Raw genomic sequence first — 57671 nt, 5'->3', positions numbered from 1 at the left:
CACTTCTACCAGGCTCGCTGATCGCTGCATGCGGGTCTTTACCTACACCCGTTTAGCAAGCGGCGATCCTGCTACCTGCTTCGCTCGCCTGGCAATTTGTCAGGCTCTTACTGGCAAGCCTCGCACTCGTCGAAACCAGGATCACCCGGACGCATCATGCACACCGGACCATCCGCTTCCGGCGCTGCTTCGACGACTGCTGACGTGGCCGCTGCAGCCTGAAAGCCGCCCGGCGTTGCGCCGCCTCCGTTCGCGCCGAAGCCACCCGCTGCGCCACCTGCCGCGCCACCCGAACCTTCGCCACCGCCCGAACTCACCGCGTTCAGTTGACCGTGCGCCACCGTCGACTTCTCGACGTGCGTCGCCGCCATCGTGCGGAGGTAGTAGGTCGTCTTCAGGCCGCGCACCCATGCGAGCTTGTAGATCTCGTCGAGCTTCTTACCCGACGCGCCGCCCATGTAGATGTTCAGCGACTGCGCCTGGTCGATCCACTTCTGACGACGCGAAGCCGCCTCGACCAGCCACACCGGATCGAGTTCAAACGCGGTCGCGTAGATCGCGCGCAGGTCGGCCGGGATGCGGTCGATGCGCGACAGCGTGCCGTCGAAGTACTTCAGGTCGGCGACCATCACTTCGTCCCACAGACCGCGTTCCTTCAGGTCGCGCACCAGGTAGTCGTTGACCACCGTGAATTCGCCCGACAGATTCGACTTCACATACAGGTTCTGGAACGTCGGTTCGATACAGGCCGACACGCCGATGATGTTCGAGATCGTCGCCGTCGGCGCGATCGCGACGCAGTTCGAGTTGCGCATGCCGTAGGTGGCGATGCGCGAACGCAGTTCGCTCCAGTCCATCGATTCGCTCGAATCGACTTCGACATAGCCGCCGCGCGCTTCGGCCAGCAGCTTCACCGAGTCTTGCGGGAGGATGCCGCGATCCCACAGCGAGCCACGGTAGCTGGAGTAACGGCCGCGTTCCTGCGCCAGTTCCGTCGACGCGTAGTAGGCGTAGTAGCAGACCGCTTCCATCGACGTATCGGCGAACGCGACCGCTTCTTGCGACGCGTACGGCGTACGCAGCAGGTGCAGGCAGTCCTGGAAGCCCATGATGCCCATGCCGACCGGACGGTGCTTCAGATTCGAGTTACGTGCCTTGGCAACCGCGTAGTAGTTGATGTCGATCACGTTGTCGAGCATGCGCATTGCCACGCTGATGGTGCGCTTGAGCTTGTCGTGGTCGAGCGCCAGCGTGCCGTCGGCCTGTTCCTTCAGGTGGGCGACGAGGTTCACCGAGCCCAGGTTGCAGACGGCGATTTCGGCGTCGCTGGTGTTCAGGGTGATTTCCGTGCACAGGTTCGACGAGTGGACGACACCGACGTGCTGTTGCGGCGAGCGCACATTGCACGGATCCTTGAACGTGATCCACGGGTGGCCGGTTTCGAACAGCATGCCCAACATCTTGCGCCACAGTTGCGCCGCCGGGAGCTTCTTGAACAGCTTGATCTCGCCGCGCGCGACCTTGTCTTCGTAAGCCGTGTAAGCCGTTTCGAATTCAGCGCCGAACTTGTCGTGCAGATCCGGGCAGGTGGACGGCGAGAACAGCGTCCAGTCGCCGCCTTCGTGCACGCGCTTCATGAACAGGTCGGGAATCCAGTTCGCCGTGTTCATGTCGTGCGTGCGACGACGGTCGTCGCCGGTGTTCTTACGTAGCTCCAGGAATTCTTCGATGTCCAGGTGCCACGTTTCCAGGTACGCGCAGACCGCGCCCTTGCGCTTGCCGCCCTGGTTCACGGCCACTGCCGTGTCGTTGACCACCTTCAGGAACGGCACGACGCCTTGCGACTTGCCGTTGGTGCCCTTGATGTGCGAACCGAGTGCACGCACGCGCGTCCAGTCGTTGCCCAGACCGCCGGCGAACTTCGACAGCAGCGCGTTTTCCTTCAGCGCTTCATAGATGCCGTCGAGGTCGTCGTCCACCGTCGTCAGGTAGCACGACGACAGTTGCGAGCGATGCGTGCCCGAGTTGAACAGCGTCGGCGTGGACGACATGAAGTCGAAGCTCGACAGGATGTTGTAGAACTCGATGGCGCGCGCTTCGCGGTCGATCTCGTTCAGCGACAGGCCCATTGCGACACGCATAAAGAATGCCTGCGGCATTTCGATACGTACGCCGTCGTGATGCAGGAAGTAGCGGTCATACAGCGTTTGCAGACCGAGGTAGCCGAACTGCAGGTCGCGGCTGTTGTCGAGCGCGGCGCCCAGGCGCTTCAGGTCGAACTGCTGGAGCTTGTCGTCGAGCAGGCCGGCGCCGATGCCGCGCTTGATGAACTGCGGGAAGTACTCGGCATAGCGGTCAGCCATTTCCGTTTGCGTGACTTCCTCTTCGAGGATCTCGCGGCGGATCGTGTGCAGCAGGATGCGTGCGGTGACCTGGCTGTATGCCGGGTCCTTTTCGATCATCGTGCGGGCAGCCAGAATCGCCGAGTCGTAGACCTGGCCCATCGGCACGCCGTCGTACAGATTCTTCACCGTTTCCGCGATGATCGGATCGGCATTCACGGCGTCGCCCAGGTTCGAGCAAGCCAGTTCGATGATGCCGCGCAGCGCAGCCATGTCGAGCGGACGCGTCACGCCGTTGTCCGTGACGTTCAGACCCGGCGTGCTGGCGACGATCTGGTCGTCATGACCGCGCGCCTGGGTGCGCTTCTCGCGATACAGCACGTAGGCACGCGCGACGTTGTGCTCGCCACCGCGCATCAGCGCGAGTTCGACCTGATCCTGGATGTCTTCGATATGGAACGTGCCGCCGTTCGGACGGCTGCGCACGAGTGCGCGCACCACGTTCTGCGTGAGTTGCTCGACCAGTTCGCGCACGCGAGCCGACGCCGCGCCTTGACCACCGTTGACGGCCAGAAATGCCTTCGTCACGGCGATGGCGATTTTCGACGGTTCGAACGACACCACGCTGCCGTTGCGACGGATCACCTTGTAGTCGGCGTAGGTCACTTGCGGCGCGAGCGCTTGAGCGCCTTGTGCCTGGCCGAAGGCCTGGCCAGTCGGTGAGCCCTCATACCGGGTCGTCACGTTGTCGGTGGTTTGCATGTGCAAAGCTCCTGGTCTTGGAAATGTTGCGGAGAAAGCCGCGGATTAAAACGAACGCTGCGCCGCCGCGTGCGCAAGCGATGGGGTGCAGGAAAAAGGCCGGCTGAGCCGGGTGGCGGGATGCGACAGCGATGAAGCCTGGTTCGAATTGAAAACGGTCTTCACGCTATGTGTCGCGATCACTTGCTGTGCCCTTTCCCTGAATGTTTCTGGACGCTGCCGACTCTCTAGCAGCCGCGCCGCAGGAATTGTTTTTCGCTGTCTGGAATGCTTGCGGCGCCATGCTCGAGAGCGGGGCGCCGCATAACTTATGCACTCAGTTATGCACAGAGTTATACACACCGGACACAAGATATAGTGCGAAACTGAATTTATGGCACCAAGTATAGTGTAGTTTCAAGACAGGTCAAATCGATTTATTTGCTTTCGAAGTCTTGACTTTTGCATAGCGCGGCGCGAAGCCGACTCCCCGGAGAACAAGGCGGCGCCTTGTTCTCCTCGCATCACGCGAAGTCGCGCGAAGGGCCGTTACGGGGTTTGGGAAAACTTGAGATAGGGGAAGTACTGATCCGCCAACGCGGTGTCGCGCTGCAGACGCTGCCACTCGAAATGGGGCCCTGGATCGGTCTTGCGGCCGGGGGCGATGTCAGAGTGGCCGGCAAGCCCCTCGACCGGATAGCGAGCCTTGAGCGCCGTCACAAGTGCACCGAGCGTGCGGTATTGCTCCGCCTCGAAAGCAGTGGTGTCACTGCCCTCCAGCTCGATACCGATCGAGAAATCGTTGCAGCGCTCGCGGCCGAAAAAATTCGACGGGCCGGCATGCCATGCCCGCTCGTTGCAGGACACAAATTGCTCGAGCGCGCCGTCGCGGTGGATCACGAAATGCGCCGACACCCGCAGGCCGCGCAAATGCGTGTCGTAGTACGGGTGAGCTTCGCAGTCGAGTGTGTTCAGGAACAGTTCGGCGATCGCCGTGCCGCCGAACTCGTTCGGCGGCAGGCTGATGTTGTGGACGACGATCAGCGTCGGCACCGCCCCTTCGGGCCGCGCTTCGAAATTCGGCGATGGCAGTTTGCGTGCGGCGGCAACCCAACCGTCGGCATCGACGGCGAACTCGACGCTCATCGAGCGTCGCGGCCCGTCGGACGCGCGCCGTGACGCTGCGCGTGCGCGGCGCTGCAGAACGGCTGCCCCGCCACCACCACGGAGTCGCTCTTCGGCGCGTGCACGCCGCACTCGGTACAACGGATCATCGGCTCGGCGAGCTGCGGCGGCGCTTGCGGCGCATTGGGCCCACGCGCCCCGCCGTTCGCGCCTTGCGCACCACCGGCACCCGCGGCGCCATTCGCCCCGGCACCCGTGCGTTGCGACGCTTGCGCGTCATGACGACGCAGCGCCTTGACCAGCCACTGGCCAACGATGAACAACAGGATCAGCAGAAAAAATTGTCGCATAGCAGGACACTCACACTACAGCACGGTGCAACAGCACCTCGAATACAAAACGGCTGCCGACGTACGCCAGCAGCAGCGCGACGAACGACGCCAGCACCCAGCGCAATGCCGCACGGCCGCGCCAGCCGGAAACCTTGCGCGCGGTCAGCAGCGCGCCGAACATCACCCAGGAAAGAATCGCGAACACAGTCTTGTGATCGAGCCGCAATGCGCGGTCGACCAGTTGCTCGCTGAACAGGATGCCCGACACCAAGGTCAGCGTGAGCAGCACGAAGCCCGCGCCGATCAGACGGAACAACAACTTTTCCAGCGTCAGCAGCGGCGGCAAGGTATCGAGCCAGCTCGACAACCAGCCGTTGCCCGCCGCAGCCGCATTCCGTTGCGACATGCCGCCGCGCATTGCGTGCAGACGCCGCTCGACCAGCAGCATCAGAATCGCGTGCAGCGCCGCGATCGCGAACAAACCATACGCGATATTGGCGATCAGGAAGTGCAGCTTGAACATCGGCGCGGCCGAATACGGCAGCACGCGCACGCCGCCAAACCCCAGCGGCAATAAGGAAGCGACGCAGGCGAGCGGCAACACCAGCAGGCGAAGGCCGTCGAGTGGAAAGAAAAAGCTCTCGATCCAGTAGATGCCGGCGCCGAGCCAGAACATCGCCGACAACGCGAACGCGAAACCGAACACCATCGCGTTCTGGGGAAAGATGGTCGTATGCAGCAGCACGCCGTGCGCGAGCAGCGCGACGAACAGCAGCGCGCGGCCGGAGGTGCTCATGCCCGAGGCGGCCGATGAGGCCGGCAGGCCCGTGGCAACGGGCACCGGCGGCACGCTCTCGAGCATGGGGCGCACGGCGGCGTGCCGGTGCGAGCGCCAGCCGGCCACGGCAAGACCGCCGTAGAGGAGCGCAGTGAGGGCATACAGTACAATATCCATATTCGAAGTTTACACTAGGCCCCTGCTCCGCGACGTGTCCCGCTTCGCGCCCCGCTCCGGCCGCACTGTTCATCGCTCCCCATGCTCGACAATCTGACTCAACGGATGGCGCGCGTCGTCAAGACGCTGCGCGGCGAAGCCCGGCTCACCGAGGCGAACACCCAGGAAATGCTGCGCGAAGTGCGCCTCGCGCTCCTCGAGGCGGACGTGGCGCTGCCCGTCGTGCGCGAGTTCATCGCCAAGGTGAAGGAAAAGGCGCTCGGCGAGGAGGTCATCAGCAGCCTGTCGCCGGGCCAGGCGCTGGTCGGCGTGGTGCAGCGCGAGCTGACCGCGATCATTGGCGGCGACTATGAAGGCAAAGCGGTCGAGCTCAATCTCGCCGTCACGCCGCCGGCCGTCATCCTGATGGCGGGTCTGCAAGGCGCCGGTAAGACGACTACGGTCGGCAAGCTCGCCAAGCTCCTGCGCGAAAAATACAAGAAGAAGGTCCTGACCGTTTCGTGCGACGTTTACCGCCCGGCTGCTATTGCGCAGTTGAAGATGGTGACCGAGCAGGTCGGCGCGGACTTCTTCCCGTCGGAGCCGGATCAGAAGCCGGTCGATATCGCGATCGCCGCGGTGGATTGGGCCAAGCGCCACTACCACGACGTGCTGCTGGTCGACACGGCCGGCCGTCTGGGTATCGACGAAGCGATGATGGCCGAAATCACCGCGCTGCACAGCACGCTGAAGCCGGCAGAAACGCTGTTCGTGGTCGACGCGATGCTCGGTCAGGATGCCGTCAACACCGCGAAGGCCTTTAGCGACGCATTGCCGCTCACCGGCGTGGTCCTGACCAAGCTCGACGGCGACTCGCGCGGCGGTGCCGCGCTCTCCGTGCGTCACGTGACGGGCAAGCCGATCAAGTTCGTCGGTGTCGCCGAAAAGCTCGATGGTCTCGAAGTCTTCTATCCGGATCGTATGGCGAACCGGATTCTCGGCATGGGCGATATTCTCGCCCTCGTCGAAGAAGCGCAACGCGGCGTGGACGTTCAGGCCGCGCAGAAGCTCGCCGACAAGGTCAAGAAAGGTGGCGACTTCGATCTCAACGATTTCCGCGCGCAGTTGACCCAGATGAAGGGCATGGGCGGCCTGTCGTCGCTCATGGACAAATTGCCGGCCCAGTTCCAGCAGGCCGCCGCCGGCGCCGACATGGGCCAGGCGGAAAAACAGATGCGCCGCATGGAAGGCATCATCAATTCGATGACGCCGCTGGAACGCGCCAAGCCCGACCTGATCAAGGCCACCCGCAAGCGCCGCATTGCCGCTGGCGCGGGTGTGCAGGTGCAGGAAGTCAACCGCATGCTGAATCAGTACGACCAGATGCGCACGATGATGAAGAAGCTGAAGGGCGGCAATCTGCAGAAGATGATGCGCGGCATGAAGGGCATGATGCCCGGCATGCGCTAAGCTTTAGCAAGACGGCAGCGCGCGTGGTTCCGTGCATGAACAACGGCACGCGCGGCTGACTCCGGATTGATACGGGTTTATTCTGTACCGCACACCGCCGTCCTCCAAGAGGACTTCCTTCGGGGCGTTCTCACCCACACTATGTATACAGTTACCGCCCGTCAGACGTCATGAACCGCGAAGAAGCTCTCCACATCTATAGCCACTCCGAAGAAATCGTTTCGGCCAACGACGTCAACGCGTCGATCAGCGGCATGGCTGCCGCCATCCGCGACGAGATGAGCGAGGACTTCCCGCTCGTGCTGTCGGTGATGGGTGGCGCGGCGGTGTTCACCGGCATGCTGCTGCCGCACCTCGATTTCCCGCTCGAGTTCGACTACATCCACCTCACCCGCTATCGCAACACCACCAAGGGCGGCAACGAGATGCAGTGGCGCGTGGCGCCGGCTGAGTCGGTGAAGGATCGCGTCGTGCTGGTGCTCGACGACATCCTCGACGAAGGCGAGACGATGGCCGCGATCCGCGACCGCATTCTCGCGATGGGCGCGAAGCGCTTCCTGAGCGCGGTGCTGTGCGAGAAGATCATTCCGAAGGCCAAGCCGCTGCGTCCGGATTACTGTGGCTTCGAAGTGCCGGACCGCTACGTGTTCGGTTGCGGGATGGACGCCAAAGGCTACTGGCGCAACCTGCCGACCATTCGGGCGTTGACCGAGGGCGCCTGAGCCTTGTTGTTCCAGCCGCGCCATTTACGGCGCGCATCGGCGTAAAAAAAGCAGCCCGCGGGCTGCTTTTTTGTTTGTCAGGCGGGTGATAACACCGACGCACTGCCGGGTTGAGTGTTGAAACCCGCACGGGGTCTCACTCAAAGTTGATGCACAAAAGACCGGATACCACCGAGCATCATTTCGACGGAGATCGCCACCAGCACCAGCCCCATCAAGCGCTCGAAGGCCATCATCGCGCGCTCGCCGAGCCACGCCTGGATGCGCTCCGCCAGCATCAGCACGATCGCGCAGACGATCATCGTGACGGTCAGCGCGCCGATCCACTCGAACATCCTGCCGGGCGCCTGCGACGTCAGCAGCATCACCGTGGCAAGCGCGGACGGGCCCGCCAGCGCCGGAATCGCGAGCGGCACGATGAGCGGCTCGCCACCCCGCGTGTCACCGCCGAACGGACCATCCGGATGCGGGAACACCATTCTGAGCGCGATCAGAAACAGCACGATCCCGCCGCCGATGCGCAACGACTGGTCGGTCAGACTCATCATGCGCAGAAAGCCGTCGCCGACCACCATGAAGACCAGCAGGATCGCGAAAGCGATCGCCACCTCACGGAGAATGACGACCGTGCGCCGCTTCGGCGACACACCCCGCAAGCAACTGATGAAGAGCGGAATGTTGCCGAGCGGGTCGGTGATCAGAATCAGCAGGATGGTCGCGGACAGGAAGGTGTACTCCACCGTCCGCTCCGCTTACTGCGCCAACGCGGCGCGAACTTTACCGATCACCGTTTGCGCGGCGTCGTCGACCGGCAGCAGCGTGGCTTCAGCGTCGCGGCGGCCCTGATACTCAAGCTTGCCGTCCTTGAGACCACGATCGCCGATCACCAGACGATGCGGCACCCCGATCAGCTCCCAGTCGGCGAACATCACGCCCGGGCGTTCGCCGCGGTCGTCGAGGATCACGTCGATGCCCGCTTCGACCAACTCCGCATACAGCTTGTCGGCCTGCTCACGCACCGCTTCGCTGCGGTCGTAACCCATCGGGCACAGCACAACCTCGAACGGAGCGATCGATTCCGGCCAGATGATGCCCTTGTCGTCGAAATTCTGTTCGATCGCCGCGCCCAGAATACGCGTGACGCCGATGCCGTAGCAGCCCATTTCCATCGGCTGCGACTTGCCGGTCTCGTCGAGGCAGGTCGCGTTCATTGCTTCCGAATACTTCTTGCCAAGCTGGAACACGTGGCCGACTTCGATGCCGCGGCAGATTTCGATCACGCCCTTGCCGTCCGGCGACGGATCGCCCTTCTTCACATTGCGGATATCGGCGACGACCGGCTCCGGCAGATCGCGGCCCCAGTTCACGCCGGTGGTGTGGAAATCCACTTCGTTCGTACCCACCACGAAGTCGCTCATGTTCGCGACCGTGCGATCCGCGACGACCTTGATCGGCTTCTTCGTGTTGATCGGGCCGAGGTAACCCGGCGGCGTGCCGAAGGTCTCGATGATCTCGGCTTCGGTCGCCATGCGGAAGTCCGCCAGACCCGGCAGCTTGCTTGCCTTGATCTCGTTCAGCTCGTGATCGCCGCGCAGCATCAGCAACCAGATAGTCGGTTCAGCGCCTTCGTTTTCCGTGGCGAGGATGATCGACTTGATCGTGCGCTCGAGCGGGATGTTCAGCAGCTCAGCCACCGCCTCGCACTTTGCTTTGCCCGGCGTTGCGGTCTTCTTCATTTCCTCGGTCGGTGCCGCACGTTCCGTGTAAAGCGGCAAAGCTTCAGCCGCTTCAACGTTCGCTGCGAAATCCGAGGTCGGGCAATAGGCGATCGCGTCTTCACCGGTGTCGGCGATCACGTGGAACTCATGTGAGCCGCTGCCGCCGATCGACCCGTTGTCCGCTGCCACTGCGCGGAAATCCAGACCAAGGCGCGTGAAGATCCGCACGTACGCGTCGTACATCTTGCGATACGACTCGCGCAGGCCTTCCGCGTCTTTGTCGAACGAGTACGCGTCTTTCATGATGAACTCGCGCCCGCGCATCACGCCGAAACGCGGACGGATCTCGTCGCGGAACTTCGTCTGGATCTGATAGAAGTTCACCGGCAACTGGCGATAGCTCTTGATCTGACCGCGCGCGATGTCCGTGACCACTTCTTCGTGGGTCGGTCCGATCACGAAATCGGATTGCTTGCGATCCTTGAAGCGCAGCAGCTCGGGGCCGTACTTTTCCCAACGGCCCGATTCCTGCCAGAGCTCAGCCGGCTGCACTGCCGGCATCAACAGTTCGATCGCACCTGCCCGGTTCATTTCTTCGCGCACGATGGCTTCCACCTTGCGGATCGAACGCAGGCCGACCGGCAGGTAGTTATAGATGCCACCGGCGACGCGGCGGATCATGCCGGCGCGCACCATGAGCTTGTGGCTGACGATCTCGGCGTCGGCAGGCGCTTCTTTCAGCGTGCCGATAAAGAAACGGGAAGCTTTCATTCAGATTTTCCAAAAGCGGCGGCTCCGGAGGGACCGCCCGAAAGGTGAAAACGGTGAGGAAATCGACACAGATCCGGCCTGGAGCCGGCACGGATTCGCCGAACACCCGGCCAAACTCTGGTCAGAACCCGGCTCAGACCCGGCAAACACCCTGCGTATACCAGGACCCCGCCAGGCAAAACCCCGGCAAAAACGGCCCGATCGCGGCGCTGAAGCCGTCGCGCAAAGCCTTTGCAGCAAGGGATAAGGCACGGAAAGACTAACAGGCTACCGCAAACGCGGGCGTTTTGCGGCGAATCGTTCCAATCTGGTGCGAATCGGTGCGTCGGGTCCGTTATCTGTTTATAATCAAAGCAATTTTAAAGGATTCGAAGGTGGTTGTATGCTGGATCGTGAAGGCTTTCGCCCGAACGTCGGCATCATCCTCTTGAACGCGCACAACGAGGTGTTTTGGGGCAAACGGCTCCGTGAACATTCCTGGCAGTTTCCGCAAGGGGGCATCAAGTACGGAGAGACCCCCGTGCAAGCGATGTATCGGGAGTTACACGAAGAAACCGGGCTGCTTCCTGAGCACGTCAAGGTGATCGGTCGCACGCGCGACTGGTTGCGTTACGAGGTGCCTGACAAGTTCATCAAGCGCGAAGTACGCGGTCACTACCGCGGCCAGAAACAAATCTGGTTTTTGCTCCGGATGGTTGGACGCGATTGCGACATCTGCTTGCGCGCCACCGACCACCCTGAGTTCGATGCGTGGCGCTGGAACGAGTACTGGGTGCCCCTCGACTGTGTGATCGAGTTCAAGCGGGATGTGTATCAGTTGGCGCTGACGGAGCTATCCCGTTTCATGCGCCGGGCTGCGCCGCGTGCGGAAAAACCTGGCGGGCACCATGGGCCGCGCTATCCCCGGATAGCGTCGTCAATGGAAAGTCCGCCGGATTCGACGATGATGACGGTCACCGCCTCGGTGACCACACTCAGCATCGCAACGTCGATTCACACGACGATCGTGTCTGATTGCGGTCCGGGCTCCGGGTCGGTAGCCGAGGTTGGCTCCGAGTCGGAACACGAAGACGAATCGGAGCGCGAAACCGCCGGCTCGCTGTTCCGCCCTGGCGTACGCAATTAACAACTCTGTGCGGCTTGTCCACGCCGCCTCTGCGGGTGCGGCTCGATGAGCCGCACCCGTGTTTCGAGGAAACCATATTGAAAGCACTTGCTCTCGTCGTGGCGTGCGTCGCCACCGGCGCCCTGCTGGCCGGTTGCGCCAGCAAACCCACCAATAAAGACGACAGCGCGTTTGCCTACCTGCTGGACCGGCCGACCAACTGGGGGGAAAACAAAGTGGACACGTTGCCGCCGCTGCCGCAAGACTCGAATCTCCTTCCTTTCGACGTCTCCGGCAACACGCCGTTGCAATTCGCGGTCGATAGAAACTCGCTGAGCGTCGGCACCGACGGCGTGGTGCGCTACACAGTGGTAGTGACGAGCCCAAGCGGCGCGCGCAACGTGAACTACGAAGGGATTCGCTGCGACACGTATGAATGGCGCCAGTACGCAGGGCTGAACGCCGATCACGACGGCTGGGACCAAACCGTCGCCAACGACTTCAGACGCATCGAGAATGGTGCGCTGAACGCCTATCAGGCAGCGCTGTATCAGGATTATTTCTGCGCGAACAAGATGCCCATCGGCAACGCGAAGCAGATTGCTGAGAACATCCGCTACAAGCGCACGCAGACCTCGCTGGTTCACTAAGCCCGTTTCGCGAGCGCACTTCGAATCTGGAAGCCGCCGCGGATGTGAAAAAGCCGTTCCAGCGTGAGCTGGAACGGCTTTTTTTCTTTGTAGCGCGTACCTTGTCCGGAAATCAGACCAGCACGAGATTGTCGCGGTGGATCAACTCAGGCTCCAGCATGTAGCCGAGCACCGATTCAATCTCGCCGCTCGGACGCCGCTGGATCAGCTTGGTTTCCGCACTGCTGTAGTTCGTCAGGCCGCGTGCCACTTCACGCCCTGCCGCGCTTAGGCAAGCGATCACTTCGCCGCGCGCAAACGCGCCTTGCACCCCGACGATGCCGATCGGCAGCAAGCTCTTGCCGCCTTCGGTCAGCTTTTCGACTGCGCCATCGTCGATCACGACATGACCACGCACCTGCAGGTGATCGGTCATCCATTGCTTGCGCGCCGCCATGCGTGCGGTGCGCGCGATCAACTGCGTGCCGATCGCCTCGCCCGAGGCCAGCCGTGACAACACGTCCGCTTCACGACCGCTCGCGATGACCGTATTGGCGCCGCTGTGCGCCGCACGTTTGGCCGCGAGAATCTTGGTCAGCATGCCACCACGACCCAGACTCGAACCTGCACCGCCCGCCATGGCTTCGAGTTCCGGCGCACCGGCGTCGGCCTGCTGAACGAGCGTGGCGTTCGGATCCTTGCGCGGGTCAGCAGTAAAAAGCCCTTGCTGATCGGTAAGGATCACAAGCGCATCGCCTTCGATCAGATTCGCGACCAAGGCGCCCAGCGTGTCGTTGTCACCGAACTTGATTTCGTCGGTGACGACCGTGTCGTTCTCGTTGATGATCGGCACGACGCCAAGACGCAGCAGCGTCAGCAACGTGGAGCGCGCGTTCAGATAGCGTTCGCGGTCGGCCAGATCGGCGTGAGTCAGCAGAATCTGCGCGGTCTGGATCGAATGTTCGGCAAAGCGGCTTTCGTAGACTTGCGCGAGACCCATTTGACCGACCGCCGCAGCCGCCTGCAATTCGTCGATTTCACGTGGCCGCTTGGTCCAGCCGAGCCGCTGCATCCCTTCGGCAATGGCGCCCGAACTGACCAGCACCACTTCCTTGCCTTGCGCGCGCAGTGCGGCAATCTGAGCGGCCCAACGGCCGATCGCAGCATGATCGAGGCCGCGCCCGTCATTCGTGACGAGGCTCGAGCCGACTTTCACTACCAATCGCCGTGAATCTGCGATGACGGAACGCATTGTGCGCGGTCTCCCAAGATGACGCGTGATGCATGCCGGCGGCCCTTGCAGGCGCCGGCGCTCAAGCTTGTTATTACTGCGGGGCGACGCTGGAGTCGTCCGGCGCAGCGGCCGGCGCTTCCGGCTTCTCGCGGAAACGCACATCAGCGGCGAGATCTTCGGCTTCGGCCGCGCGCTGCGCGTCCGAGTGCGCGGCGATGTGGTCATATATCGCGTAGCAAAGACTTTCGCAGCCTTGGCCGGTCAGCGCCGAGATTTCGAACACCGGGCCGTCCCAGCCGTAGTCTTCGAGGAATGCCGACACACGCGCTTCACGCTCGTCTTCGGGCACCATGTCGAGCTTGTTCAGCACGAGCCAGCGCGGTTTCTCATACAGCAACTCGTCGTACTTGCGCAGCTCGTTGACGATCGCCTTGGCTTCCGCAACCGGATCGACGGCGTCGTCGAACGGTGCGAGGTCGACGATATGCAGCAGCAGGCCGGTACGCTGCAGGTGACGCAGGAACTGGTGACCGAGACCCGCGCCTTCCGCCGCGCCTTCGATCAAACCAGGAATGTCGGCGATCACGAAGCTGCGGCTCGGCCCGACACGCACCACGCCGAGATTCGGCGCGAGTGTCGTGAACGGGTAATCCGCGATCTTCGGCCGCGCGTTCGACACCGACGAGATGAAAGTCGACTTGCCGGCGTTCGGCATGCCAAGCAGACCGACGTCAGCCAGCACCTTCAATTCAAGGCGCACCATGCGGCGCTCGCCGGGCTTGCCGTCGGTTTTCTGACGCGGCGCGCGGTTCGTACTGGATTTGAAATGCAGGTTACCGAGACCGCCCGCGCCGCCTTGCGCGATCTGCACGCTCTGGTTGTGCTCGGTCAAATCGGCGATCAGCTCGCCGGTTTCCATATCGGAAATGGTCGTGCCGACCGGCATGCGCAGCGTGATGTCGTCGCCGCCCTTGCCGTAGCAGTCCGCGCCGCGGCCGTTTTCGCCATTGCGCGCCAAATGTTTTTTCGCGTAGCGGTAGTCGATCAGCGTGTTGATGTTGCGGTCTGCGACCGCAATCACGCTGCCGCCTCGCCCGCCGTCGCCGCCATCCGGGCCGCCGAACGGAACGAATTTCTCGCGGCGCATCGACGCGCTGCCATCCCCTCCGTCGCCGGCGATGACTTCAATCCTCGCTTCGTCAATGAACTTCATGCGTAACTCCGTCCCGTGGTGTGCTGCTAGATGGTGCTGCTGGGTTGATGCTTTCAGATGATGCTATTTTGCCGCGCCCGCCGTGCGGTGAGCAATCAGCCAATCGGCTAACCTCGCCGACAAAGCGATTCGATCCGCCAATTCTTCAGGCGAAAAGCGCCGCAATAAAAAAGGCCCCGCGAACTTCGCGGGGCCTTTTCCGGTCCTGAAGCCCGTGCCTGATTAAACTCAGACTGCTGCCGGGACGACGTTGACCATGTGCTTCTTCGCTGCGCCCTTCGTCGAGAAATTGACGTGGCCGTCCGTCAGCGCGAACAAGGTGTGATCCTTGCCGATACCGACGTTTTCGCCCGGGTGCATACGCGTGCCACGTTGACGCACGATGATGCCGCCAGCGTTGATGGCCTGACCGCCGTAAACCTTGACGCCGAGACGCTTCGATTCAGAGTCGCGGCCGTTGCGGGATGATCCGCCTGCCTTTTTGTGTGCCATTTAATTTGCTCCTTAACCGTTGCGCTTACGCGTTGATCGCGTCGATGCGCAGTTCGGTATAGTTCTGGCGGTGGCCGCCATGCTTCTGGTAGTGCTTCCGGCGACGCATCTTGAAGATGGTCACTTTTGCGTGACGACCTTGCGACACGACGGTAGCCTTGACGGAAGCCCCACTGACCAGCGGCGTACCGAACTTAATCGATTCGCCTTCGCCCACTGCGAGAACCTGGTCGAGCGTGATTTCAGCGTCAATGTCTGCCGGTATCTGTTCTACTTTAAGTTTTTCGCCGACGGCAACTTTATACTGCTTGCCACCGGTTTTTATGACCGCGTACATTGAGAACCTCACTCTGTGTTCATTTTTCCCACGCACCGCGCGCGGAAACCCGTGATTATACATAGAGTTAGCTACTCGGTCAAAACTCATTGAGAGGTGCCGCGCGCACCGCCCGGCGCGTTGCCGTCCAGCCCCGGCACGCGGCCCTGTCAATGTCTTCGTCGCGCCGTGCCGCAGCCTGCGACCCGGAACTGTCGCGATTCGCCTTATAATTCGCGGCACTACCCAACTCAGCCATCATGTCGTCGACTGCCACCCCCTCCTCCAACGCCGCCAGCCTGCTCGCTCCGATTGCCGAAGACATGCAGCAGGTCAATCGCGTCATAAGGCACCGTCTGGCGTCCGACGTGATGCTGATCAATCAGATCTCCGAGTACATCATCAGCGCAGGCGGCAAGCGGCTACGGCCCGCGCTGCTGCTGCTGATGGCGGGTGCGCTGGGCGAAACCACCGGGCATCGCCACGAACTGGCCGCGGTGGTCGAATTCATCCACACGGCCACGCTGCTGCACGACGACGTGGTCGACGAATCCGACCTGCGGCGCGGCCGCCAGACCGCCAACGCGCTGTTCGGCAACGCCGCGAGCGTCCTGGTCGGTGACTTCCTCTACTCCCGCTCCTTCCAGATGATGGTCGGCGTGGGCAAGATGCGCGTGATGGAAATCCTGTCGGAGGCGACCAACATCATCTCCGAGGGCGAAGTGCTGCAGTTGCTGAACATGCACGACGCCGACGTGGACGAAGCGCGCTACATGCAGGTGATCCGCTACAAAACGGCCAAGCTGTTCGAAGCCGCCGCCCAACTCGGCGCGGTGCTGGCCGGGTCGGACGCAAAGACGGAAGCCGCGGCGGCGGAATTTGGCCGCCGTATCGGCACCGCGTTCCAGATCATGGACGACTGGCTCGACTACACGGGCACGGCTGAATCGATGGGGAAGAATGCCGGCGACGATCTGCGCGAAGGCAAACCCACGCTCCCGCTCATTTATCTGATCGAACGCGGCACACCTGAGCAGTCGGCGCTCGCGCGAGAAGCCATCGAGCAAGGCGGCACGGACCGTTTCGACACCATTTTCGAAGCGATCACGCGCTCCGGCGCACTGGATCACACGCTCGAGTGTGCGAAGCAGGAAGCGCTGGCAGCAGCTGCAGCAATTTCTTCATTTCCCGATTCCATTTTCAAAGATAGCCTGCTAGAATTATGTTCTTACTCGACGGCAAGACAGTCTTGAACGAGACTGAAACACCGTAAGAGTCCAGCAGTACAGATCGGGGTGTAGCTTAGCCTGGTAGAGCGCTACGTTCGGGACGTAGAGGCCGGAGGTTCGAATCCTCTCACCCCGACCAGATTTGCCGTGTTGGTTCAAGGCTCGAAAAACCGCCCAGCTTGCTTGGCGGTTTTTTGTTTTGGGTCGCGTTTTTTCGCGCCTCGTCAACGGCATGCTGTTGTGTGCCATTCGTGTGCCATTCGCCCTAAGCGGTCTTAAGCGACCAGGACCATCCGCACAGGCGGTTAGCCCAGCCCCCTCTGCTATATTCTCTCCATCCCCTCCCCTATCCTTCACAACGCGTGGAACAACTTCCCTTATGGGCGCAGATCGGCGCCGTCTTTCTGCTGCTTATCTGCTCCAGCTTCTTTTCGATTTCCGAAACGGCGATGATGGCGATCAACCGCCATCGCCTGAAACACCTTGCTAACCAGAATGCGCTCGGCGCGAAGACCACCCAGGGTCTTCTGGCTCACACCGACCAGCTGTTGAGCGTCGTTCTGATCGGCAACAATCTGTTCAACACGATCATTCCGGTGCTCACCACCTCGATCGCACTGCATACGTTCGGCCGCAATAACGTTGTGCTGTCGATCGCGACTGGCATCGTCGCGTTCCTGATCATCGTGTTCGCGGAAATCACGCCAAAAATCGTCGGCGCGACGTTCCCGGAAAAGATCGCGCTGCCCGCCAGCCTGTTGATCGCACCGATGATGCGGGTCGGCAAGCCGCTCGTCTGGTTCGTCAATCTGTTCGCGAACACAATCTTGCGCGTGCTGCATATCAATACCAAAGGCGCGCACGATCAACGGCTTTCCACTGAAGAGCTGCGCACCATCGTGCTCGAATCAGGCAGCTTCATGCCGACCAAGCACCGCAGCATTCTGCTGAACCTGTTCGACCTCGAAAACATTTCCGTCGACGACGTCATGATCCCGCGCCGCCGCATCGAAGCGCTCGACTTCGACGCGCCGTTCGAACAGATCCTGCATCAGCTGGAAACCTGTTATCACAACAAGCTGATCGTCTATCAAGGCGACATCGACCGGGTGCTCGGCGTGCTGCACGTACGCAAGACACTGGCTGCCCTGCACAACCAGGAACTGGAGCGCGAGACGCTGCGCGAGTTGCTGGCCGAGCCGTATTTCGTGCCGAGCGGCACGCCGGTATTCCAGCAACTGCAATACTTCCAGGAGAGCCGTCACCGCACGGCGCTGGTCGTCAACGAATACGGCGAACTGCAGGGGCTGGTCACGCCGGAAGACATCATCGAAGAGCTGATCGGCGAATTCACTACCTCGATTCCGCGTAGCGCCAATTCGCGCGGCGGTTGGAACGAGAAAGGCGAATGTATCGTTGCGGGCAGCATGCCGCTGCGCGAACTGAACCGCTGGTTGCATCTCACGCTGCCGACCGATGGACCGAAGACGCTCAACGGGTTGATTCTCGAAATACTCGAAGAGATTCCCGATGGCGACGTATGCGTTCAGATCGGCGAGATGAAACTCGAAGTGATGCGCAGCGACGACCAGGCGATTCGCACCGTCAAGCTGTTCAGACCGCCCACTCGCACGGGCGTAAAAGCCGTCAAGGCCGCGCGCGGCTAAGTCCTGCACGCCGCAGCATCGCACAGGAGCGCAACGCGCGCCATTAGCCGATTGGCTGAATAGCGGCGTTGACGGCCTTACCGGATGATTGAGTCGTCGTGTTCTACAGGCGGCTCATCACCGGTCTCTCATGCAAGGTTCTTTTCAACGCGCGGCGCCTTTGCGGCCCGTCGCCTCCGATAGCGAAAACCCAGCCAAACCCAGACGCAACGCCTTTGCGGCCGAAGCCAGTGTCAGTGCCAACCGCAACACGAGTCTCGCCGATTCCGACAACGCGCCTGCCGTACGCCTCTTGACCGAGACGCTGCAGGAGGCAACCCGTCGCAATGCGTCGGACCTGCATATCGAACCGGCGGAACATGGCTGGCGCGTGCGTTTGCGCATCGACGGCGTACTGCATGAAATCCCTCTGCCCCCGGCGCATCTCCGCGACGCGCTCATCACGCGCGTGAAGGTGCTGGCGCGCATGGATATCGCCGAGCGGCGCGTGCCGCAGGACGGCCGGCTGCGCATTGCCACGTCGCCCGGCCGCGTCGAAGACTATCGCGTCAACTCGCTGCCCACGCTGTTCGGCGAAAAGCTGGTGTTGCGCAGGCTCGACGCGCTACCCACCGATCTTTCACTCGACTCGCTCGGCCTCGATCCACAACAACGCGAAGCCGTCGATGCAGCGATTCGCGCGCCGCACGGTCTCGTGCTCGTCACCGGGCCCACCGGAAGCGGCAAGACGCTGTCGCTGTACTGCTTCCCGCACATGCTCAACGATGAGGCGCGCAATCTGTGCTCGGTGGAGGATCCGGCGGAAATCCAGTTGGCTGGCATCAATCAGGTCAGCGTACGAGAAAAGGCCGGCCTGACATTCGCGGTGGCGCTGCGTGCGTTTCTCCGTCAGGACCCCGATGTGATCATGGTGGGAGAAATCCGCGACGAAGAAACCGCCGATGTCGCCGTGAAGGCCGCGCAGACCGGCCACCTCGTCCTGTCGACCTTGCATACGAATGACGCGCCTGCTGCCGTCGCACGCCTGATCGACATCGGCGTCGAGCGGTACAACCTGGCCGCCGCGCTCAGGATGGTGACGGCGCAACGGCTGGTGCGCCGGCTCTGCGCAGCGTGCCGCGCGCCCGCATATCAATCGGTGGCGGCGCTGCGGGCAGCGGGTTTCGCTGACGATCAGCTCGACGGCTGGCAACCATTTGCCGCAATCGGATGCGCGGCCTGCCACGATATCGGCTATCGGGGCCGTGTCGGGGTTCACCAGGTGATGCCTGTCTCCGATGCGATGCGTGAATTGATCGTGGCGCGCGCAGGCACCCATGAGCTGGCCCGGCTCGCGCACGCTGAACAGCGTCGCCACTTTGCGCACCGCAGCCTTGGCGCGTGTCCGCGACGGCACGACGAGTCTGGCTGAAGCGCTGGCCGCGACCGAGGTCGCATGAGCAACGCGACGACTCACCCGCCGCCAGCGGCCGAGATGCGCTTCAGATGGCGTGGCGTCGATGCCGACGGCGTACAGAAAACCGGTGCGCTTATTGCGCCGGACGTCAGCACCGCTCGGGCCATACTCAAGCGCGACAAGCTGTTCATCGTCGAACTCGCAGCGCGCGGGCCGGCGCCGCGCCCCCAAACCCGCACCACGGACGTCACGGTGTTCACGCGCCAGCTCGCCAGTCTGCTACGCGCCGGCTTGCCACTCGCACCTTCGCTGGAACTGCTGGCGCAAGCACAGCATTCACGCCGGCAAGGCATGCCGCGGATCGTCGGCGCGCTGGCGCGCGACATCACCGGTGGCTTGCGCTTCTCCGCGGCATTGCAGCGGCGTCCTGCGCAGTTCAATGCGCTGTACTGTCAGCTCGTCGAAGTCGGCGAAGCAGCCGGCGCGCTGCCGGCCGTCCTCGCCCGGATCGCCGACGACCGCGAACGCGCCGCCGCGCAGCGCGCCAAGGTGCGCGCGGCACTCACCTATCCGGTCGCGATCCTGTTGCTAGCGATTGCCATTACCGCAGCGCTGCTGGTTTGGGTCGTGCCAACCTTCAAGCAGATCTTCGACGGCTTCGGCGCGCAGCTGCCCGCCCCCACGCAGTTCGTGCTGGCTTTGTCGGCGGGTGCCGCGCGATGGAGCACTCCTCTTGCCGTCGTGATCTTCGCAGCAAGCTCGGTTGTGACGTTTCTGTTACGACGTTCCGAAGCAGCGCGCATCCGCTTCGCGCGCTTATCGCTGACAATGCCGGTCGCCGGTCCGTTGCTGCGTACCTTGTGCGCGGCGCGCTGGAGCCGCGCGCTCGGCACCTTGCTATCGGCCGGCACACCGCTCGCGGACGCGTTCGATTCACTGACTCACGCCACGGGCAACGCTTTCTTCGATCACGCCACCGTGGACATTGCCGCCCGGCTGCGACGCGGCGAACGGCTCGCCGCAGCCACGCACGCGGCGCACTGCTTTCCACCGGAGGTCGTGCAGCCGGTTGCGGTTGCCGAAGAGTCCGGCGCGCTCGACACGATACTGATCGACGTAGCGTCGCTCGCCGATCGTCAGGTAGACGAAAAGATCGGCACGCTATCGAGTCTGTGCGAGCCGCTTGTCATCATCGTCCTGGGCACGCTGATCGGCGGCCTCGTGATCGCGATGTATCTTCCCATTATTCAACTCGGCAACGTGGTGTAGCATCGCAGCCGAATCCCACCCTTTTTATATGCAGGCCACTATTCCGCTCGTGTCAGATACTTCTTCCAGCCTGCTGTCGGGCCTGCTGTCCGGCCACTTCGCAACCGGTCTCGGCGTCGCGTTCGGCAGCTTGCCCAGTGGCCTGCAGATCGCCTTCGCGATCGTATTTGGCCTCGTGATCGGCAGCTTCCTGAACGTCGTCGTGCATCGGGTGCCGATCATGCTGGAGCGTGCGTGGCGCGAGGAGGTCAGCGAGGCCACCGAACAACCACTCGAAGGCGACGGCTTGCCCGCGCGCTACAACCTGTGGGTGCCGCGCAGCGCGTGCCCTCACTGCGGCCATGTGCTCAGCGCATGGGAAAACCTGCCCGTGCTGAGCTATCTGCTGTTGCGCGGGCACTGCGCCGCATGCAAGACACACATCAGCCTGCGCTACCCGCTGCTCGAAATCGCCAGCGCCGCTTTCGCGGCAGGGGCGCTCGCGCTGTATGGGCCGACCGGCATGGCACTCGCCGCGTTCGGGCTGTGCGCCGCACTGCTCGCCATGAGCGCGATCGACATCGATACCCATCTGCTGCCTGACTCCATGACGCTGCCGCTCCTGTGGGCCGGCTTGATCGTGAACTTCAACGGCATGTTCGCGAGCCTCCACGATGCAGTGCTGGGCGCGATCTTCGGCTATCTGGTGCTGTGGGCCGTGCATTGGCTGTTCCGGCTGGTACGGGGTGTCGAAGGTATGGGTTATGGCGATTTCAAACTGCTGGCTGCGCTTGGCGCATGGCTCGGCTGGGCAGCGCTACCGCAGATCGTGCTGATTGCAGCGGTCGCCGGCGCGGTGGTCGGTCTCGCGGCAACGTGGCGCGGCCGCATGCGCTTCTCGGAGCCGCTGCCGTTCGGGCCATTTCTCGCAGCGGGCGGTGCTGTTACGCTATTTCTCGGCACACCGCTTTACCTGGCATTGGGGGGGGGCTGAAGCATGTTTGCTGTGGGATTGACCGGTGGCATCGGCAGCGGTAAATCGACCGTGGCCGACCTGTTCGCCGCGCACGGCGTGCCGCTTGTCGACACAGACCTGATCGCGCACCGCATCACTGCGCCGCACGGTATTGCGATGCCGCAGATCGCCGCGGAGTTCGGCGATTCGTTCGTTGCGGCAGACGGCTCGCTTGACCGCGCCCGCATGCGCACGCTGGTGTTCAGCGACGACGGCGCGCGCAAACGCCTTGAAAACATCACGCACCCGTTGATTCGTGCGGAGACCGAGCGCGAGCAGCGTGAGGCGCAAGGACCGTACGTGATCGTGGTGGTACCGCTGCTGGTGGAGTCGGGTAGCTGGAAGGCGCGCGTGAATCGTGTGCTGACGGTCGATTGCAGCGTCGAGACGCAAATTTTGCGCGTGATGAGTCGCAACGGTTTCAGCCGTGACCAGGTGCTGGCGATCATCGCCCGCCAGGCGACGCGCGAAGCACGCCTCGCCGCGGCCGACGACGTCATCGACAACGACAACGCACCGTTCGATGCGCTCAAGGCACACGTCGATGCGCAGCATCGCGTCTATCTGTCGCTAGCGGGCGCATAAGACTACGCGGACTGAAGCGCGCGAAAACCTGCTCGAAACACGTGAAAAAAGTTGCGAAATCGCCCTGAAAAAGTGCGTGATTGCTAGGGTAGTCTCACGGCATTAGAATGTTCTGCATTCCCGTCACCGACCACGCCCGAGGCGAGCCCGCTTGATCCTTTACGAGTATCCCTTCAACGAGCGAATCCGGACGCTATTGCGCCTCGAAGACCTGTTCGAGCGCTTCACGTTCTTTCTGACTCAGGAAGACGCCAGGGAACACCACGTCGCACTGACAACGTTGTTCGAAATCTCCGAGGTTGCGGGTCGCGCGGATCTGAAGTCCGATCTGATGAAGGAGCTTGAGCGCCAACGGCAAACACTGGCGCCGTTCCGCGGCAATCCGGGCATCGAGCAGAACGCGCTGGAAGCCGTGCTGGGAGAAATCGAGCAAACCTTGTCGGGGCTTTCGCAGATGCAGGGCAAGACCGGCCAGCATCTGGCAGACAACGAGTGGCTCGCCAGCATCCGCAGCCGCGCGATCATCCCGGGCGGCACCTGCAAGTTCGATTTGCCTTCGTACTACGCATGGCAGCAGATCCATCCCGATCAGCGCCGGCAGGACATCGCCAAATGGGTCACGCCGCTGCTGCCGTTGCGCGATGCGGCAACGATCGTGCTGCGCCTCGCGCGCGAATCGGGTCAGGCGTCCAAGGTCATGGCCATGCAGGGCAGCTATCAGCAGATGCTGTCGGGCCGTTCATACCAGTTGATGCAGGTACGGGTGGCACCTGAGTTGCGGGTGATTCCGGAGGCCAGCGCTAACAAGTACATGCTCTGGGTGCGATTCACCGTGCAGGATGGCGATCTCCGTCCGCGCGCCGTCGATGTCGACGTGCCGTTCCAGCTCACGCTTTGCAGCCTGTAAGCCAAGCTGTAACGCCCGCTTTGTAGATGTGAATCGCGGGGCCGCGCCTTTGAACCGGCGAAAAATGCCCCTATATTCATTACTTGTTCCGTTTCCGATTGACTGCCTGACCGTATGCCTACTGTCGTCAAATGCCCCACTTGCGGGAAGGATGTCCGCTGGACTCCTGAAAACCGCTTCCGCCCGTTCTGCTCCGACCGCTGCAAGCAGATCGACCTCGGCGCCTGGGCCGCTGAGAAGTACAAGATAGGCGGCACGGATGAAGAAGCGCCGTCCGATGAATCGCCTGCTGGGGATTACAACCCACACTGAGCGCGGCGCGCTGCGAGCCCGCGCACGGATGCGATGCAGTCTCGCGTGACGACGCTGCTCACGCAGCGCCGCCTGCAAGCGCACATCAGTTTTCTAGTTTTTCTCAGCCGCGAGCCATTCCAGCACGGGAATCGTCGCCGGCAACAACGGTGAGACGTCCGCCGGCAGCGTCTGCCAGACAAACGCCTGACCTTCGCGGCCATGCGGTTCGCCGGACCACTGCGTCACCTTGCAAAAGAACAGCCGCACATAGGCGTGCGGATAATCGTGTTCGAGCGTGTGCCAAAGATGGCTCGCCTTGACGTCGATACCCAGTTCCTCGTGCAGCTCACGGGCTAGTGCGGCCTCGACCGACTCGCCCGCTTCCAGCTTGCCGCCCGGAAACTCCCAGTACCCTTCGTACGGCTTGCCGGCCGGGCGCTGCGCCAGCAGATAGTGTCCGTCCGGCTGAATCAGCACGCCGACGGCGACTTCCGTCACCGGACGGCCAGCGGCATTCTTCTGCGCATCGCTCATGCCGGGGCCTTCCGGCCGGACCAGTCGCGCGCGAACTGCCACGCGACACGCCCGGAGCGCGAACCGCGCTCCAGCGCCCACACCAGCGCATCGCCGCGCGCCGCTTCGACTTCTGCGTCATCGCAGCCGAAATGCCGCAGCCAGTGGCCGATAATCGACAGGTAGTCGTCCTGCTTGAACGGATAGAAGCTGACCCACAGCCCGAAGCGTTCGGACAGCGAGATCTTTTCTTCGACCAGTTCTCCCGGATGAATTTCGCCGTCGGACGTGTGCTTGTACGTCTCGTTGTCGCTCATGTATTCGGGCAACAGATGGCGGCGATTCGACGTTGCGTAAATCAGCACGTTATCCGACTGTGCGGCGATCGAGCCATCCAGCGCGACCTTCAGCGCCTTGTAGCCCGACTCGCCGTCTTCGAAAGACAGGTCGTCGCAGAACACCACGAAGCGCTCCGGCCGCTGCGCGATCAGATCGACGATGTCGCCAAGATCGTGCAAATCGTCCTTATCCACTTCGATCAGGCGCAAGCCGTCTTTCGCGTAGGCGTTCAGGCAAGCCTTGATCAGCGACGACTTGCCGGTGCCGCGCGCGCCCGTTAGCAGCACATTGTTGGCCGGCTGCTTGTGCACGAATTGACGCGTGTTCTGCTCGATCAGCCCTTTCTGGCGATCGATGTTTTGCAGGTCGTCGAGCGTGATCGAGGAGATCGCGGGAACCGGCTGCAAATAGCCGCGCCCCTGGCGCTTGCGCCAGCGAAAAGCGACCGCCGCCGACCAGTCGATCTGCGGTTGGGCAGGCGGAAGCATCGCTTCGAGGCGGACGAGCACGGCTTCGGCCCGGGTCAGAAACTGTTCGAGTTTGTCCATGGCTGTGAGGTAAGCGGCCAAAAAAACCGCGTAATGAACCTGGTTACGAACGATAGTCGGCGTTGATGCTCACGTAATCGTGCGACAGATCGCAAGTCCAGATCGTGGCTTGCGCGTTGCCGCGGCCGAGTACGACACGAATGCCGATCTCGCTCTTTTTCATGACGCGCTGGCCATCTTCCTCGCGGTAGGCCGGATTGCGGCCGCCGGCAGTGGCGACCAGCACGTCGTCCAGATACAGATCGATCTTGCCGACGTCGAGATCGTCCACGCCGGCATAGCCGATGGCCGCGAGAATGCGGCCGAGATTCGGATCCGATGCATAGAAGGCCGTCTTCACGAGCGGCGAATGGCCGATCGCATAAGCGATCTGGCGGCATTCGCCGACGCTCGAGCCGCCTTCGACTTGCACGGTCATGAATTTGGTCGCGCCTTCGCCGTCGCGCACGATCAGTTGTGCGAGGGTCTGGGCGACTTCGGTCACCGCGTCGCGCAGCGCTGCATAAGCGGGCGAGTCGGTGGACGTGATCGCCGGCAGGCTCGATTTGCCCGAGGCGATCAGGATGAAGGAATCGTTGGTCGACGTATCGCCATCGATCGTGATGCAGTTAAACGAGCGGTCCGCCACGTGCTTGACCAGCACGTCGAGCACCGGTTGAGCGACGGCGGCGTCGAACGCGAGGAAGCCAAGCATGGTCGCCATGTTCGGCTTGATCATGCCGGCGCCCTTGCTGATGCCCGTCAGCGTGACCGTGTGGCCGTCGATCGTGACCTGGCGTGAAGCTGCTTTCGGCAAGGTGTCCGTCGTCATGATCGCCTGGGCGGCGTCGTACCAGTTGGCTTCCTTGCGGTTCGCAAGCGCAGCCGGCAAACCCGCCTTCAGACGATCGACCGGCAGCGGTTCCAGAATCACGCCCGTCGAAAACGGCAGAACCTGCTCCGGTGTGATGTCCGCGAGACGCGCGAGTTCGGTGCAGGTTTCGCGTGCTGCAACGAGGCCCGGCTCGCCAGTGCCCGCATTCGCGTTGCCGGTGTTGATCACGAGCGCTCGAATCGGCTTGCCGCCCGCGCGCACGCGCGCCAGATTCTCGCGGCACACCGTAACGGGTGCGGCGCAAAAGCGGTTCTGCGTGAACGCGCCGCCTACCGTCGCGCCTTCACCGACGGAAATGACCAGCACGTCCTTGCGGTTCGGCTTGCGGATATTCGCCTCCGCCCAGCCCAGCGTGACGCCGGCGATGGGATGGAGTTGAGCGGGATTGATCGAGGGGAAATTGACAGCCATGGTCGCGACCTGTCGAAGAAAATGCCGGCAGACGCCGGCATCGAGGGATCGGAAACTGATGGCTCGGGCGTGTTGCCGAACCACCGCGAAATCACCAGCTAAGCACGGTGTAAAACGAAGCGGCGCGCTTTGAGCGCGCCGCTTTCGGCATTATGCGATCTTACCGTGACACTGCTTGTACTTCTTGCCGCTACCGCACGGGCAGGGGTCGTTGCGGCCGACCTTCGGCACGTTGTCCCCGCTCAGGTCCGGCGCGACGGCGTGCGAGGAGCCGTGGCTCATCGCGTCGCCAATCATGGCGGCGGTAGCCGCTTCCGCAGCGGCAGGCGCGGCCGCCTCGGCGAATTCGGCGTGCCGGAATTCGACGTTTTCGAGGTGACTCGCCTGCTCTTCGTACTGCTCGGCAGCCTGCTCCAACTGTTCCGGCGACTGGATCTGCACGTTCATCACCACACGGGTGACTTCGAGCTTCACGGCGTCGAGCATGGCGGCGAACAGTTCGAACGCCTCGCGCTTGTATTCCTGCTTCGGATTCTTCTGCGCATAACCGCGCAGATGGATACCCTGGCGCAGGTGATCGAGCGCGGCCAGATGTTCGCGCCAGCTGCGGTCCAGCGTTTGCAACATGATCGAGCGCTCGAACGCGCTGAACGATTCGCGGCCGACCTGTTCGACCTTCGATTCGTACGCTTCGTCCGCAGCGGCTTCAACCGCTTCGAGAATCTCGTCCGCGCTGATCGAGTTCGACTCGTTGATCATTTCCTGAATCGCGAGGTCGAGTTGCCATTCGTTGCGCAGCACTTCCTCCAGTTCAGGCACGTCCCACTGCTCTTCGATGCTGCCGGCCGGCACGAACTGGTGAACGATATCGGCGATCACGCCATGACGCATCGCGCCGATGGTTTCGGTGATGTCATTCGCTTCGAGCAATTCATTGCGCTGCTGGTAGATCACCTTGCGCTGATCGTTCGACACATCGTCGTATTCGAGCAATTGCTTGCGAACGTCGAAGTTGCGCGCTTCAACCTTGCGCTGCGCCGATTCGATCGAACGCGACACGATGCCCGCCTCGATCGCCTCGCCTTCCGGCATCTTCAGGCGGTCCATGATCGCGCGCACGCGGTCGCCCGCGAAAATGCGCAGCAGCGGATCTTCCAGCGACAGATAGAAGCGCGACGAACCCGGGTCGCCCTGACGGCCGGCACGGCCGCGCAACTGGTTGTCGATCCGGCGCGATTCGTGACGTTCGGTGCCGATGATGTGCAGACCGCCCGCAGCCTTCACCTGATCGTGCAGTGCTTGCCACTCGTCATGCAGCTTCTGGATACGGCGTTGCTTCTCGTCGTCAGAAAGCGTTTCATCCTTTTCGATGAACGACGCCTGCTTTTCGGCGTTGCCGCCGAGCACGATGTCGGTACCGCGACCGGCCATGTTGGTCGCGATCGTGACGCGCTTCGGACGGCCAGCTTCGGCGACGATCTCGGCTTCACGCGCGTGCTGCTTGGCGTTCAGCACTTCGTGCGGCAACCCGGCCTGCTTCAGCAGATGCGACAGCAGTTCCGAGTTTTCGATCGACGTCGTGCCGACCAGCACCGGCTGACCACGCTCGTGACAATCGCGGATGTCGCGGATCACCGCGTCATAGCGCTCCTTGGCGGTCTTGTAGATCTGATCCTGCTTGTCGATCCGCTTCGGCGGACGGTTGGTCGGGATCACGACGGTTTCGAGACCGTAGATCTCGTTGAATTCGTACGCTTCCGTATCAGCCGTACCGGTCATGCCGGACAGCTTCGCGTACATACGGAAGTAGTTCTGGAACGTGATCGACGCGAGCGTCTGATTCTCGCTCTGGATCTTGACGTGTTCCTTCGCCTCAACTGCCTGGTGCAAGCCATCCGACCAGCGGCGGCCCGACATGAGACGGCCGGTAAATTCGTCGACGATCACGACTTCGCCGTTCTGGACGACGTAGTGCTGATCCTTGAAGAACAGCGTGTGCGCGCGCAGTGCAGCGTACACGTGGTGCATCAGCGTGATGTTCTGCGGCGCGTACAGGCTTTCGCCCTCGCCGATCAGGCCCCATTCGGCGAGCAGACGCTCGGCCTTTTCGTGGCCCGATTCCGTGAGGAAGACCTGGCGGCCTTTCTCGTCCAGCGTGTAGTCGCCCGGTTTTTCGACGCCGGTGCCGTCCGCCTTCTCTTCGCCGATCTGACGTTCGAGCAGCGGCGGCAGCGCATTCATGCGCACGTAGAGTTCGGTGTGGTCTTCGGCCTGGCCGGAGATGATCAGCGGCGTGCGGGCTTCGTCGATCAGGATCGAGTCGACCTCGTCGACCACCGCGAAATTCAGGGCCCGCTGCACACGCGCGTCGGTCTCGTAGACCATGTTGTCGCGCAGGTAGTCGAAGCCGAATTCGTTGTTGGTGCCGTAGGTGATGTCAGCGGCGTACGCTTCCTGCTTCGCGCCATGATCCATCTGCGACAGATTGATGCCGACCGACAGACCGAGGAAGTTGTACAGACGCGCCATCCATTCGGCGTCGCGCTGGGCAAGGTAGTCGTTGACCGTGACGACGTGCACGCCGCGGCCCGACAGCGCATTCAGGTATACCGGCAGCGTGGCGACGAGTGTCTTGCCTTCGCCGGTGCGCATTTCGCCGATCTTGCCGTAGTGCAGGACCATGCCGCCGATCAGCTGCACGTCGAAGTGGCGCATTTTCAGCACCCGCTTGCTGGCCTCGCGGCACACCGCAAAGGCTTCCGGCAGGAGCTTGTCGAGCGACTCGCCACTCGCGACACGCTGGCGGAATTCACCCGTTTTGGCGCGCAGTTGGTCGTCCGTCAATTGCTCGATCTGCGGCTCGAGCGCATTGATCGACGTGACGGTCTTTTGATATTGCTTGACTAGCCGCTGGTTGCGGCTGCCAAAAATCTTCTGTAGAAAACCGGTGGTCATCGGATCGGTGTCTGCGTCGCGGCTTCGGCTGGTTCGCGGCGTGCGGTTGATGCACGTGCGCTCCGGGGTCGGAAGGGCCTCGGCGGCTTAGTCCAAGAGTGAATTCGAATCGGGCATTTTAGCACGCGCCCCCGCCCTCGCCTGTGTCAGCGGCGCGACGGCGGCAAGGCACAGGAAGCCCGCAGCGGCGACGTCCGACGGTACGCATTGAGGCGGGTCCGCGTGCATCCCGCGCGGTACAATCGCGGCGTGAGCGCACATAGGGTGCGAACACGCCGTCACTGTCAAACATGAGCCGTTTTCCGTCCTTTTCAAGGCCGCCGCCCAAGCAGTTCAAAGCGCGCCGCCCGCAGCCCGTCGCCGAAGTGCTGAATCGCACTGATGCGTTCGTGGCCCTGCGCGCGGGCGTCGAACAGATTGCGGCGCTGGAAAAGGATCTGCGCGAGCTGCTGCCGGATTATCTGGCCACGAGCGTGGAGCCGAGCTTCATCAAGGAAGGCGTACTGGCCCTGTTTGCCGGGCACAACGCGCTGGCCGCCCGCTTGCGCCAGATTGAGCCACGCTTGCTGTCGGATCTGCAGCAGCGCGGCTGGCCGGTCAACGCACTGAGGATTCGCGTGCGTCCGCAGCCTTTGAAGGAGCCGCCGCCCGTCAAACAGGCGCGCATGACGCCGGTCGGCGCGGACGCGCTGCACGCGCTGTCCGAATCGCTCGCGCCCTCGCCGCTGCAGGAGGCTTTGGCGAAAATGGCAGCGCGGCATCGGAGAAATCGCTGAACAAAAAAATAAGCGACCCAGACGGGCCGCTTATTTTTCATCCATTCGCTTCGGAAATTTCATCCGGAGGGGTTACGCAAATTACGCGAACGCCGTCTGCGTTTCGTACGCGAAGCCGCGCGGCGCCTTCTGCGTGTCGTCGAACGTGACGATTTCGTACGAATCTTCATGCGCCAGCAGTTCGCGCAGCAGCGCGTTGTTCAGGCCGTGGCCCGACTTGTACGCCGTGTACGAAGCCAGCAACGGATGGCCGACCACATACAGGTCGCCGATCGCGTCGAGCATCTTGTGCTTCACGAATTCGTCGTCGTAACGCAGGCCGTCGTTGTTCAGAATGCGGTATTCGTCCAGCACGATGGCGTTATCCATGCTGCCGCCGCGTGCCAAACCGAGTTCGCGCATCATTTCCACTTCATGCGCAAAGCCGAACGTACGCGCACGAGCAATTTCCCGCACATACGACGTGTTTGCGAAATCCACTTCCAGCGCCTGGCCGGTTTTATCCACAGCCGGGTGACGGAAATCGATGGTGAATTTGAGCTTGAAGCCGAAAAACGGATCGAGACGCGCGAATTTGTCGCCGTCGCGAATTTCGACCGGCTTGGTGACCTTAATGAATTTCTTCGGTGCGTTCTGTTCTTCAATGCCGGCCGACTGAATCAGAAACACGAACGAACCCGCACTGCCGTCCATGATCGGAATTTCTTCAGCGGTGACGTCGACATAAAGGTTATCGATGCCGAGGCCTGCGCATGCGGACATCAAATGCTCGATGGTCGACACGCGCGCGCCGTCTTTCTGCAGCACGGAAGCCAGACGCGTATCGCCAATTGCCATCGCCGACGCGGGAATATCCACCGGCGTGGGCAAATCCACGCGCGAAAACACAATCCCGGTATTCGCCGCCGCCGGGCGGAGCGTCAGTTCGACTTTGCGGCCTGAGTGCAGGCCGATGCCGACTGTCTTGACGATTGATTTGATAGTGCGCTGCTTCAGCATTGTGATCTTCTATTCGATTGAAAATCCCAATCGGGACTTTTTATTCCATAGCACGAAGTATACTCCAATACCCTAAGGAGCGTCGTTGCACGGAACGTATCAATCTGTTTCGCGGCATTACCCAATGGGCGCCCGTCAGGGAAAGCGTGACGGGCCGATGTCCGGAACGGAGGCGTTTCCGGTCATCGGCCCGCGTAACGGCCTGTCACAAAAGCGTCTTGTGCGCCGTTGCCCTGATACAACGCGGTAACCGCGCAGGCTCGAGGCGAAAGCGTCAAACGCCACCATAACTAGCTCAACGTAGCGAGGATACTCCCTGCATCGCTGACTTCGAATTTGCCGGCAGCCTCGACGTTCAACGTCTTGACCACGCCGTCGTCGACAACCATCGCGTAGCGCTGGGAACGGATTCCCATGCCACGCGCCGACAAATCCTGCTCAAGACCGAGCGCCCGCGTGAAAGCCGCACTGCCGTCCGCCATCATGCGCACCTTGCCCGAGGCGTGCTGATCGCGTCCCCACGCGCCCATTACGAACGCGTCGTTGACGGACACGCACCAGATTTCATCAATGCCGAGCGCGCGCAACTGCTCGGCGTGCTCGACGTAACCCGGTACATGTTTGGCCGAACAGGTCGGCGTGAACGCACCCGGCAACCCGAAGATCACCACGCGCTTACCCGCCGTCTGCTCGCGCACGTCGAAGCTGTTAGGCCCCAGCGTGCAGCCCGCCCGCGCGTCTTCGACGAACTCGAAGAGCGTCGCGTCGGGCAGCTTTTCACCTGTCTGAATCATGCTCAGTCCTTTGCATCGATGCGAAGCACGCTCGCACGTTGTCGTGTCGCAGTGAATTCAGCGTCTGCCTAACGACAGGCACCGCCATCCGGCGACAGTTGCCCCATCCGCTTCGCGAATCCGAAGAGGGCACTTGTCCTTGCCGCGAATCAGACGATACGCGGCTTGTTCGCCGTTCACCCGCCACGCTCGTGCATTCGTCCGCCAGCGCCACTAAAACAGCGCGGCAACGAAAGCCTGCTCGTGCGCTCAGTCCGCCTGCTTGCGCAGGAACGCCGGAATGTCGTACGTATCGACGCCCTTTTCCTGCAGCGCCTGCACGTGCGAAGCCGCCGTATCGCGCGAGGTGCGCCACACCGCCGGCGTATCCAGCGCGCCGTAATCGGCCGTGCTTGCATGCGACGACGACGGTGCGTAAGCAGCGTGCTGCATTCCGCCGATCGGCTGGTTGTCCGTACCGGTGCGCAGCAGCGTCATCGGTGCCGATTGCTGCTTCTTCGCCGCACGGCCCAGACCCGTTGCCACGACCGTCACGCGCAGCGCGTCGCCCATTGCATCGTCGTACACCGCGCCGAAGATCACGGTTGCGTCTTCTGCAGCATAGCTCTTGATGGTGTTCATCACTTCGCGCGTTTCCGACAGACGCAGCGAACGGCTCGACGTGATGTTGACCAGCACGCCACGCGCGCCCGACAGATCCACCCCTTCCAGCAGCGGGCTGGCCACAGCCTGCTCAGCAGCCAGACGTGCGCGATCGACACCGGCCACCGTCGCCGTGCCCATCATCGCCTTGCCCTGCTCGCCCATCACCGTCTTCACGTCTTCGAAGTCGACGTTCACCAGACCGTCAACATTGATTATTTCCGCGATACCGGCAACTGCGTTGTTGAGAACGTCGTCTGCGCACTGGAAGCACTTGTCCATCTCGGCGTCATCGCCCATCACCTCGAACAGCTTGTCGTTCAGAACGACGATCAGCGAGTCGACGTGATCCTCCAGTTGCTGCGAACCGGCTTCTGCAACGCGCATGCGCTTGCCGCCTTCGAATTCGAACGGCTTGCTGACCACGCCAACAGTCAAGATACCCATTTCCTTGGCGATCTGCGCAACCACGGGTGCTGCGCCCGTGCCCGTGCCGCCGCCCATACCGGCGGTGATGAAGACCATGTGCGCGCCGCGCAGTGCGTCGGCGATGCGCTCACGTGCTTCCTCTGCTGCCGCGCGGCCCATTTCCGGCTTGGCGCCAGCGCCCAGACCCGTGTTGCCGAGCTGGATCACCGCGGATGCGCGCGAACGCGACAGAGCCTGCGCGTCCGTGTTCATCACGATGAAGTCGACGCCTTGCACGCCTTTGTTGATCATGTGCTGAACGGCATTGCCGCCAGCGCCACCTACTCCGATCACCTTGATGATGGTGCCGTTCGTTTCGGTTTCCAGCATCTGGAATTCCATGTTGCCTCCGTCAAGATAAAAAATTACAGCCACTCGGCCGTTATTCGGCAGGAGATCGGGCAACCCCCTGTCGCGCGCCGGCCGCCGGCACCAGCGCGTATTTCGAAATCTGTTTCTGAAAAGCGAATTCTTTTAGAAGTTGCCGAGGAACCAGTCTTTCATTCGCGTGAAGACCTGGCCCATCGACCCCGACTGCACCGCGACCTTGCGGCCGCGCATCCGTTGCGAGCGTCCTTCGACGAGCAGGCCCATCGCCGTCGAATAACGCGGGTTACGCACGACATCGGCGAGACCGCCCGCGTATTCCGGCACACCGATCCGCACCGGCTTCAGGAAAATGTCCTCGCCGAGTTCGACCATGCCGAGCATCATCGACGCGCCACCGGTCAGCACAACGCCGGAACTCAGCAGTTCCTCGTAACCCGACTCGCGCACCACCTGCTGCACGAGCGAAAACAGTTCTTCGACACGCGGCTCCACCACCGCCGCCAATGCCTGGCGCGACAGCGTGCGCGGACCGCGCTCGCCGAGACCCGGCACTTCGATCATCTCGTCCGGATCGGCCAGGGCTTGCTTCGCAATGCCGTAGTCGACCTTGATGTCTTCCGCGTCCGGCGTCGGCGTGCGCAAAGCCATCGCGATGTCGCTGGTGATCTGGTCGCCGGCGATCGGAATCACCGCCGTGTGACGAATCGCGCCTTCGCTGAAAATCGCGATGTCCGTCGTGCCGCCGCCGATATCGACCAGCACCACGCCGAGTTCCTTTTCGTCTTCCGTCAGCACCGCCAACGACGACGCCAGCGGCTGCAAGATCAGATCGTTCACTTCGAGCCCGCAGCGGCGCACGCACTTCACAATGTTCTGCGCCGCGCTCACCGCGCCGGTGACGATATGCACCTTCACTTCCAGACGGATGCCGCTCATGCCGATCGGCTCGCGCACATCTTCCTGGCCGTCGATGATGAATTCCTGCGTCAGGATGTGCAGCACCTGCTGATCGGTCGGGATGTTGATCGCCTTCGCCGTCTCGATCACGCGCGCGACGTCCGTCTGCGTAACTTCCTTCTCCTTGATCGCCACCATGCCGCTCGAATTGAAGCTGCGGATATGGCTGCCGGCGATCCCGGTAAACACGTTCGTAATCTTGCAGTCGGCCATCAGCTCGGCTTCTTCAAGCGCGCGCTGAATAGACTGCACGGTGGCCTCGATGTTCACCACCACGCCTTTCTTGAGCCCCTTTGATTCGCTCTGGCCGAGTCCAATCACCTCGTAGTGACCTTCGCCTTTCAGTTCGGCGACGATGGCCACGACCTTCGACGTCCCAATGTCGAGGGCGACCAGCAGATCTTTATAGTCTTTACTCATAGCGTGCTCATTGCGTGTGATGTCCGTTTACTTCTTGCCCTTGTCGGGTTCGCTGATAAAGCGCATGCCAGCGGCACGAATCGCGAAACCGTTCGGATAGCGCAAGTCCGCATACTCGATATCCTTTCCCCAACGTTGCGTCACCGCGTTCCACGCCGCGGTCAGGCGCTTACTCCGATCGAGCAACGTGTCCTGATTGCGTTCGCGCCCAAGTTCCACCTGCGTTCCGTTCGACAGCTTCACCGTCCACGCGTAACGCGGCGACAGCGTCACTTCTTCGGGTGTTGCGCCCAACGGTGCAAACCACTTCTTGAAGTCGCTATAGCGCGCGACGACTTCCTTGGCCGTTCCGTCCGGGCCGTCGAACGCGGGCAGTTCCTCTTCGAGCTCGCCCTGATTCGCAGTGAACAGTTCGCCGTCCACGCTCACCAGTTGATCGCTGCCCCACGTTCCTAGCGGTTTGTACTCTTCAAGCGTGACAGCCAGCGCATTCGGCCAGACCCGCCGCACGCTCGCGTGACGCACCCACGGCATCTGCTCGAACGCCTGACGTGCGACATCGAGATCCACCGTGAAAAAGTTGCCCTTCAACCGCCCTACTACACCGGCGCGCACCGTCGGCGAATTGATGTGCTCGGTGTCGCCATCGATCTGGATTTCGCGCAGCGCGAAATTCGGACGCTGGATCAGCCAGTAACCGCCTGCCGCCAGCAGCACGAGCACCAGCACCGCATGCAATGCGTTGGCGGCGAGATTGAGCTGGCGAACGTTGTTCCACATGGTGTTGCTTTCGGGTTACCCCGGTTAGTCCTTCAGCGTCAGCGCCAACACGCCGACAACCAGTTCCTGATAGCTGATGCCCACCGCGCGCGCCGCTTTCGGCGGCAGCGAGTGATCGGTCATCCCAGGCGCCGTGTTCACTTCGAGGAAGTAAGGGTTGGCGTCGGCGTCAAGCATGAAATCGGCGCGACCCCAATCGGTGCAGCCGAGCACGTCGAACGCGCGGCGCGCCAGCACTTTCAGGCTCGACTCTTCGTCCGCCGACAGCCCGCACGGAATCAGGTACTGCGTGTCGTTGGCGATGTACTTCGCGTGGTAGTCATAGAACTCGCCAGCCGGCACGATGCGAATCACGGGCAGATCGAGATCGCCTGCGATGCACGCGGTGTACTCGCCGCCGCCTTCAATGCTCTTTTCAACCACGACGATCTTGTCGTACTTGATCGCTTCGAGCAGCGCTGCCGGCAATGCGTCGGCGCTTTTCACCTTGATCACCGCGACGCTCGAACCTTCGCTGGCCGGCTTCACGAACAGCGGCAAGCCAAGCTTCGCGACGATCTCTTTCGCACGCGCTTCATAGTCGTCGCCGCGCAGCACGGCTTCGAACGGCGGCGTCGGAATCCCGAGTTGCTGCCACACGAGCTTGGTGCGGAACTTGTCGAGACCGAGCGCCGAGCCGAGCACGCCGCTACCCGTGTAGCGAATGCCGTAGAAGTCGAGCGCACCCTGAATCTGGCCGTTCTCGCCGTAACCGCCGTGCAGCGCGTTGAAGGCGCGCACAAAGCCCTCATCTTTCAACGCGGCGAGCGGACGCTCGGCCGGATCGAACGGTTGCGCGTCGATACCGGCGTCGCGCAGACCTTGCAGCACGAGGCGGCCGGAATTGAGCGACACCTCGCGCTCGGCGGAATCTCCACCGAGCAGCACTGCCACTTTGCCGAATTGTTTAGGGTCGATGCTGCTCATCTCACTCACACCTTCGTTTCTTGCGCCAGGCGACCCGGCACACTGCCGATCGAACCCGCGCCCATCGTGATCACCACATCGCCGTCGCGCACCACTGCTGAGAGCGCGTCCGGCACTTCATCCACCGTATCGACAAACACCGGTTCGACCTTGCCCACGACGCGCAGCGCGCGCGCCAGGGCGCGGCCGTCCGCGGCAACGATCGGCGCTTCACCGGCTGAATAGACTTCCGTCAGCACGAGTGCGTCGACGGTCGACAACACCTTCACAAAATCTTCGAAGCAATCGCGCGTGCGCGTGAAGCGGTGCGGCTGGAATGCCAGCACCAGACGCCGCCCCGGAAACGCACCACGCGCCGCCGCCACCGTTGCCGCCATTTCAACCGGGTGATGACCGTAGTCGTCGACCAGCGTGTACGCGCCGGCAGGTTGGCCTTCCGACACGACCGGCACTTCGCCGTAGCGCTGGAAGCGTCGGCCCACGCCGTTGAAATCCGCGAGCGCTCGCTGGATATCGGCATCTTTCACTTCAAGTTCAGTCGCAATTGCGATTGCGGCCAAAGCGTTCTGCACGTTGTGCTCGCCCGGCAGGTTCAAAACGATGTCGATCGGCGCTGCGTCTTCGCGCATTGCCGTGAAATGCATCTTGCCGTTGCGCGCTTCTACATTGACCGCACGCACTTGCGCGTCTGGCGCAAAGCCGTAGCGGATGATCGGCTTAGACACGAACGGCAGGATCTCTTTCACGTTCGGATCGTCGACGCACAGCACCGCGATCCCATAGAACGGCAGACGGTGCGTGAACTCGATGAACGCCTGCTTGAGCCGTGCGAAATCGTGGCCGTAGGTGTCCATGTGATCGGCGTCGATGTTCGTGATGACTTCGATCACCGGGAACAGATTCAGGAACGACGCATCCGACTCATCCGCTTCAGCGACGATGAAATCGCCCGTACCCAGACGCGCATTCGCGCCCGCGCTGATCAGCCTGCCGCCGATCACGAAGGTCGGATCGAGGCCGCCCGCCGCCAGCACGCTCGCCACCAGCGAGGTGGTCGTGGTCTTGCCGTGCGTGCCGGCAATCGCGATGCCCTGCTTCAGGCGCATCAGTTCGGCGAGCATCACGGCACGCGGCACGATCGGAATGCGGCGATGACGTGCCGCCAGCACTTCCGGATTGTCGCTGCGCACCGCTGTGGAGACGACCACCGCATTCGCGCCTTCGATGTTCTCCGCCGCGTGACCGATCGCAATCCGCGCGCCGAGCGCAGCGAGGCGATCGGTGATCGCGTTGCTCGTCAGATCCGAGCCGCTCACCTGATAGCCGAGGTTGACCAGCACCTCCGCGATGCCGCTCATGCCGACACCGCCGATGCCGACAAAGTGAATATGTTTGACGATGTGTTTCATTGCTTTCCTTCTGGGCTCGCGCCCGAAATCGAACCCGCCACAGTCGCGCAAATCTGCGCGACCTGTTCTGTGGCGTCGGGTTTCGCGAGCGAGCGCGAACGCTCCGCCATCTCCGCGAGGGTCTCTCGCGTCTGGCTGCGCAACCAGTCGGCGAGCATTTCCGCCGACAGGTCGCGTTGCTGCACGACCAGCGCCGCACCGTTATCGGCGAGGAACGCTGCATTAGTGGTTTGGTGATCGTCTACTGCAAATGGGAAAGGCACGAAGAACGCTGCCACCCCTACCGCTGAAATCTCCGACACCGTCATCGCGCCCGAACGGCAGATCACCAGATCCGCGTTCGAGTACGCGCTCGTCATGTCGTCAATGAAGGGCACGAGTTCTACATCGGCACCGGCTTGCAGGCCTGCAGCGGCATAGTTCTCGCGCAGTGCTTCAATATGCTTCGCGCCCGCCTGATGCACGATGCGCGGACGTTCATTCGGCGCCAGCAGCGCAACGGCGCGCGGCACCACTTCATTCAACGCCGCCGCGCCCAGACTGCCGCCCACCACCAGCACATTCAGCGGACCGCTGCGCGCTGCGTAGCGTGCTTTGGGTGCAATTGCGCGCGCAAGTTCCGCACGAATTGGGTTGCCAGTCCATTCGCCATGCGGCAGCGCATTCGGGAATGCAACCAGCACGCGTTTGGCGACTTTCGCGAGCACCTTGTTGGCGAGACCCGCAATCGAATTCTGTTCATGCAGCACCAGCGGACGGCCGCTCATCGCGGTCATCAAACCCGCCGGAAACGTGATGTAGCCGCCCATGCCGAGCACGACGTCCGGCTTCACACGACGCAGCACACTTAAACTCTGCGAGCAGGCACGCAGCAGGGTCAGCGGCAGCATCAGCTTGGTTTTCAGGCCCTTGCCGCGCAGACCGCCAAAGCGCACGTATTCCATCGGGATGCCGTGCTTCGGCACCAGCGTGGCTTCCATGCCTGCCGGGTTGCCCAGCCATACGACCTTCCAGCCCCACGCCTGCATCAGGTGCGCGACCGCGAGCCCCGGGAACACATGTCCCCCGGTGCCACCGGCCATCACCATCAGCGTGCGTTGCGGCACAGCGGTCATACCTTGCCCCCACGCATCAGCAGGAAAGAAAACTCGTTTTGGCTCCGGCCGCTGCGCTTAACTTCGCGCGCTTTGCGCACGAAGTTAGCCTTCGCCGAAATCGTGCGCTGCTGCATGGGGGTCATACCTTCCCCCCACGCATCAGCACACGATTTTCATAATCCACGCGCATCAACACCGCCACCGCCACGCAGTTCAGCAAGATGCCCGAACCGCCGTAGCTCACGAGCGGCAACGTCAAGCCTTTGGTCGGCAGCAAGCCAAGATTCACGCCCATATTGATGAAGGTCTGCGCGCCAAACCAGATACCGATGCCCTTCGCGACCAACCCTGCGAACGTGCGATCGAGTGCGAGTGCCTGACGGCCGATCTCGAACGAGCGGCGCACGATCCAGTAGAACATCAGGATCACGACCAGGACGCCGACGAAACCGAGCTCCTCGCCAATCACCGCGAGGATGAAGTCGGTATGCGCTTCCGGCAGATAGTTAAGCTTCTCGACGCTGCCGCCCAGGCCCACGCCGAACCATTCGCCGCGCCCGAAAGCGATCAGCGAGTGCGTCAATTGATAAGCCTTGCCCTGCGCGTAACGGTCGTCCCACGGATCGAGGTAAGCGAAGATCCGCTCACGACGCCACGGCGACGCCCACACCAGCAAACTGAACGTGCCGACCGCGGTAGCCACCAGGCCGCCGAACAGCTTGCCGTTCACGCCACCGAGGAACAGCACACCCATCGCGATCGCGGCGATCACCATGAACGCGCCCATGTCCGGCTCGAGCAGCAGCAATGCGCCGACGAGACCCACCGCAACCGCCATCGGCAGAAAGCCCTTGGCGAAGCTGTGCATGTATTCCTGCTTGCGCACCGTGTAGTTCGCCGCGTAAATCGTCACGGCCAGCTTCATGATTTCCGACGGCTGCATGTTCGTGATGCCGAGCGGAATCCAGCGACGCGCACCGTTCACGCCCTTACCGATGTGCGGAATCAGCACGATCACCAGCGCGGCCAGCGAAATCAGGAAGAGCTTGGGCGCGTACTTATCCCACGTCGAGATCGGAATGCGGAAAGACACGACGCCGATCACCGCGCCCATCACCACGAAAATGATCTGGCGCACGAGGAATGCGTAATCCCGGTACGAGGCGTACTTCGGCGAATCGGGCATCGCGATCGACGCCGAATACACCATCACGACGCCGAGGCCGAGCAATGCGACGACGACCCATAGCAACGAGTGATCGTAGTCAAGCATCCGCGAGCGCAGCGGACGCACGCCATTCACGGCGCTCGCGAGACCACTGCCGCCAGTGCGGCCGGAGGTGCGGCCCGCGCTACCCGCGCTGCTTGTGTCGCCATCGCCTGCACGGGAGCCGGCAAGGCGCGAACCGAAGCGTTCGGACCAGCTCATATCATCGTCCCCCGTTCGGCCGCAATGTCTTCCACCGTGCTGCGAAACACCGCCGCGCGATGTGCATAACCCTTGAACATGTCGAAGCTCGCGCAAGCCGGCGAGAGCAGGACGGCGTCCCCAGGTTGCGCCAATGCAGTGGCGGCCCGCGTCGCTTCTTCGAGCGTCGCGTGGTCGGTCATCGCGATACCGGTGTCTTCCAGCGCGGCGCGAATCTGCGGTGCATCGCGACCGATCAGCATCACGGCGCGGCACCAGCGCATCACCGGTTCGGCGAGCGGTTCAAAATCCTGGCCCTTGCCGTCGCCGCCGGCGATCAGCACCGCGCGCTGCGCGAGGCCATCGAGCGCAGCAACCGTCGCGCCGACATTGGTGCCCTTGCTGTCGTCGACGTAATCGACGCCTTCAATCGACGCGATCAATTCCACGCGATGCGGCTCGCCACGGTATTCACGCAGGCCGTGCAGCAGCGGCGCGCCCGGCAGACCGATCGCGCGAGCCAACGCATACGCGGCCAGCGCGTTCGCGGCGTTGTGCAAGCCGCGGATACGCAATGCGTCCGCCGGCATCAGGCGTTTGAGCGCGATATTCTTCGGCGCCACCACTTCGTTCTTGCGACGGCGCGTCGGTGCCGGTTCGTCGCTGGCATCGCGATCGTGCGCTTCGACCAGCCAGATCATGCCGTTGTCGCGCAGCAGACCATAGTCGCCGTCGGTCTTCGGCTCGGTGACGCCGAATGTGACCATTGCTGCTTCGCTGTCAGCGGGCGGCGCAAGTGCCATCACGCGAGCGTCATCGCGATTCAGCACACGCACGGTGTGTGTACCAAAGATGCGGCCCTTCGCAGCGGCGTACGCATCAAGGCCGCCGTGCCAATCCAGGTGATCTTGCGTGATGTTCAACACGACCGCGGCATCCGGCGTAAACGTATGGGCGGTTTCCAGCTGGAAGCTCGACAGTTCCAGTACCCACACGTCGGGCAACGCGGTGTTGTCGATCGCTTCGCTAAGCTTGTCCAGCGCGGCCGGGCTGATGTTGCCCGCCACCGCGACCTTCTTCCCCGCGCGTTCGCACAAGAGACCGGTCAGGCTGGTCGTCGTGGTCTTGCCGTTGGTGCCGGTGATCGCGATCACCTTCGGCGTATAGCCGCTTTCGCCTAGCGTCTTCAGCGCTTGCGCAAAGAATTCGAGTTCGCCCCAGACAGGGATGTCCTGCTCACGCGCTGCCGTGATCAGCGGCAACAAGTCGGCGGCGAGCGGCGACAAACCCGGGCTGATCGCCACGAGTTCAACGCCTTCGAGCAACGAGAGCGAAAACGGGCCGCCGACGAAGTCAGCATCAATGCTGTGCGCTTCCAGCGCGGACAGGTTCGGCGGCACCTCGCGCGTATCGGCCACACGCAGCCGACAGCCGTGCCGCGCGCACCAGCGCGCCATCGCGAGACCGGATTCACCTAGTCCCAGCACGAGCACCATCGGCTTTTGCCGATCCCGAAACTTCTCGCCAAACATCGCCTGCTTCCCCTAAATACGACTTAACGCAACTTGAGCGTGGACAAACCAAACAGACACAACATCAGCGTGATGATCCAGAAACGCACGACCACCTGCGTTTCTTTCCAACCCGACAATTCGAAATGGTGATGCAGCGGCGCCATCTTGAAGAGACGGCGCCCTTCGCCAAAGCGGCGCTTGGTGAACTTGAACCACGTGACCTGCAACATCACGGAGAGCGTCTCGGCGACGAAAATGCCGCCCATGATGAAGAGCACGATTTCCTGACGCACGATCACCGCGACCGTACCGAGCGCGCCGCCCAGCGCCAATGCACCGACGTCGCCCATGAACATCTGCGCCGGGTGCGTGTTGAACCAGAGGAACGCGAGCCCTGCCCCACCCATCGCCGAACAGAAAATCAGCAACTCGCCCGCACCGGCGATATGCGGAAACAGCAGGTACTTCGAATAGACCGAGCTACCCATCACATAAGCGAACACGCCGAGCGATGCGCCGACCAGCACAACCGGCATGATCACGAGGCCGTCGAGACCGTCGGTGAGATTGACCGCATTGCTCGCGCCGACAATCACCAGATACGTCAACACGATGAAGCCCCATACACCGAGCGGATAGCTGATCGACTTGACGAACGGCAGCAACAGATCGGCGCGCGCAGGCAAGCCCATCGACAAACCGCTGCGTACCCACGCCATGAACAGGTCGAACACGCGCACGTTGTTCGCTTCCGAGACGCTGAACGCCAGGTACACCGCAGCGAATAAACCGATCACCGACTGCCAGAAATACTTTTCGCGCGACGACATCCCGCGCGGGTCTTTGTAGACCACTTTGCGGTAATCGTCGACCCAGCCGATCACGCCGAAGCCGAACGTGACGAGCATCACGATCCAGATGAAGCGGTTGGTCAGATCGGCCCACAGCAACGTCGCCACGGCAATGCCGAGCAGAATCAGCACGCCGCCCATGGTCGGCGTACCGGACTTGACGAGGTGCGATTGCGGACCGTCTTTACGAACGGCCTGGCCGACCTTCATCGCGGTCAGCTTGCGGATCACCGCCGGGCCACAGACGAGCCCGATCAGCAGCGCGGTGATGGTAGCCATCACCGCACGGAAAGTCAGATAACTGAACACGCGCAAGAAGCTTGCGTCATTCTGCAGCCATTGCGCCAGCGCCAGTAGCATGCTTCGGTCCTTCTATTTCAATGTGCAGCGGGCGTACTGCCCGCCGCGTTGGGTTGTGGACTCGTTACGGCGTCCACCACGCGTTCCATTTGCATGAAACGCGAGCCTTTCACGAGAAGCGTTGCAGCAGCGCCGAACCCGGCCTGCTCCAATTGCGCGACCAGCGTGCCGACATCGGCGACGTGATGCGCGCCCGCGCCATATGCGCTGCAGGCGTCGCGCGAAGCGTCGCCCAAGGCGTACAGCACGTCGATGCCGCGTTCTTTTGCGTAGGCACCGATTTCCCGGTGAAACGCCGGGCCGTTGTCGCCGACTTCGCCCATGTCGCCCATCACCAGCACGCGCGGCGATTCGCGCGACGCGAGCACGTCGATCGCCGCGCGCATCGAGTCGGGATTCGCGTTGTAGGTGTCGTCGATCACCGTTGCGCCGGCGAGTGTGCCGAGCGCTGCGCGCTTCACCTGCAAGCGGCCTTTCACGGCGCCAAACGATTCGAGGCCGCGCTTGATCGCGTCGAGCGACACGCCCGCGGCAAGCGCGGCCGAAGTCGCGGCCAGCGCGTTGTGCGCGTTGTGATCGCCCAGTACTTGCAGCGTTACATCGACGTGGCCTTCAGGCGTGTCGATGCTCAGAACATTGCCCGTGAACGTGCCGGTTACGGCGGCTTCGGTCACGCGCTCGGCGGTGTTCAAAGCGAAGTCGATGATGCGGTTGCCGGTTGCCGCGACGCGCCAGATGCTCGCGTAAGCATCGTTAGCCGGAAACACCGCGACACCTTCTGGCGTGAGCGCGTGAATCACGCTGGCATGTTCGAGCGCGACGGCTTCGACCGTCGCCATGAATTCCTGATGCTCGCGCTGCGCGTTGTTCACCACCGCGACCGTCGGCTCGGCGATCTTCGCGAGCAACGAGGTTTCGCCCGGATGGTTCATGCCGAGCTCGACCACCGCGAGTTGATGCGCGGCGTGCAGACGGAACAGCGTGAGCGGCAAGCCGATATCGTTGTTGAAGTTGCCGGCAGTCGCGAGGCGTCCGTCCGCGCCAACCGCAGCGGCGAAGATCGACGCGATCATTTCCTTGACCGTCGTCTTGCCATTGCTGCCCGTCACGGCGACGAGCGGCGTGCTGAATTTACGCCGCCAGCCGCGCGCAAGTGCACCGAGCGCGACACGCGTATCGGCCACGCGCAAAGCGGGCACAAGCCAGCCGTCAGGCGTACGCGTCACCAGCGCTGCCGTGACGTTGCGTGACGCCACGTCCGGCAGGAAGTCGTGCGCGTCGAAACGGTCACCCTTGATCGCGACGAACAGATCGCGCGGACCGGCGCTACGGCTATCGGTCGACACGCGTTCGAACGTGACGCTATCGTCACCCAGCACGGTTGCGCCGGGGATCAGCGCGGCGGCTTCACGCAGCGAGAACATCGCGGTACGCCGCCCGTTCATTCGCCACCTCCGCGTGCGTGCGTCGCCCGTGCGGCGAGCGCAAGGCGAGCGTGATCCTGATCGGAGAAAGCGCGTTTCTTACCCATGATTTCCTGTGTTGCTTCATGCCCCTTGCCGGCCAGCACGATGACGTCTTCGCGCGCGGCGCTGCGGATCGCCTGCAGGATCGCGCTCGCGCGGTCCTCGATGCGACGCGCCTTCGACGTGTCTTTCATGCCTGCGGCGATCTGCTCGATGATCGACTGCGGATCTTCGCTGCGCGGGTTGTCGCTCGTCACGACGACGCCGTCCGCGAGCTTCTCGGCGATCGCGCCCATCAGCGGACGCTTGGTGGTGTCACGGTCGCCACCGCAACCGAACATGCAGATCAGCTCACCACCCCGCGCGGTCGCCATCGGGCGCAGTGCTTCGAGGGTCTTTTCCAGCGCGTCCGGCGTGTGGGCATAGTCGATCACGACGAGCGGCTCGTCGTTCTGCAGGCGGCCGCCGAGGCGTTGCATGCGGCCGTTCACCGGCTCGAGCTTCGCGAGTTCGGCTAGCGCCGCGTCGAACGGCACGTCGGCGGCGAGCAAGGCACCGAGTACACCGAGCAGATTGCTGACGTTGAATGCGCCGAGCGTTTGCACTTCGACTTCGGCGTTGCCCCAGTCGGACGTGGCCAGGTGAAACGCGGTACCTGTCGCCGTGGCACGCACGTTCGACGCGAGCAACCACGCGTCGGCTTGCGGCGCACCGGCACCCGACGCGTCCTTCAGCGTCTCTTCGAGACCGTACGCAATCGTGCGGGCGTGGCCTTGCGTGCTGGCGAGCAAGCGACGGCCAGCGGTATCGTCGCGATTGATCACCGCAGCGCGCAATTCCGGCCAGGCGAACAGACGCGCCTTGGCGGCTTCGTACGCTTCGAACGTGCCGTGATAGTCGAGGTGATCTTGCGTGAGATTCGTAAACACCGCGATGTCGAACGCCGTGCCATTCACGCGGCCTTGATGCAGCGCGTGCGACGACACTTCCATCGCCACCGCTTGCGCGCCGGCGTCGCGCAATTGCGCGAGACTGCGTTGCAGTTGAGGCGCGTCGGGCGTCGTGAAGCCCGTGTGTACGAGTTGGCCCGGCAGACCGGTGCCGAGCGTACCGATGATCGCGCAACGCTTGCCGAGCGCGGTCAACGCCGCCGAGATCCATTGGCTGCAGGAGGTCTTGCCGTTCGTACCGGTGACGCCGATCGCCAGCATGCCGTCGCTCGGATCGTTATACCAGGCGCTCGCAATCGAACCAGCGAGTTCGTTCAACGCCGGCACGGCCAGCGTCGTGGACGGATCGATCACGCCGCTAAAGCCTTCGGGCTGAACCAGCACGGCTGCCGCGCCACGCTCGATCGCGCCGTCGATGAACGGGCGGTTGTCCGCGCCGTCGACCGCATAGGCGAAAAACGCGTCGGCCGCCGCAAGCGAGCGCGTATCGGCGTGCAGATGCGCGCCTGGCTGCACGCGAGCGTGCAGCCAGCTGAGCGCGTCGGCAATGTGCCGGTGCGCTGGATGCTTCTTACGCAGCGCGCTCATCGCACCACTCCAGGATGGCTGTTCGCGTTGGCCGAGATCGTCATCTTCTTCGCGCCAGTACTGGTGGAGAGTTTCTTGACCGTTGCGGGCGAGGGCGGTGCGCTCGGCGCGACAGGCGCCGAATCGTCCGACACGACCATCTGTTTGACGGGCATATCCGGCGGCACATTCAGCGAACGCAGCGTATCGCCGACGATCGCCGAGAACACCGGGCCGGACACCTGACCGCCGAAGTGGCTACCCGCCGTCGGTTCGTCGACCGATACGGCAACGACGATGCGCGGATTCGGCATCGGCGCCATGCCGACGAACGAAGCGCGGTACTTGGAGTGGTCGTAGCCGTGAGCGCCGTGCTTGTATGCCGTACCGCTCTTGCCGCCAACGCGATAGCCCGGCACAGCCGCGTCAGGCGACGTGCCGCCCGGCGCCGTGACGGTTTCGAGCATCGCGCGCACTTCGCGAGCGGTGGTGGGCGCGAAAATTTGCGGTCCCGTTGCCGGCTGGTCGCTAGACGTGCGGAAAATCGATACCGGCATGATCTCGCCGTCATGCGCGATCGCGGTGTACGCACGGCCCAACTGGAACAGCGACACCGACAAGCCGTAGCCGTACGACATGGTCGCCTGTTCGATGCGGCGCCAGCTCTTCCACGGCCGCAGACGGCCCGCCGCCGCGCCCGGGAAGCCGACCTTCGGCGCCTGGCCGAGACCGATGCTGGTGTACATGTTCCACATCTCTTCGGGCTTGAGCTGCATGGCGATCTTCGTCGCGCCGATGTTGCTCGACTTCTGGATCACGCCGCCCACCGTCAGCACGCCGAACGCGCTGTCGTCGGTAATCGGCGCGCCGTCGAGCACGAAACGGCCGCCGCCTGTATCAACCAGTGTAGTCGGCGTCACGCGGTGCAGGTCGAGTGCCAGCGAGATCGTGAACGGTTTCATGATCGAGCCCGGCTCGAAGGTGTCCGTCAGGATGCGGTTGCGCAGTTGATCGCCAGTCAGGTGCGAACGGTCGTTCGGGTTGTACGTGGGGTAATTGACGAGCGCCAGCACTTCGCCCGTGCGCACGTCGATCACCATCGCCGCGCCCGCTTTCGCCTTGAATTTCTCGACGGCCGCTTTCAGGTTCGTGTACGCGATGTACTGGATCTTGCTGTCGATCGAGAGATCGACGTCCTGGCCGTTGTGCGGCACGACCTGCTCGTCCACATCTTCGATGATGTGGCCCATGCGGTCTTTAATGACGCGGCGACTGCCCGACATGCCGGCGAGCAACTTCTGGTCGCCGAGTTCGACGCCTTCCTGGCCTTCGTCTTCCACATTGGTGAAGCCGATCAGGTGAGCCGTGATCTCGCCTTCCGGATAGAAGCGCTTGTACTCGTCGCGCGCGTAAATCCCCGGGATATCCAGCGCGGTCACTTGCGCGGCGACGTCGACCGGCACCTGGCGCTTCACATAGACGAAGTTCTTGTCTTCCGACAGCTTGGCGCGCAGCTCCTTGTTCGTCATGTCGAGCAGCTTGCCGAGCTGGTTCAGCTTGTCGGCGCCCAGGTCGTCCGGCACTGAGTCGGGAATCGCCCAGATGGCGCGCACCGGCAGACTCGTGGCGAGCACGAGACCGTTGCGGTCGAGAATCTTGCCGCGCGTGGCCGGCAGTTCGAGCCGGCGCTGATAGCGGATCTCGCCCTGCTTCTGATAGAAGGCGTTGCCCGGTCCCTGAATCCAGAAGGCGCGCCCGGCCAGCGCGACAAACGCCATGAACAGCATGAACACGACGAGTTTCGAGCGCCACATGGGCAGTCGCACCGACAGAATCGGGTTCGCCGAAAAGGCGACGCTTTTGCGAGTCGACGATTTTTTCATCGCACGCCTCCGCGGCGGGTCGCAACCGGCGCCGAGGCCGGGCCGGAAGTCGGGATCGGCGCGTCCTCAGCCTTGGCGGCGCCCGGGTCGAGCGTCAGGTACTGGGTGCGCCCGGTCGTAACCGATTGCATCTTCAGAGAATCAGTGGCGATCTGCTCGATGCGCGACGTCTTCGACAACGCGCTCTGCTGATATTGAAGCTGCGAATAATCCTGCTGCAGCTGGTGCTCCTGCGACTGCGCGCGCTGCAACTGAATAAAGATCTGACGCTGCTGATTGGTTGCGTTGACGACAGACAAAGCACAACCCATCACGATCATCAGCAGGAAGATATTGAGGCGATTCATGGTGCGATCCGCTCCGCCACACGCATCACGGCAGAACGGGCGCGCGGGTTCGCGGCGACTTCAGCGTCGCTTGCGAACACGCGGCCGATGATTTTGAGCGGAGGGCTCGGCAGGTCGACTGCACGGATCGGCAGACGGCGGTCCACCGCAGGCGTACTGGCGTGCGCCTGCATGAATCGCTTGACGATCCGGTCCTCGAGCGAATGAAAGCTGATGACCACCAGCCGCCCCCCTTGCTCCAACAGCGACAACGCTGCTTCTAAAACGACTTGCAGCTCCGCAAGCTCTTGATTGATGTGAATCCGTATAGCTTGAAAGGTGCGGGTTGCCGGATCCTTGCCCTTCTCACGGGTTTTGACGACGTTAGCCACGATTTGGGCAAGCTCGCCCGTGCTGACGAGAGGCCCAAGACGGTCGGACTCTGCCCGGCGAGCAACAAGCGCCTTTGCAATCTGAAAAGCAAACCGTTCTTCCCCATAATCTCGTATCACCTCCGTCAGTTCCTGCACCGTGGCCCGCGCCAGCCAGTCAGCCGCAGACTCGCCGCGCGTCGGGTCCATCCGCATGTCGAGCGGACCGTCGGCGCGGAAGCTGAAGCCCCGCTCCGGATCGTCGACTTGCGGCGACGACACACCCAGATCCAGCAAAACGCCCGACACCCGCCCTACCCCGCGCTCCGCAATCGCGTCACGCAGTGAAGCAAAACTCTCATGCACGATGCCAAAGCGCGGATCGGAAATCTGCTGAGCCGTGGCAATAGCGAGCGGGTCTTTGTCGAACGCAATCAGACGCCCCGCTTCACCCAGCTTCTCCAGCACCAGACGGCTATGACCGCCGCGCCCGAACGTACCGTCCACATAAACGCCGTCCGCGCGTGTAACCAGCGCATTGACCGCTTCTTCCAGCAGCACCGTGCGATGCTGCAATTCATTTCCCATCGCAGGTGCCATATATGTAGTCCGCGATCAGAACGTGAAATTCTTTAACGCTTCGGGCATGCCCTCGGCGATCGCTGCCTGTTCCTTTGCTGCGTAAATTTGTGCGTCCCACAATTCAAAGTGACGACCCATGCCGAGCAGGTTCACTTCTTTCTCCAGCGAACCGGCCGCGCGCAATTCCGGCGACACGAGCACGCGGCCCGCGCCGTCCATATCGACGTCCATGGCATTGCCGAGAAAAATACGCTTCCACCAGGCCGCGTTCATAGGCAGCTTGTCGACCTTGTCGCGGAAGATCTCCCACTCCGGGCGCGGAAAGAGCAACAGGCAGCCGTCCGGGTGCTTGGTGATCGTCACCCGGCCCTCTGCCTGTGTTTGCAGCGCATCCCGATAGCGAGAGGGGATCGACATCCGCCCTTTCGCATCGAGCGTCAGCGCCGACGCCCCTTGGAACACTTCGCTCTCCCATAGCGGCGTTTTTGCGCCGGCTGCCCGATTCGTGAAAATCTACCCGAAACCACTCGCGAGATCACACAAAAATACACTTTCTCACACTGTCTCCCACTTTAGAGGAACGCTAAACAGGGGTCAAGGGAGATACGCGCTTTTCGAGCGAATTTTGTTTGTTAGAACAAGGACTTAGCGCGACTCCTTCACGTCAGACATAAAACGGAAAACCGTTATAAATGAATGAGCTAGTGAAACTTGTGAAGGTGATACGTGAAAAGTGCGAGGGAAAGGCGCGGAATGTAAGAGATCGTGAAGCGGGATCGGGAGGTGTTTGCTGGCGTTCCGGGTATTTCAGGCGGACGGCGCGCGAGGCGCCATCCCACTCTCAGGCGGTGCGTGAGCAGAAGTCTCGAACTTATATGTAATAGGCCGTGCGTGTCATGACTTTCGATACTGCACGCATCAACGCACGCGCAGGAAACGGCAACTCGACGCCGCCTGCGTCCATGGCGGATTTACCGTGCTCCGCCTCGTCCACGCGCATCTGTTCGACGATCGCGCGCGACTCACGGTCTGCCGCGGGCAACTGATCCAGATGGCTATCCAGATGCTGCTCGACCTGGCGCTCGGTTTCGGCCATGAAACCGAGACTCACCCGATCACCGAGGCGCCCTGCCGCGAGGCCGATTGCAAGCGCACCTGTATACCAGAGCGGGTTCAACAGGCTTGGACGCGAATCGAGCGCCTCGAGGCGTTTGGCGGTCCACGCCAGATGATCCTCTTCTTCGATGGCAGCATGATTAAACACAGCCCGCAATGACGGCGACCTGGTAGCAAGTTTCTGAGCCTGGTAAAGCGCCTGCGCGCACACCTCCCCGACGTGGTTCACACGCATCAAACCGGCCGCATGCGCACGCTCCTCCGGCGATAGCTCGACAGGCTCCGCCGCCGATTCTTGCGGAACTGGCAATGGACGACTCATCCGCGACACGCCGGTCATTGAGCGTAAACCCCGATCAAACTCGTTAATCAACTCGTCCAGAAACATTCAGCACTCCCTGATTCGACGACCGCCGCGCCGCACTGCGAGGTCCGTGCGACAAGGCTTTGCGGGGCAAAACCGGCGTCACGGAGACCCTGAATTCCAACAATTCTGGCGGCCAATTTCTGATTCTAGACCATGTTGCGTAAACGAAACAGGATCCGTCCTGGCCCTCTCCTTTTGCTTTGTGCCATGTATGCCTTTTGTTACATTACGTGCAACTTCTCGCGAAGTTGGACAAGCAAGGCCTCAACGCTAGACAAATATTCGCCTTGTACAAAAGATTCGTAATCCTTGGAGATCATTCGATGAAAAAGTCGCTTCTCGCTCTCGCAGCACTGGGCGCATTCGCAGGCGTCGCTCATGCTCAGAGCAGCGTGACCCTGTACGGTATCATTGACGAAGGCTTCAACATCAACACCAACTCGGGTGGCAAGCACCTGTACAACCTGTCCAGCGGCGTTCTGCAAGGCTCGCGTTTCGGCCTGCGCGGCACGGAAGATCTGGGCGGCGGTCTGAAGGCAATCTTCGTGTTGGAAAACGGCTTTGACGTGAACACCGGCAAGCTGGGTCAAGGCGGCCTGATGTTCGGTCGTCAAGCTTACGTTGGTCTGTCGAGCCAGTTCGGCACGGTCACGCTGGGTCGTCAGTACGACTCCGTCGTCGACTATGTTGGTCCGCTGGAAGCCGGCGACCAGTGGGGCGGCTACATCGCTGCTCACCCGGGCGACATCGACAACTTCAACAACGCGTACCGCACCAACAACACGGTCAAGTACACGAGCGCGAACTACAACGGCCTGACGTTCGGCGGCACGTACAGCTTCGGCGGCGTTGCGGGCAGCATCTCGACGAACCAGATCTGGTCGTTGGGCGCTGGCTACAACAACGGTCCGTTGGTCTTGGGCGTCGGCTACTTGAACGCACGCACCCCGGCAGCTTCGGGTGGCCTGTTCAACAACAGCGGCACGACTACAGCAGCGAACGCAGCAGTGACGTCGCCGGTCTATGGCGCCTACACTTCGGCTAACACGTACCAAGTGATCGGTGCGGGTGGTGCATACACGTTCGGCGCCGCAACGGTTGGCCTGACGTACTCGAACATCAAGTTCTCGAACCTGGGTGTGGCGTTTGCACAGCCGACGGTTCGTGGTCAATCGGCTACGTTTAACAACGCGGAACTCAACTTCAAGTATCAGTTGACCCCGGCATTGTTGATCGGCGCTGCATACGACTACACGCGCGGCGCAAGCATCGACGGCGCATCGACTGCCCAGTACCACCAAGGCTCGGTTGGCGTGGACTACTTCCTGTCCAAGCGCACCGACGTGTACGTGATTGGTGTGTACCAACACGCTCTGGGTGAAGTGCTGAACGAAGCAGGCACTGGCGTGACCGCCGCAACGGCTGGCATCAACGGCCTGTCGGGCTCGTCGAACCAGAACCAGCTCGCAGCTCGCGTCGGCATCCGTCACAAGTTCTAATAAGTCGTAATAAAGCAGTTTGCCTCAAAGGCGCCTTCGGGCGCCTTTTTTTATGGCCACACGCTGCGCACTGTCGGCTGGTTTGCGCTGAGACGACGGCTCAAAGAGAAAGGCCCGGCAGACGAAAGTCTGCCGGGCCTTTCTCGTTCTTCCCGCAATGGATTACTTCGTCTCGGCCCTGTTCAGGCCGACGGGCGTGATGCGCTTATGCCCGGCCGTCCCGCAACTCGCGACGCAGAATCTTGCCGACGTTACTCTTGGGCAGTTCAGTCCGGAATTCGACGATCTTTGGCCGCTTGTAGCCGGTCAACTGCGTTTTACAGTACGCAAAGATGTCCGCATCGGTAAGCGCCTGGTCCTTCTTCACGACGAACAGCTTCACCGCCTCACCCGAATGCTGATCCGGCACACCGACTGCGGCGACTTCGAATACGCCCGGCAGCTTGGCGACCACGTCCTCGATTTCGTTCGGATAGACGTTGAAGCCAGAGACCAGAATCATGTCCTTCTTCCGGTCGACAATCTTGACGAAGCCGTCTTCGTTCATCAAACCGACGTCGCCCGATTTAAAGAAGCCATCCGGCGTCATGACCTTAGCCGTCTCGTCCGGGCGGTTCCAGTAGCCAGCCATCACCTGCGGGCCGCGGATGCAGATTTCGCCGGGCTGGCCAAGCGGCACCTCGTTGCCTTCATCATCGCGAATCGAGATTTCCGTCGACGGCAGCGGCAAACCGATCGTGCCGCTATATTCCGTGACGGTGACCGGATTGCAGGTAACGCACGGCGACGTCTCAGACAAACCGTAGCCCTCGATGATCGGCGTATGCGTATGCTCGAACCAGCGCTTGGCGACCGCTTCCTGCACCGCCATACCGCCGCCATTTGCCGCGATCAGCTTCGAAAAATCAAGTTTGTGGAAATCCGGGCTGTTCAGCATCGCGTTGTAAAGCGTGTTGACAGCGGGAAACGTCGTAATCGGATAGCCTTCCAGCGCCTTGATCATGCCCGGGATATCGCGCGGATTGGGGATCAGCACGCCGAGGCCGCCGGTACGGATCGTCAGCAGCCCGCAGACCGTCAGCGCAAAGACGTGATAAAGCGGCAACGCGACAACTGTGATGAACTGATCGATGTCCGTGCGATTGGCGCGGACCGGATCGAGCCAGATTTCCGACTGCAGCACATTGGCGATCAGGTTCCGATGCAGCAGCGTCGCGCCCTTGGCCACGCCGGTTGTGCCACCCGTGTACTGTAGAAACGCGACGTCGTCCGGGCCTTGCTGGACCGGCTTGAAAGTCTGGCGGCCACCCTCGGCAATCGCCGTGTTGAATTTGACGTGACCCGGCAAGCTCCACGCCGGCACCATCTTCTTCACACGCCGCACGACGAAGTTCACAAGCGTGCCCTTCACGCCCATCAAATCGCCCATTGCAGCGACGACGACATGCTTGACCGACGTGTTACGCACGATCGCCTGCAGCGTGACAGCGAAGTTTTCGAGCAGAATGATCGCTTCCGCGCCGCTGTCCTTGAGCTGGTGCTCGAGCTCCCGCGGGGTGTAGAGCGGATTCACGTTCACCACCACGTAGCCCGCGCGCAAGATCGCCGCAATCGCGACCGGATATTGCAGCACGTTCGGCATCATGATCGCGATGCGCGCGCCGCGGGCGAGACCCTTTGACTGAAACCACGCGGCCAGCTTGCGCGAAAGCGTGTCGAGTTCGCCGTAGCTGATCTCCTTGCCCATGCAAACGAACGCCGGTTTGGCGCTGTGCTCACGGAAGGCTTCTTCGAGCAGTTCGGCGACGGACGAGTAGCGGGTCGGGTCGATCTCTGCGGGAACGCCGGGCGGATAAGATTTCAGCCAGATTTTGTCCATGCAGCGTCTCCTCCTTTATTTTCGAATGGTCGTGCTAAAAACGCATCGTAGCATGGGCACCCCTTGGCTATTCGCGAAAAGCGGCTGGGTTAGACTGCAGCCTCGAACCGCTTGAGCGCCGTAGTTGCAAGATTTTTGAGCGTGTTATCAGGCGCGCTCAACCTCGACGAGGCAGTCGTAGAACGTGGCCGATCCGCCCAGATCGGTAAGCGCCTGACTGGTGACCTGGTTAGCGTTGCGGCCGTCGGGCGCGAGCTTCTTCCACCAGATCGACAGACCGACCACCAGCCCTTCGCGTGCCTTGTCGGTGACACGGGCGCGCGCCTGCATCGAGCCGCGATCGTTGAATATCCGCACCTGATCGCCGTCGGCGATGTTTCGCTGCTGCGCGTCGGACGGGTGGATGTCCAGGTGCGGCTCGCCCTCTGTCGAGCGCAGGCTCTCGATGTTCACGAAGGTGCTATTCAGGAAGTTGCGGGCAGGCGGCGAGATCATCGCCAGCGGATAACGGGCGGCGAGGCCGGGCGCGCCATCTGCGGACTCGTAAGGCGGCAGATAATCCGGCAACGGATCCAGCCCTAGTTGCGCGAGGCGCTCGCTGAAGAACTCACATTTACCGGACGGCGTGCGAAAGCCGCCCTCGGCGAATGGCGCGTCAGGCAGGTTCAGCTTTGCCCAGCCGGTCTTCTTTAGCGAGTCCCAACTGACGCCTTCGAGCGTTTTGTCGCTCCAGCGGAATGCCGACTGCGCGATAGCGTCGTCGCTTTCGTAAAGCGCCGGCTCCTGCAGGTCCATGTGGCGCGCCAGACCGCGAAAGATCTCCGTGTTCGGGCGTGCATCGCCGACTGGCGCGATCGCCGGCAGGTTGACCATGACGTGTGTGTGCCCGTACGACTTGTGCACGTCGAGGTGCTCGAGCTGCGTCGTGGCAGGCAGAAGCAGATCGGCATAGTCTGCAGTGTCGGTCTGAAAATGCTCGAGCACGATCGTGAACAGGTCCTCGCGTGCAAAGCCTGCGGCGACCCGCTCCGAGTCGGGTGCGACCGCCACCGGATTCGAGTTATAGACAATGATTGCTTCGACTTTGGGGCCAAACGTAGCGTCGCCCGGGTGCAGCAATGCGTCGCCAATCGCGTTCATATTGATGACACGCGATACCTTGCCCGGCCAGCCCGGCATCAGGTCCGGGCGCTGCAACGCGTGCGAATCCACCGGCGCCCATCCGCCCGAGGACAGCAATACACCGCCCGCCCGCTCCCGCCATGCGCCTGTCAGCGATGGCAGGCAAGCGATTGCGCGCACGGCGTTACCGCCGCCACGCACCCGCTGGAGGCCATAGTTCATCCGGATCGCGGCCTTTTTCGTGCTGCCATAAAGGCGCGCAAGATCGACGATCACCTGCTCGTCGACACCGCAAATCTGAGCGGCACGTGACGGCGGATAGCTGAGCGCACGCGCCTTGAGTTCGTCGAAGCCCAGCGTGTGGGCCGCAATGTAGGCGTGATCAAGCAGATTTTCCGTGATCAACACGTTGATCATGCCGAGCGCTAAAGCACCGTCGGTTCCGGGTTTCAGTGCAATGTGCTGGTGGCATTTTTCCGCCGTCAGCGACCGGTACGGATCGATCGCGATCAGCCGTGCGCCGCGGCGCTTGGCCTCCTGGGCACGTGTCCAGAAGTGCAGGTTCGACGCGATGGGATTCGAGCCCCAGATCAGGATGACCGCGCTCTCGGCGAAAAACTCGGTGAGCATGCCGAGGCTGGCGCCGTAGGTATATTTCAGCCCCGCTGCACCCGCGGCGGCACAAATCGTGCGGTCTAACTGCGATGCGCCGAGTGTGTGAAAGAACCGCTGCGCGATGCTGTCGCCCTGAACCAGCCCCATCGTGCCGGCGTAGCTGTACGGCATGATGGCTTCTGGCGCTCGGTGCGCGATCTCCGACAGACGTGCTGCTGCCAACTCGAACGCCTCGTCCCAACTAATTTGTTCAAAACGGCCTTCGCCTTTCCGGCCGACGCGCTTCATCGGTGTCGTCAACCGACGCGGATGGTGCACCCGCTCGGCATAGCGGCTGACTTTGGTACATAGCGCGCCTTGAGTCGGCGGGTGATCGGGATCGCCGGCGACCTTGATCGCTCGCCCATCTTCGACGGTCACGCGCATCGCGCAGGTATCAGGGCAATCGTGCGGGCACACCGCGCGGGCGAATTCAGTCGGGGCATTCATCGGCGATCCGTCCAGGAGAGCGGTAAGCGCTGGGGCAATCCCGAATTTTATTACGTCCGCTGCCTGCTCGCCTGCATGGTCCCGCCAAAAATGCCTTCGGCGTAGAATCGGTTATCAACGTGCCCGGGCGATATGGCCCCGAGCGATTCCACGCAAAGCAAAGCACAAGCGCATCACTACTCCATCATGAAACTGATCCCAGAAATCCAGGCCGCCCACGGCGAAATTCAAACCCTTCGGCGAACGATTCATGCACACCCCGAACTGCGTTACGAAGAAACAGCAACGGCGGATCTGGTTGCCAGGACGCTTGAGTCCTGGGGCATCGAAACTCATCGCGGATTGGGCAAGACGGGCGTAGTCGGTGTACTGAAGCGCGGCAACGGATCGCGCTCGATTGGACTGCGCGCGGACATGGATGCGTTGCCGATTCAGGAGCTAAACAGCTTCGACCATCGCTCGCAGAACGACGGCAAAATGCACGCGTGCGGCCATGACGGACATACCGCGATGCTGCTCGGCGCCGCGCGGCATCTGGTTAAGCACGGTGATTTTGATGGCACGATTGTGTTCATCTTTCAACCGGCGGAGGAAGGCGGTGCCGGCGCACAGGCAATGATCGACGATGGCCTGTTCACAAAGTTTCCGGTCGATGCGGTTTTCGGCATTCACAACTGGCCAGGCATGCCGGCCGGCCACTTCGGTGTGACCGAAGGTCCGATCATGGCGTCCAGCAACGAATTTCGCATTGAAATCAAGGGTGTGGGTGCGCACGCGGCATTGCCGCACAACGGCCGCGATCCGGTGTTCACGGCGGTTCAGATCGCGAACGGACTGCAGAGCATCATCACGCGAAACAAGAAGCCGCTCGATACCGCGGTACTCTCGATCACCCAGATTCATACCGGCGACGCCATGAATGTCGTCCCGAACGACGCCTGGATGGCAGGCACCGTGCGGACCTTTACGACCGAAACGCTCGATCTGATCGAAGCGCGTATGCGCAAAATCGCTGAAAGCACGGCCGAGGCTTACGATTGCTCGGTCGATATTCACTTCCATCGCAACTATCCGCCGACCGTTAATAGTAGTAAAGAGACTCGCTTTGCTGCGGCTGTGATGAAGGAGATTGTCGGCGCGGAAAATGTCGATGACGCGGTCGAGCCGACAATGGGCGCCGAGGATTTCTCGTTCATGTTGCTGGCGAAGCCGGGCTGTTACGCATTTCTCGGCAATGGCGACGGTGGGCACCGGGACTCAGGACATGGTGCCGGGCCTTGCATGCTGCATAACGCAAGCTACGACTTCAACGACGAGCTATTGCCGATCGGCTCAACGTACTGGGTTCGGTTGGCACAACGATTCCTGGCACAAGAGGAATAGGGGTAGTGGGTTATGCGTGAAGCGGCGATTTCTGTATCGCCGCTTCTTAAACCCCAGGCGTACCGATGCGCAGTTTTACCGATGGACGGCGCCGGCCTGGCAGGCGCTTGCGGGTCGTTGATCTGGCGCGGCTGGAGGCGAAGCCCCGTTCTACGTCTGT

At 62.2% G+C, this 57671-nt stretch carries 48 protein-coding genes, 1 tRNA gene and 1 pseudogene; 16 read left to right on the top strand and 34 right to left on the bottom strand.

Annotated features, from left to right (window positions below; translation table 11 throughout):
• Positions 1–107 precede the first annotated feature (107 nt).
• From PQQ96_RS26315 to PQQ96_RS26300, 4 genes are all read right to left on the bottom strand, one after another.
• Positions 108–3104 carry a ribonucleoside-diphosphate reductase subunit alpha gene (locus PQQ96_RS26315; RefSeq protein ID WP_408298107.1) on the bottom strand — a complete coding sequence of 999 codons (2997 nt, stop codon included), beginning with the start codon at positions 3102–3104 and terminating at the stop codon, positions 108–110.
• A gap of 528 nt (positions 3105–3632) precedes the next feature.
• The gene (gene ampD, locus PQQ96_RS26310; RefSeq protein ID WP_408298105.1) at positions 3633–4229 is read right to left on the bottom strand and encodes a 1,6-anhydro-N-acetylmuramyl-L-alanine amidase AmpD; all 597 of its coding nucleotides are present in this window, start codon (positions 4227–4229) and stop codon (positions 3633–3635) included.
• Positions 4226–4558, bottom strand: a complete 333-nt coding sequence (locus tag PQQ96_RS26305; RefSeq protein WP_408298103.1) for a PP0621 family protein — start codon at positions 4556–4558, stop codon at positions 4226–4228. The genes ampD and PQQ96_RS26305 overlap by 4 nt, the downstream gene beginning before the upstream one ends.
• Positions 4559–4568: 10 nt before the next feature.
• Positions 4569–5495: a cytochrome C assembly family protein gene (locus tag PQQ96_RS26300; RefSeq protein WP_408298101.1), complete on the bottom strand. Its 927-nt coding sequence runs from the start codon at positions 5493–5495 to the stop codon at positions 4569–4571.
• Between the two features lie 81 nt (positions 5496–5576).
• On the opposite strand from PQQ96_RS26300, the gene ffh reads away from it, so the two are divergent.
• Together ffh and PQQ96_RS26290 are read left to right on the top strand one after the other, a co-directional pair.
• Positions 5577–6944, top strand: coding sequence for a signal recognition particle protein (ffh, locus tag PQQ96_RS26295; RefSeq protein ID WP_074282155.1), 1368 nt, complete (start codon positions 5577–5579; stop codon positions 6942–6944).
• Between the two features lie 170 nt (positions 6945–7114).
• Positions 7115–7666: a hypoxanthine-guanine phosphoribosyltransferase gene (locus tag PQQ96_RS26290; RefSeq protein WP_074282154.1), complete on the top strand. Its 552-nt coding sequence runs from the start codon at positions 7115–7117 to the stop codon at positions 7664–7666.
• Positions 7667–7806: 140 nt separating this feature from the next.
• On the opposite strand, the gene PQQ96_RS26285 is transcribed toward PQQ96_RS26290, so the two are convergent.
• Both PQQ96_RS26285 and PQQ96_RS26280 read right to left on the bottom strand, forming a co-directional pair.
• Complete coding sequence (locus PQQ96_RS26285) at positions 7807–8406, bottom strand: MarC family protein (RefSeq protein WP_408298099.1); 600 nt, start codon at positions 8404–8406, stop codon at positions 7807–7809.
• Between the two features lie 12 nt (positions 8407–8418).
• Positions 8419–10155, bottom strand: coding sequence for a proline--tRNA ligase (locus PQQ96_RS26280; protein WP_408298097.1), 1737 nt, complete (start codon positions 10153–10155; stop codon positions 8419–8421).
• A 382-nt stretch (positions 10156–10537) separates the two neighbouring features.
• Between PQQ96_RS26280 and PQQ96_RS26275 the strand changes: the two genes are divergently transcribed.
• The gene (locus tag PQQ96_RS26275) at positions 10538–11281 is read left to right on the top strand and encodes an RNA pyrophosphohydrolase (protein ID WP_408298095.1); all 744 of its coding nucleotides are present in this window, start codon (positions 10538–10540) and stop codon (positions 11279–11281) included.
• 77 nt (positions 11282–11358) lie between these two features.
• Positions 11359–11910, top strand: a complete 552-nt coding sequence (locus tag PQQ96_RS26270) for a CNP1-like family protein (protein ID WP_408298093.1) — start codon at positions 11359–11361, stop codon at positions 11908–11910.
• Between the two features lie 112 nt (positions 11911–12022).
• Here PQQ96_RS26270 and proB read toward each other — a convergent pair whose 3' ends face one another.
• The 4 genes from proB to rplU all read right to left on the bottom strand — a co-directional run bounded on the left by proB (position 12023) and on the right by rplU (position 15165).
• On the bottom strand, positions 12023–13141 hold the full coding sequence (gene proB / locus PQQ96_RS26265; protein ID WP_172308761.1) for a glutamate 5-kinase: 1119 nt from the start codon (positions 13139–13141) through the stop codon (positions 12023–12025).
• Between the two features lie 73 nt (positions 13142–13214).
• Entirely contained in the window at positions 13215–14336 is a 1122-nt protein-coding gene (cgtA, locus tag PQQ96_RS26260; RefSeq protein WP_408298090.1) for an Obg family GTPase CgtA, read from the bottom strand.
• A 228-nt stretch (positions 14337–14564) separates the two neighbouring features.
• A complete protein-coding gene (gene rpmA, locus PQQ96_RS26255; protein ID WP_007180330.1) occupies positions 14565–14828 on the bottom strand; it encodes a 50S ribosomal protein L27 in 264 nt (87 codons plus the stop codon).
• Positions 14829–14853: 25 nt separating this feature from the next.
• Entirely contained in the window at positions 14854–15165 is a 312-nt protein-coding gene (gene rplU, locus PQQ96_RS26250) for a 50S ribosomal protein L21 (protein WP_007180329.1), read from the bottom strand.
• Positions 15166–15404: 239 nt separating this feature from the next.
• On the opposite strand from rplU, the gene PQQ96_RS26245 reads away from it, so the two are divergent.
• The 9 genes and pseudogenes from PQQ96_RS26245 (at position 15405) to yacG (ending at position 23503) form a co-directional block, all read left to right on the top strand.
• A complete protein-coding gene (locus tag PQQ96_RS26245; protein WP_063497393.1) occupies positions 15405–16397 on the top strand; it encodes a polyprenyl synthetase family protein in 993 nt (330 codons plus the stop codon).
• 38 nt (positions 16398–16435) lie between these two features.
• Positions 16436–16512: transfer RNA gene (locus PQQ96_RS26240), tRNA-Pro, on the top strand.
• A gap of 223 nt (positions 16513–16735) precedes the next feature.
• On the top strand, positions 16736–18040 hold the full coding sequence (locus tag PQQ96_RS26235) for an HlyC/CorC family transporter (RefSeq protein ID WP_408298088.1): 1305 nt from the start codon (positions 16736–16738) through the stop codon (positions 18038–18040).
• A 130-nt stretch (positions 18041–18170) separates the two neighbouring features.
• Positions 18171–19479, top strand: a pseudogene (locus PQQ96_RS26230) (GspE/PulE family protein).
• Positions 19476–20705 carry a type II secretion system F family protein gene (locus PQQ96_RS26225; protein WP_408298086.1) on the top strand — a complete coding sequence of 410 codons (1230 nt, stop codon included), beginning with the start codon at positions 19476–19478 and terminating at the stop codon, positions 20703–20705. The pseudogene PQQ96_RS26230 and the gene PQQ96_RS26225 overlap by 4 nt, the downstream one beginning before the upstream one ends.
• A gap of 28 nt (positions 20706–20733) precedes the next feature.
• Complete coding sequence (locus tag PQQ96_RS26220; RefSeq protein ID WP_408298084.1) at positions 20734–21678, top strand: prepilin peptidase; 945 nt, start codon at positions 20734–20736, stop codon at positions 21676–21678.
• A gap of 3 nt (positions 21679–21681) precedes the next feature.
• Complete coding sequence (gene coaE / locus PQQ96_RS26215; RefSeq protein ID WP_408298082.1) at positions 21682–22284, top strand: dephospho-CoA kinase; 603 nt, start codon at positions 21682–21684, stop codon at positions 22282–22284.
• 151 nt (positions 22285–22435) lie between these two features.
• Positions 22436–23191, top strand: a complete 756-nt coding sequence (gene zapD / locus PQQ96_RS26210; RefSeq protein ID WP_030100922.1) for a cell division protein ZapD — start codon at positions 22436–22438, stop codon at positions 23189–23191.
• A 114-nt stretch (positions 23192–23305) separates the two neighbouring features.
• Positions 23306–23503 carry a DNA gyrase inhibitor YacG gene (yacG, locus tag PQQ96_RS26205; protein WP_201076868.1) on the top strand — a complete coding sequence of 66 codons (198 nt, stop codon included), beginning with the start codon at positions 23306–23308 and terminating at the stop codon, positions 23501–23503.
• A gap of 93 nt (positions 23504–23596) precedes the next feature.
• On the opposite strand, the gene PQQ96_RS26200 is transcribed toward yacG, so the two are convergent.
• The 4 genes from PQQ96_RS26200 to secA all read right to left on the bottom strand — a co-directional run bounded on the left by PQQ96_RS26200 (position 23597) and on the right by secA (position 29125).
• On the bottom strand, positions 23597–24019 hold the full coding sequence (locus PQQ96_RS26200) for an NUDIX domain-containing protein (RefSeq protein WP_159000773.1): 423 nt from the start codon (positions 24017–24019) through the stop codon (positions 23597–23599).
• Complete coding sequence (locus PQQ96_RS26195; RefSeq protein WP_408298079.1) at positions 24016–24885, bottom strand: ATP-binding protein; 870 nt, start codon at positions 24883–24885, stop codon at positions 24016–24018. The genes PQQ96_RS26200 and PQQ96_RS26195 overlap by 4 nt, the downstream gene beginning before the upstream one ends.
• A gap of 43 nt (positions 24886–24928) precedes the next feature.
• Positions 24929–26170, bottom strand: a complete 1242-nt coding sequence (gene argJ / locus PQQ96_RS26190) for a bifunctional glutamate N-acetyltransferase/amino-acid acetyltransferase ArgJ (protein WP_408298077.1) — start codon at positions 26168–26170, stop codon at positions 24929–24931.
• A gap of 150 nt (positions 26171–26320) precedes the next feature.
• Positions 26321–29125 carry a preprotein translocase subunit SecA gene (gene secA / locus PQQ96_RS26185; RefSeq protein ID WP_408298075.1) on the bottom strand — a complete coding sequence of 935 codons (2805 nt, stop codon included), beginning with the start codon at positions 29123–29125 and terminating at the stop codon, positions 26321–26323.
• Positions 29126–29415: 290 nt separating this feature from the next.
• Here secA and PQQ96_RS26180 point away from each other — a divergent pair, with 290 nt between their 5' ends.
• The gene (locus tag PQQ96_RS26180; protein ID WP_074282122.1) at positions 29416–29901 is read left to right on the top strand and encodes a DciA family protein; all 486 of its coding nucleotides are present in this window, start codon (positions 29416–29418) and stop codon (positions 29899–29901) included.
• A gap of 81 nt (positions 29902–29982) precedes the next feature.
• On the opposite strand, the gene lpxC is transcribed toward PQQ96_RS26180, so the two are convergent.
• From lpxC to coq7, 18 genes are all read right to left on the bottom strand, one after another.
• Complete coding sequence (gene lpxC / locus PQQ96_RS26175; RefSeq protein ID WP_408298072.1) at positions 29983–30900, bottom strand: UDP-3-O-acyl-N-acetylglucosamine deacetylase; 918 nt, start codon at positions 30898–30900, stop codon at positions 29983–29985.
• 290 nt (positions 30901–31190) lie between these two features.
• Positions 31191–31694 carry a peroxiredoxin gene (locus PQQ96_RS26170; RefSeq protein WP_074282120.1) on the bottom strand — a complete coding sequence of 168 codons (504 nt, stop codon included), beginning with the start codon at positions 31692–31694 and terminating at the stop codon, positions 31191–31193.
• Between the two features lie 249 nt (positions 31695–31943).
• Positions 31944–33146, bottom strand: a complete 1203-nt coding sequence (gene ftsZ, locus PQQ96_RS26165) for a cell division protein FtsZ (protein ID WP_120347490.1) — start codon at positions 33144–33146, stop codon at positions 31944–31946.
• Positions 33147–33278: 132 nt separating this feature from the next.
• Positions 33279–34511 carry a cell division protein FtsA gene (gene ftsA / locus PQQ96_RS26160; RefSeq protein WP_007180311.1) on the bottom strand — a complete coding sequence of 411 codons (1233 nt, stop codon included), beginning with the start codon at positions 34509–34511 and terminating at the stop codon, positions 33279–33281.
• A 27-nt stretch (positions 34512–34538) separates the two neighbouring features.
• Positions 34539–35291, bottom strand: coding sequence for a cell division protein FtsQ/DivIB (locus PQQ96_RS26155; protein ID WP_408298070.1), 753 nt, complete (start codon positions 35289–35291; stop codon positions 34539–34541).
• 24 nt (positions 35292–35315) lie between these two features.
• Positions 35316–36257, bottom strand: coding sequence for a D-alanine--D-alanine ligase (locus PQQ96_RS26150; RefSeq protein ID WP_408298068.1), 942 nt, complete (start codon positions 36255–36257; stop codon positions 35316–35318).
• A gap of 5 nt (positions 36258–36262) precedes the next feature.
• Complete coding sequence (gene murC, locus PQQ96_RS26145) at positions 36263–37666, bottom strand: UDP-N-acetylmuramate--L-alanine ligase (RefSeq protein ID WP_408298066.1); 1404 nt, start codon at positions 37664–37666, stop codon at positions 36263–36265.
• Positions 37663–38781: an undecaprenyldiphospho-muramoylpentapeptide beta-N-acetylglucosaminyltransferase gene (gene murG, locus PQQ96_RS26140; RefSeq protein WP_408298064.1), complete on the bottom strand. Its 1119-nt coding sequence runs from the start codon at positions 38779–38781 to the stop codon at positions 37663–37665. Before murG ends, murC begins: the two co-directional genes overlap by 4 nt.
• A gap of 121 nt (positions 38782–38902) precedes the next feature.
• Positions 38903–40192, bottom strand: a complete 1290-nt coding sequence (gene ftsW, locus PQQ96_RS26135; RefSeq protein WP_408298062.1) for a putative lipid II flippase FtsW — start codon at positions 40190–40192, stop codon at positions 38903–38905.
• Positions 40189–41703: a UDP-N-acetylmuramoyl-L-alanine--D-glutamate ligase gene (gene murD, locus PQQ96_RS26130; RefSeq protein ID WP_408298060.1), complete on the bottom strand. Its 1515-nt coding sequence runs from the start codon at positions 41701–41703 to the stop codon at positions 40189–40191. Before murD ends, ftsW begins: the two co-directional genes overlap by 4 nt.
• 23 nt (positions 41704–41726) lie before the next feature.
• A complete protein-coding gene (gene mraY / locus PQQ96_RS26125) occupies positions 41727–42896 on the bottom strand; it encodes a phospho-N-acetylmuramoyl-pentapeptide-transferase (RefSeq protein ID WP_408298058.1) in 1170 nt (389 codons plus the stop codon).
• A gap of 17 nt (positions 42897–42913) precedes the next feature.
• Complete coding sequence (locus PQQ96_RS26120) at positions 42914–44341, bottom strand: UDP-N-acetylmuramoyl-tripeptide--D-alanyl-D-alanine ligase (RefSeq protein WP_408298056.1); 1428 nt, start codon at positions 44339–44341, stop codon at positions 42914–42916.
• The gene (locus PQQ96_RS26115; protein ID WP_408298055.1) at positions 44338–45900 is read right to left on the bottom strand and encodes a UDP-N-acetylmuramoyl-L-alanyl-D-glutamate--2,6-diaminopimelate ligase; all 1563 of its coding nucleotides are present in this window, start codon (positions 45898–45900) and stop codon (positions 44338–44340) included. Before PQQ96_RS26115 ends, PQQ96_RS26120 begins: the two co-directional genes overlap by 4 nt.
• Positions 45897–47762, bottom strand: a complete 1866-nt coding sequence (locus PQQ96_RS26110; protein ID WP_408298053.1) for a peptidoglycan D,D-transpeptidase FtsI family protein — start codon at positions 47760–47762, stop codon at positions 45897–45899. The genes PQQ96_RS26115 and PQQ96_RS26110 overlap by 4 nt, the downstream gene beginning before the upstream one ends.
• A complete protein-coding gene (ftsL, locus tag PQQ96_RS26105; protein ID WP_074282108.1) occupies positions 47759–48109 on the bottom strand; it encodes a cell division protein FtsL in 351 nt (116 codons plus the stop codon). The genes PQQ96_RS26110 and ftsL overlap by 4 nt, the downstream gene beginning before the upstream one ends.
• A complete protein-coding gene (gene rsmH, locus PQQ96_RS26100; RefSeq protein ID WP_408298050.1) occupies positions 48106–49059 on the bottom strand; it encodes a 16S rRNA (cytosine(1402)-N(4))-methyltransferase RsmH in 954 nt (317 codons plus the stop codon). Before rsmH ends, ftsL begins: the two co-directional genes overlap by 4 nt.
• Positions 49060–49074: 15 nt before the next feature.
• Positions 49075–49503 (bottom strand): division/cell wall cluster transcriptional repressor MraZ, encoded by a 429-nt coding sequence (mraZ, locus tag PQQ96_RS26095; RefSeq protein ID WP_025647927.1) that lies wholly within the window; start codon positions 49501–49503, stop codon positions 49075–49077.
• A 409-nt stretch (positions 49504–49912) separates the two neighbouring features.
• Positions 49913–50545, bottom strand: coding sequence for a 2-polyprenyl-3-methyl-6-methoxy-1,4-benzoquinone monooxygenase (coq7, locus tag PQQ96_RS26090; protein ID WP_408298048.1), 633 nt, complete (start codon positions 50543–50545; stop codon positions 49913–49915).
• Positions 50546–50847: 302 nt separating this feature from the next.
• On the opposite strand from coq7, the gene PQQ96_RS26085 reads away from it, so the two are divergent.
• Positions 50848–52023 (top strand): porin, encoded by a 1176-nt coding sequence (locus PQQ96_RS26085; protein ID WP_408298046.1) that lies wholly within the window; start codon positions 50848–50850, stop codon positions 52021–52023.
• Positions 52024–52228: 205 nt separating this feature from the next.
• On the opposite strand, the gene PQQ96_RS26080 is transcribed toward PQQ96_RS26085, so the two are convergent.
• Entirely contained in the window at positions 52229–53902 is a 1674-nt protein-coding gene (locus tag PQQ96_RS26080; RefSeq protein ID WP_408298044.1) for a long-chain fatty acid--CoA ligase, read from the bottom strand.
• A 147-nt stretch (positions 53903–54049) separates the two neighbouring features.
• Complete coding sequence (locus PQQ96_RS26075) at positions 54050–56128, bottom strand: molybdopterin-containing oxidoreductase family protein (protein ID WP_408298042.1); 2079 nt, start codon at positions 56126–56128, stop codon at positions 54050–54052.
• A gap of 186 nt (positions 56129–56314) precedes the next feature.
• Between PQQ96_RS26075 and PQQ96_RS26070 the strand changes: the two genes are divergently transcribed.
• Complete coding sequence (locus PQQ96_RS26070; RefSeq protein WP_408298040.1) at positions 56315–57511, top strand: M20 aminoacylase family protein; 1197 nt, start codon at positions 56315–56317, stop codon at positions 57509–57511.
• The last annotated feature ends 160 nt before the right edge of the window (positions 57512–57671 follow it).

The sequence above is a fragment of the Paraburkholderia sediminicola genome, assembly GCF_046027825.1.
Taxonomy (GTDB): domain Bacteria; phylum Pseudomonadota; class Gammaproteobacteria; order Burkholderiales; family Burkholderiaceae; genus Paraburkholderia; species Paraburkholderia sediminicola_D.
Note: the sequence above shows the minus strand (reverse complement) of the source record. Positions and strands in the feature narration are given on the sequence as shown.

What these genes read in the sequence shown, in the direction of transcription:
- PQQ96_RS26120 (WP_408298056.1), bottom strand. Translation starts at nt 44,341, where the DNA reads ATGAACGGGCGGCGTACCGCGATGTTCTCGCTGCGTGAAGCCGCCGCG.
- PQQ96_RS26115 (WP_408298055.1), bottom strand. Translation starts at nt 45,900, where the DNA reads ATGAGCGCGCTGCGTAAGAAGCATCCAGCGCACCGGCACATTGCCGAC.
- PQQ96_RS26155 (WP_408298070.1), bottom strand. Translation starts at nt 35,291, where the DNA reads ATGTGGAACAACGTTCGCCAGCTCAATCTCGCCGCCAACGCATTGCAT.
- rpmA (WP_007180330.1), bottom strand. Translation starts at nt 14,828, where the DNA reads ATGGCACACAAAAAGGCAGGCGGATCATCCCGCAACGGCCGCGACTCT.
- rplU (WP_007180329.1), bottom strand. Translation starts at nt 15,165, where the DNA reads ATGTACGCGGTCATAAAAACCGGTGGCAAGCAGTATAAAGTTGCCGTC.
- PQQ96_RS26200 (WP_159000773.1), bottom strand. Translation starts at nt 24,019, where the DNA reads ATGAGCGATGCGCAGAAGAATGCCGCTGGCCGTCCGGTGACGGAAGTC.
- murD (WP_408298060.1), bottom strand. Translation starts at nt 41,703, where the DNA reads ATGTTTGGCGAGAAGTTTCGGGATCGGCAAAAGCCGATGGTGCTCGTG.
- PQQ96_RS26070 (WP_408298040.1), top strand. Translation starts at nt 56,315, where the DNA reads ATGAAACTGATCCCAGAAATCCAGGCCGCCCACGGCGAAATTCAAACC.
- coaE (WP_408298082.1), top strand. Translation starts at nt 21,682, where the DNA reads ATGTTTGCTGTGGGATTGACCGGTGGCATCGGCAGCGGTAAATCGACC.
- murC (WP_408298066.1), bottom strand. Translation starts at nt 37,666, where the DNA reads ATGAAACACATCGTCAAACATATTCACTTTGTCGGCATCGGCGGTGTC.
- PQQ96_RS26245 (WP_063497393.1), top strand. Translation starts at nt 15,405, where the DNA reads ATGTCGTCGACTGCCACCCCCTCCTCCAACGCCGCCAGCCTGCTCGCT.
- PQQ96_RS26225 (WP_408298086.1), top strand. Translation starts at nt 19,476, where the DNA reads ATGAGCAACGCGACGACTCACCCGCCGCCAGCGGCCGAGATGCGCTTC.
- secA (WP_408298075.1), bottom strand. Translation starts at nt 29,125, where the DNA reads ATGACCACCGGTTTTCTACAGAAGATTTTTGGCAGCCGCAACCAGCGG.
- PQQ96_RS26180 (WP_074282122.1), top strand. Translation starts at nt 29,416, where the DNA reads ATGAGCCGTTTTCCGTCCTTTTCAAGGCCGCCGCCCAAGCAGTTCAAA.
- PQQ96_RS26315 (WP_408298107.1), bottom strand. Translation starts at nt 3,104, where the DNA reads ATGCAAACCACCGACAACGTGACGACCCGGTATGAGGGCTCACCGACT.
- PQQ96_RS26220 (WP_408298084.1), top strand. Translation starts at nt 20,734, where the DNA reads ATGCAGGCCACTATTCCGCTCGTGTCAGATACTTCTTCCAGCCTGCTG.
- mraY (WP_408298058.1), bottom strand. Translation starts at nt 42,896, where the DNA reads ATGCTACTGGCGCTGGCGCAATGGCTGCAGAATGACGCAAGCTTCTTG.
- PQQ96_RS26150 (WP_408298068.1), bottom strand. Translation starts at nt 36,257, where the DNA reads ATGAGCAGCATCGACCCTAAACAATTCGGCAAAGTGGCAGTGCTGCTC.
- ftsL (WP_074282108.1), bottom strand. Translation starts at nt 48,109, where the DNA reads ATGAATCGCCTCAATATCTTCCTGCTGATGATCGTGATGGGTTGTGCT.
- ampD (WP_408298105.1), bottom strand. Translation starts at nt 4,229, where the DNA reads ATGAGCGTCGAGTTCGCCGTCGATGCCGACGGTTGGGTTGCCGCCGCA.
- argJ (WP_408298077.1), bottom strand. Translation starts at nt 26,170, where the DNA reads ATGGCTGTCAATTTCCCCTCGATCAATCCCGCTCAACTCCATCCCATC.
- PQQ96_RS26170 (WP_074282120.1), bottom strand. Translation starts at nt 31,694, where the DNA reads ATGATTCAGACAGGTGAAAAGCTGCCCGACGCGACGCTCTTCGAGTTC.
- PQQ96_RS26290 (WP_074282154.1), top strand. Translation starts at nt 7,115, where the DNA reads ATGAACCGCGAAGAAGCTCTCCACATCTATAGCCACTCCGAAGAAATC.
- cgtA (WP_408298090.1), bottom strand. Translation starts at nt 14,336, where the DNA reads ATGAAGTTCATTGACGAAGCGAGGATTGAAGTCATCGCCGGCGACGGA.
- rsmH (WP_408298050.1), bottom strand. Translation starts at nt 49,059, where the DNA reads ATGGCACCTGCGATGGGAAATGAATTGCAGCATCGCACGGTGCTGCTG.
- yacG (WP_201076868.1), top strand. Translation starts at nt 23,306, where the DNA reads ATGCCTACTGTCGTCAAATGCCCCACTTGCGGGAAGGATGTCCGCTGG.
- PQQ96_RS26305 (WP_408298103.1), bottom strand. Translation starts at nt 4,558, where the DNA reads ATGCGACAATTTTTTCTGCTGATCCTGTTGTTCATCGTTGGCCAGTGG.
- ffh (WP_074282155.1), top strand. Translation starts at nt 5,577, where the DNA reads ATGCTCGACAATCTGACTCAACGGATGGCGCGCGTCGTCAAGACGCTG.
- PQQ96_RS26085 (WP_408298046.1), top strand. Translation starts at nt 50,848, where the DNA reads ATGAAAAAGTCGCTTCTCGCTCTCGCAGCACTGGGCGCATTCGCAGGC.
- PQQ96_RS26110 (WP_408298053.1), bottom strand. Translation starts at nt 47,762, where the DNA reads ATGAAAAAATCGTCGACTCGCAAAAGCGTCGCCTTTTCGGCGAACCCG.
- ftsA (WP_007180311.1), bottom strand. Translation starts at nt 34,511, where the DNA reads ATGAGTAAAGACTATAAAGATCTGCTGGTCGCCCTCGACATTGGGACG.
- ftsW (WP_408298062.1), bottom strand. Translation starts at nt 40,192, where the DNA reads ATGAGCTGGTCCGAACGCTTCGGTTCGCGCCTTGCCGGCTCCCGTGCA.
- PQQ96_RS26275 (WP_408298095.1), top strand. Translation starts at nt 10,538, where the DNA reads ATGCTGGATCGTGAAGGCTTTCGCCCGAACGTCGGCATCATCCTCTTG.
- PQQ96_RS26280 (WP_408298097.1), bottom strand. Translation starts at nt 10,155, where the DNA reads ATGAAAGCTTCCCGTTTCTTTATCGGCACGCTGAAAGAAGCGCCTGCC.
- coq7 (WP_408298048.1), bottom strand. Translation starts at nt 50,545, where the DNA reads ATGTTTCTGGACGAGTTGATTAACGAGTTTGATCGGGGTTTACGCTCA.
- PQQ96_RS26300 (WP_408298101.1), bottom strand. Translation starts at nt 5,495, where the DNA reads ATGGATATTGTACTGTATGCCCTCACTGCGCTCCTCTACGGCGGTCTT.
- lpxC (WP_408298072.1), bottom strand. Translation starts at nt 30,900, where the DNA reads ATGCTGAAGCAGCGCACTATCAAATCAATCGTCAAGACAGTCGGCATC.
- PQQ96_RS26080 (WP_408298044.1), bottom strand. Translation starts at nt 53,902, where the DNA reads ATGGACAAAATCTGGCTGAAATCTTATCCGCCCGGCGTTCCCGCAGAG.
- PQQ96_RS26075 (WP_408298042.1), bottom strand. Translation starts at nt 56,128, where the DNA reads ATGAATGCCCCGACTGAATTCGCCCGCGCGGTGTGCCCGCACGATTGC.
- PQQ96_RS26195 (WP_408298079.1), bottom strand. Translation starts at nt 24,885, where the DNA reads ATGGACAAACTCGAACAGTTTCTGACCCGGGCCGAAGCCGTGCTCGTC.
- proB (WP_172308761.1), bottom strand. Translation starts at nt 13,141, where the DNA reads ATGCGTTCCGTCATCGCAGATTCACGGCGATTGGTAGTGAAAGTCGGC.
- murG (WP_408298064.1), bottom strand. Translation starts at nt 38,781, where the DNA reads ATGACCGCTGTGCCGCAACGCACGCTGATGGTGATGGCCGGTGGCACC.
- ftsZ (WP_120347490.1), bottom strand. Translation starts at nt 33,146, where the DNA reads ATGGAATTCCAGATGCTGGAAACCGAAACGAACGGCACCATCATCAAG.